This window comes from Mycolicibacterium sp. CBM1, assembly GCF_054073305.1.
In genome coordinates this window covers 57,672-115,342 of the sequence record NZ_JBSXPP010000008.1, presented here as the reverse complement: position 1 = coordinate 115,342, position 57,671 = coordinate 57,672, and the positions used below count along the sequence as shown (strand labels likewise).

Genomic DNA, 57,671 nt, shown 5'->3' with positions numbered 1-57,671 from the left:
TTCGTCCTCGGTGGGGTTGTCGTGGACGGTGACACCGGCCTGCTGCAGCGCGCCGACCAGCCGGGGTAGGGCGATGTCGGCCACGGCCTCGTCGACCAGCAGCGTTTCGGCGGCGTTGCAGACGCTGGGCCGACGGGTCTTGGCGTTCAACACGATTCGTTCGGCAACGTCGAGGTCGGCGGCGCCGTGCACATAGACGTGGCAGTTGCCCACACCGGTCTCGATGGTGGGCACCATGGCGTCGCGGACGACGGCGTCGATGAGTCCAGCACCGCCGCGCGGGATGACCACGTCGACCAGACCGCGGGCCTGGATGAGGTGGGTGACGCTGGACCGGTCAGCGCTGGGCAGCAATTGCACCGCATCCTCGGGCAACCCTTCACCGGCCAGCGCACCGCGCAACACGGTGACCAGCTCGGCGTTGGAGTGGGCCGCCGAGGAGCTGCCGCGCAGCAGGACGGCGTTGCCCGATTTCAGGGTGAGCCCGAAGGCGTCGACGGTGACGTTGGGCCGGCCCTCGTAGACGATGCCGATGACGCCGAGCGGCACGCGCTGCTGGCGAAGCTGCAACCCGTTGGGCAGGGTCCGGCCGCGCAGCACCTCGCCGATCGGGTCGGGCAATCCCGCGACCTGACGCAGGCCCGCGGCGATGCCGTCGACCCGCTGCGGGTTGAGCGCCAGCCGATCCAACATGGCTTCGGCGGTACCGGTGGCCCGTGCCGCGTCGAGATCCTCGGCATTGGCCGCCAGGATCTGGTGGGTGTGGGCCAGCACCGCGTCGGCGGCCGCGTGCAAGGCGCGGTCTTTCACGGTGGTGGTTAGCGATGCCAGGGTCCGCGCGGCGATCCGCGACCGGCGGGCCGCGTCGTGCACCTGACTCTTCACGTCGGGTCCAGATTCCCGGGTCGCTTCGCTCCTGCCCTCCGGACCTGTTTCCCGGGTCGCTTCGCTCCTGCCCTCCGGACCTGTTTCCCGGGTCGCTTCGCTCCTGCCCTCCGGAGCCGGCGCTTGGACGCTCATTACCACAGGGTATCGGTCTCTCTACCAACCGGCAGGTGGGGGCCCACCAGCCGAAGATCGCAATAAGTCGACGCATCGTCAACTAAAATCGACACTATGTTGATTTTCTCTCTAGGATCTCTAACGAATCGAGTGAGAGGAGATCACCGGTGAAGACGTTCTTGATCACCGGCGTCAGCAGCGGTCTGGGACGCGCGTTCGCCGAAGCTGCACTGGAGGCGGGCCACTCCGTCGTTGGAACTGTCCGTCGCGAGGCCGACCTCGAGTCGTTCGAAGCCCTGTCCCCCGTCGCCCACGGCCGACTGCTGGACGTGACCGACGACAGCGCGGTGTTCGCCACCGTGAACGATGTCGAATCCACCGTCGGCCCCATCGATGTCGTGATCGCCAACGCGGGCTACGGACTCGAAGGCATCTTCGAGGAAACGCCCCTCAGCGAGTTACGCGCCCAGTTCGACACCAACGTGTTCGGCGTTGCCGCGACGTTCCAAGCGGCCCTACCTCACCTGCGCCAGCGCCGCAGCGGTCATCTCATGGCGGTCACGTCGATGGGCGGGTTGATGGCGCCGGCCGGTCTGACCGCCTACTGCGGCAGCAAATTCGCTCTGGAAGGATTACTGGAGAGCCTGGCAAAAGAGGTCGCACAGTTCGGTATCCACGTGACTGCCATCGAGCCGGGGTCGTTCCGCACCGACTGGGCCGGTCGGTCAATGAGGCGATCAGAGCGATCGATCCCCGACTACGACGATCTATTCACACCCATCCGCGACGCGCGCGCGCAGGCCAGCGGCAACCAACTCGGTGACCCTGCGAAGGCTGCCGCTGTGGTCATCCGCGTCGCCGGGTCGGTCAATCCGCCGAGGCATCTCGTGCTGGGATCTGACGCACTTCGTCTGATCCGGACCGCGCGCCGCGCTGTCGACGACGAGATCGACGCGTGGGAATCCGTCTCTCGCACAACCGACTTCCCCGACGGCCACCAGATTGCGGCCGGCTAGTCATGCGAGCGCCGTCGCGTTCGACCCGGCGTGGTTCAGCGATGCCTCGAAAAGGGGATTTGCGGGAGCAGGCAATCCTGGACACCGCTGAACGGCTGCTCGCTGAGCAAGGCTACGAGACTATGGTGGTTGCCGACATCGCCGCGGGGGCGGGGATAACCCGGGGCGCCCTGTACTTCTATTTCGGATCCAAGCAGGACATCATCACAGCGCTGGTCGCGCGGACCGTCGAGGCGCTCCGGGAGAAATCACGCCAAGCCGCCTCGGATGCCGCACGCGGTGAATACGCCATCGACGAGGCGATGGCCAGAACCGAAGCCCTTTGGCGTGAACACGGCGTCGTGATGCGCACGGCGATCGACCTGGCGTCATCGGTTCCCGAGATCGACACCCTCTGGACTGATACCGCTGAGATCTTCATCGAGGCCATTGCCGACATTCTGCGGCACATGAACAGCGAACCGGACGTGCCGAGCGCCGACATCACCGGCATAGCGCGAGCCTTGTGCTGGATGATCGAACGCAGCTTCTACCAAGGCTCCCGAGTTTCCGAGGCCGAGCTAGGTCGGGCCAGAAGGGCTTGCACCGAGGTCTGGCGCCGCACCGCCCGTTGATACTGACAACCGAGCGGGACTGTCCCGAAGGGGCGAAAGAATGCCGACGGTCCGCAACAATGCTGTGCGACGATCTCTTTGGCGAGCGGGGCAATTCAGGTGACACGGGTATGTGTAGTCGGAAGCGTGAACGTCGACCAGTTTTTCCGGGTGCCCACTCTCCCGCAGCCGGCGGAAACAATTCTGGCCACCTCGGTCACCACGGGTCCCGGCGGCAAGGGCGGGAATCAGGCAGTCGCAGCGGCCCGCGCCGGTGCCAGCGTCCAGTTCGTGGGGGCCGTCGGTGAGGATCCCCCCGGCGCCGCATTACGAGCCCACCTCAGTGCCAACGGCGTCGGACTCGATGGTCTGGAACGCCTCTCGGCCGCCAGCGGCAGCGCGGTCATCCTGGTCGACGACCACGGCGAGAATCTGATCGTGGTCGCTCCGGGCGCCAACGCCCACCTGACGTTGAGCTCGGCCGCCGCGCGTGCCGTGATCTCCGAGTGCGAAGTACTGCTCATCTCCTTGGAGGTGCCGTTGGCGACGGCGGTGGCGTCCGCGCGCGAAGGCCGCTCCGTGGGAGCGACCGTGATCGTCAATGCTTCCCCCGCCAGCGACAACGCCGGCCTCGAGGAATTGGCCGACGTCACCGACGTCGTGATCGTCAACGAGTCCGAGGAGCCGCACTGGCGCTGGGCCACACGCCATATCGTCGTCACCCGGGGCGCCCGCGGAGCCACCTACCGCGGTCCCGACAGCACCGTCGAGATACCAAGCCCGGAGGTGGAGGCGGTCGACACCACCGGCGCCGGCGACGTCTTCGCCGGTGTTCTCGCCGCGGACTGGCGAAGTGGCCATCACCGTGCTCTGCGCCGTGCGTGCACGGCCGGCGCTCTGGCGACGCTGGTATCGGGCGCCGGCGACTGCGCGCCAACCGATGACGCCATCGAGGACGCTCTCACCCAGTACTGAACCACCTACCGTAGTGGCGATAGTGTGCACGCGATGGCACCCACTGACCCACCGCGACCGCCAGACGGCGACTGGTTGGGCACCCCGTTCTTGAAATTCACCCGCGAGGGCGCGTTCGGGGTCTGCACGCTGGACCGTCCCGAGGCCCGCAACGCGATGACGGCGGCGATGTACTTCGGCATCAAGTACGCGGTCAACCATGTCGGATCCGACCCCGACCTGGCCGGGCTGCTCATCACCGGGACGGGTGACGTCTTCGCTCCCGGCGGCGACATGGGCGGCGGCGGCACCGACAACTGGTTGACCTTCGGAGCAGCGCTGGGCATGGACGCCCTTCCGTTCGACAGTCTGCGACAGTCCGCCAAACCGGTGGTCGCCGCCGTCAACGGCCTGTGCCAGGGCGGCGGGCTGCAGATCGCGTTGTGCGCCGACATGGCAGTGGTCAGCGACCGCGCGACATTCCGCGTTCCGGAGCTCTACCGCGGTATCGCCGACACCTATTACAGCCAGATGCTGGCGCGGCTGATCGGCCCGGTGCGGACCCGCGACCTGATGTTCACCGGCCGTACGCTGACCGCCGACGAGGCCCTGGATTGGGGCATGGTCGCCCGCGTGGTGCCGCACGCCGATCTGGCCGAAGCCGCGCGCGAGGTTCTCGCCCAGTGCTGTCGTACCGCGCCGGGTGCGCGGTCGGTGGTGAAGTCCAGCATCGACAACTATCTGGGCCTCTACGACCGGATCGGCATGCAACGCAGCCTGGGCTCACCGGAGTCGATCGAGGGCTTCCTGGCGTTCAAAGAACGCCGCTCGCCGAACTGGGTGCATCCGGAGCTGCGCATCGACGGCAGGCTGTAGCGCAAGACAGTTCAGCGTTGGCTCTGCAGTCGCGCTACGCGGACGTTGGTCGGCTTCGGTCTGGACTGCCTCATCGAGGTGTCCTCCGCGGCCGCCATCGCCTGGCAGTTCGCCGCGCCGGACCCGCACACGCGAGGGCAGGCCGCGCTGCGGTTCGTGGCTGTCTCGTTCTTCGCGCTGGCCGGCTACGTGGTGGTGGCATCGGTGCTGGCGCTGGGCGGAGTCCAGGAGGCACGCCATTCCACGATCGGCATCGGCCTGGCCACCGTCAGCCTGGCCGTGATGCCCGGGCTTTCCCTGGCCCAGCGGCGCGGCGGCCGGGAGTACGGATCCTGCTCCGCGGTAGCCGATTCCAAGCAGACGCTGCTGTGCACCTATCTCGGCGGTGCTTCTGGCTGGCTTGTTGCTCAACGCGTTGCTCGGCTGGTGGTGGGCCGACCCCGCAACCGCGTTGGTGATTGCCGCCGTCGCGGCCCGGGAGGGCCGGCAGGCCTGGCGCGGCGACACCTGCTGCTGAGGCCTACTCTTCGGGTATCTCGCGTTCGATCTCGGCCAGCCAGATCCGCGCCGACATGTCCGAAGGCGCCCGCCAGTCACCGCGCGGCGACAGCGACCCACCGTGAGAGACCTTGGGCCCGTTAGGCAGAGCCGAACGCTTGAACTGGCTGAACGAGTAGTACCGCTGCGCGAAGACGCCCAGCCAGTGCCGAATCTCCTTCAGCGAATATGTGGGTCGTTTGCCCTCCGGAAATCCCGGCGGCCATCGTCCGCTGTCGGGATCGCTCCAGGCGTGCCAGGCCAGGAACGCGATCTTCGAGGGCCGGAATCCGTAGCGCAGCACCTGGAACAACGAGAAGTCCTGTAGCGAATACGGCCCCACCTTGGCCTCGCTGCTCTGGATCTCCTCGTCCTCCCCGGTGGGTACAAGCTCCGGGGTGATCTCGGTGTCGAGCACCGACTGCAGGATCTCGCCGACCTCGTCGCTGAACTCACCGGAAGAGATCACCCAGCGAATCAGGTGCTGGATCAGGGTTTTCGGCACGCCGCCGTTGACGTTGTAGTGCGACATCTGATCGCCCACACCGTAGGTCGACCAGCCCAGGGCCAACTCCGACAGGTCGCCGGTGCCCAGCACGATGCCGCCGCGCTGATTGGCGATCCGGAACAGATAGTCGGTGCGAAGCCCAGCTTGGACGTTCTCGAACGTGACGTCGTAGACCTTCTCGCCGCGGCCGAACGGATGTCCCATCTCGGTGAGCATGAGTTGGGCGGTCGATCGAATGTCCAGCTCTGCGAAGGTCACCCCGAGCGCCTGGCTGAGTTTGATCGCGTTGCTCTTGGTGCGCTCGCCGGTGGCAAAGCCGGGCAGGGTGTAGGCCAGAATGTCGCTGCGGGGCCGGCCTTCCCGGTCCATCGCACGGGCCGCCACAATCAGGGCGTGAGTCGAGTCCAGACCACCGGACACTCCGATGACGATCTTGGGGTAGTTCAGCGCACGCAGCCGCTGTTCGAGGCCGGAAACCTGAATGCTGTAACCCTCATAGCAATCCTGCTCCAGCCGCGCTGGATCGCTCGGCACGAACGGGAATCGCTCGACCTCCCGCAGCAACCCGATGTCCCCACCCGGCGGGTCGAGCCGGAAAATGATGCGGCGGAACGTATTCAACCCGTCCTGGTGGTGGTGGCGATTGTCGTCGAAGGTGCCCATCCGCATGCGCTCCGAGCGCAGCAGATCCAGGTCGACGTCGGCGACCGACCGCCGCTCACCCTTCGGGAAGCGCTCGGATTCGGCCAGCAGCCGGCCGTTCTCGTAGATCATCGTCTGGCCGTCCCACGCCAGGTCGGTGGTCGACTCCCCTTCACCGGCCGCGGCATAGACATAGGCGGCAAGGCACCGCGCCGAGGCCGAGCGGGCCAGCAGTTTGCGGTCTTCAGCCCGCCCGATCGTGATCGGGCTGCCCGAGAGGTTGGCCAGCACCGTCGCGCCGGCGAGCGCGGCCTGGGCACTCGGCGGCACCGGCACGAACATGTCTTCGCAGATCTCGACGTGCAGGACCAACCCCGGCACATCGTCGGCCACGAACAGTAGGTCCGGGCCGAACGGCACGTCCGTACCACCGATACCGATGGTGCCACGCATGTCGTCACCCGCCGCGAACTGGCGGCTCTCGTAGAACTCCCGGTAAGTCGGCAGGTACGACTTCGGGACCACCCCCAGCACAGTGCCGCGGTGGATGACCACGGCGGTGTTGTAGATCCGGTGCAAGTACCGCAGCGGCGCCCCGACCACCAGGATCGGAAGAAGATCGGCCGATGCGGCGATGACGTCGAGCAGGGCGTCCTCGACCGCGTCGAGCAACGAGTCCTGCAGCAGGATGTCCTCGATGGAGTAACCCGAGAGCGTGAGTTCGGGAAACACCGCCACCGCGACGCTGTCGTCGTGGCAGGCCTGCGCGATTCGCAGCACCGACTCGGCGTTGGCGGCCGGGTCCGCCAGCACCGTATGGTGCGTGCACGCGGCCACCCGAGCGAAGCCGTGCCGGTAGGTGGAGTAGAAATCCATGCCCCATTGTCGCCCGTCGCCGATTCGCGGAAACGATCACCACCGACTCGCGCGTGTCCTGCGCCCTACAGCGGCTAACCCCGCGGCCCGCGGCCATCGCTGATACCGCGCTCCTCGTGGTCGACATGCCCAACGCCTACCGTCGCCCCGACGCCGACGTGCTGGCGGGCAATGTCGCCGACATCATCGAATTGCCTCCCGTGAGCCACACCTGACGCTCGCGTAACACCACCGCGCCGCGGGACGATTTAGGGGCAGTACCCACGTCAACGGTTGCGGAGGAAGCGTGCGTCGATTCAAAGCCGTCTGCGGGGCCTTGGCCCTGGTCGTCGCGACGCTGCTCGCCGAATCGGTCCCAGCCGCTCACGCCGAGCCGCTACCCGCACCCGCCGCCAAGGACTTCTCCAAGCCGGCGATCGTCATCCTCGGCTACGGACTGTTGCCGGACGGGTCGATGCGGATGATCCTGCGGCGCCGGGTCCTGACCGGACTGGCGGTCGCGCAGTTCTATCCGCAGTCCCCGGTCATCGTGACGGGCGGCAATCCACAGAACGGCAAGACCGAAGCGAGTCAGATGCGCCGGATGCTGACGATGCTGGGATTCCCGGACAGCCGGATCATCGTGGAGGACAAGGCCAACAGCACGGTGCAGAACGCCCGCTTCTCGGTGCCGCTGGCCCAGCAGGCCGGCACGTCAGGAATCATCCTGGTCACCTCGAGCACCCATCAGGGTCGCGCCGACGGCGACTTCGTCGACGCCGGTGCCAACATGCTGGCGACGGTGAGCTATCCGGACGGCGACCCGACGGTCAACATCACCCAGTTCGCCCGGGACGCGTTGAGCCCCTTCACCAACTTCGGCTGAGTTCGGCTGCCGCCGGGCACGGTTACGCTGGACGGCGTGGAAGGTCCCGAACTCGTCGCGGTGCTGTCCGGACGCCGTGTCGCGGTGTTGACCGGCGCGGGCATCTCCACTGACTCGGGCATCCCCGATTACCGCGGCCCGGACTCTCCCCCGGCCAATCCGATGACGATCCGCCAGTTCACCTCCAGCCGCGACTTCCGCCGGCGCTACTGGGCGCGCAACCACCTGGGCTGGCGCCACATGGCGCAGACGCTGCCCAATGCGGGCCATCGCGCGCTGGTGCAGCTGGAGCGAGCCGGCGTCGTCACCGGGATCATCACCCAGAACGTCGACCTGCTGCACACCAAAGCCGGCAGCCGCAACGTCATCAACCTGCACGGCACCTACGCGCAGGTGATCTGCCTGGACTGCGGCCACACGATGTCGCGGGCGGCGCTGGCTGAGGGTCTCGAGGCGGCCAACCCCGGCTTCGCCGAGCATGCCGAGCGCGTCGGCGGTATCGCCGTGGCGCCCGACGCCGATGCCGCGGTCGCCGACACCGAATCGTTCCATTTCCTGGACTGCCCAGCTTGTGGCGGAATGCTCAAACCCGACATCGTGTACTTCGGTGAAAGCGTTCGCAAAGATGTTGTTGCGCAGGCCTATTCGCTCGTCGAGGAATCCGAGGCGCTATTGGTGGCGGGTTCCTCGCTGACGGTGTTCTCCGGGTATCGGTTCGTGCGGCACGCCGCCGCCCTGGGCATCCCCGTCGCGATCGTCAACCGTGGTCCAACCCGCGGCGACGATCTGGCTACGGTGAAGGTCGACAGCGGCTGCTCGCCGATGCTGGCACTGCTCGCCGACGAACTGTCCGGACTGATGTCGGCATGAGAAGCTCGGTGGCATGCGCGCCACGGATGACGTCGATGAGGAAGTCGGCCGGGTCTCCGCCCTGTTGAACAAGGTTCGGCCACCGGCCGGGCCGATCACACAGCGATGGGCGCTGGGGATCGGCGACATCGTCGCCGACACCACCCGGCTGCCGCAGCGACTTCGGGGTGCCGTGCGCCTCCTCAACCGGTTCGGCGGCGTCGCCGTCAGCCCCGAATCGCTGGAATTCGACGGCGATGACGTGAAGTGGTCGAAGGTGACCGAAGTCGACACCCGCAATCTCGTCGAGTACCTGCTGTCGGGTGCGGTCGAGAAGCAGCTCGACCGGCTGCCGGTGCCCTGGTTCCCGGGCCGCGGAAAGCTGCTCGGATTGGCCTCCACGGCAGTGCTCACCTTGCTCATGGCAACCGCGCGGCAGCAGATCGAAGACCATGCCGACGTCCGGATCCCCGCCGAGGTGCATTACCGCGGGCTGATCGGTGGGGACAAGGTGCTCTCACCGGGAGTGCTCTCGACGTTGATCCTGGCCGATCCGCGGGTCAGCGAATGTGTGGTCGCCACTGCGAAAGCGCACGGCGTCATCGTCGGCAAACGCGACGACGACCCGATGGATGCGGCCGGCGATCGCGCCGATCAACTCAAGGCGAAACTCGGCGCACTCGAGAAACGAATTGCCGGTCTGGTGCGGCGCTGACCGGTCTGACCTCGACGATCTAAACGGCCACCAGGTCATCGGCATGCACTGCGGGGCGGCGCATGTCGGCCGGCAGCTCCGACGTCGAACGACCCACCATGCCGGCCAGCTCGGCGGCGTCGTAGGCAACCACCCCGCGGGCGACCATCTCCCCGTCCGGGCCGCGTAGCTCCACGACGTCCCCGCCGAAGAACCGGCCGGCGACCTCGGTGATCCCGGCAGCCAACAGTGAGCGGCGTTGTTCGACCACCGCACGGACCGCACCGGCATCGAGGGTCAGCGTTCCGGCGACCTCCGCGGCGTAGCGCACCCAGAACCGGCGCGCCGACATCCGCGTCGGGCGCGGGGCGAATACGGTGCCCACCGAGGCGTCGTGCAGCGCCGCGGCGGCGTCCTCGGCGGCGGCCAGCAGCACCGGGACACCGGCGTCGGCGGCCAGCAGCGCCGAGGATAGTTTCGATCGCATGCCACCGGTGCCCAGCCGGCTGCCCTGCCCGGCCACCACGCCGTCGAGGTCGTCCGGAGAACTAACCTCAGGGATGAACCGGGCCGGATTGTCCTCGGTGGCCTTGCGGGGATCGGATTCGTAGAGCCCGTCGATGTCGGATAACAGGATCAACGCATCGGCACCGACCAGATGTGCGACGAGAGCCGAAAGGCGGTCATTGTCGCCGAAGCGGATCTCGTTGGTGGCCACCGTGTCGTTCTCGTTCACGATCGCCACCGCGTGCAGGCCCCGCAACCGGTCCAGCGTGCGCTGGGCATTTGTGTGCTGCACCCGCATCGCGATGTCATGCGCGGTCAGCAGCACCTGACCGACGGTGCGGTCATAACGTGCGAACGCCGCGCTCCACGCGTTCACCAGCGCCACCTGCCCGACGCTGGCCGCGGCCTGCTTGGTGGCCAGATCTGTCGGGCGGCGGTTGAGGCCCAGTGGCTCGATGCCGGCGGCGATCGCCCCCGAGGACACGATGACGACGTCGGATCCGGCCTTCATCCGGGCTTCGATCGCGTCGACCAGCCTGGCCAGCCGGCCCGCGTCGAACAAGCCGGACTTCGTGGTCAGTGCGGTGGTGCCGATCTTGACGACGACGCTGCGCGCGGTGCGCACCGCATCCCGGTACTGGCTCACGAATTGTCCTCGTGTTCGCGACGCTGGCGGCGGGCCTCCTTGCGTTCGGCCGCCCCGATTCGATCGTTACGTTCCAGGCGCGCATCGGTCCCGCGCCCGGTCGGAGTGACGTCAACACCGGCGGGTGTCTGCGGCTCCCAGTCGAAGGTCATGTCGCCGATGGTGACCGCACAGCCGGATTTGGCGCCCAGCCGCAACAGTTCGTCCTCCACCCCGAGCCTGGCGAGCCGGTCACCCAGATAGCCCACCGCTTCGTCGTTCTCGAAGTCGGTTTGGGAGATCCAGCGTTCGGGGCGCACACCACGGACCAGGAAACCGCCGGGGTTGGCGGGGTCGGGTGTGACGGTGAACCCGGTCTGGTCCACGGGGACAGGCCGAATCACCGGGCGGCGCGGCACCACCTCGGGCTGGGCGGCTTGGTAGGCGGCCACCATATCCGACAGCGCAAAGGTCAACTCCCGCAGACCTTCCCGGCTCGCGGTGGACACCTCGAACACCGGCCACCCGCGGGCCTCGATGTCGGGACGTACGAAATCGGCGAGCTCCCTGGCTTCGGGGACGTCGATCTTGTTCAGCACCACCGCACGCGGTCGGTCCGCCAGATCCCCCAGTGTCGAATCCCCTTGCAGGGTCGGCACATAGGCCGCCAATTCGGCCTCGAGCGCATCGATGTCGGAGATCGGGTCCCGGCCGGGTTCCAGGGTGGCGCAGTCCACGACGTGTACCAGTACCGCGCACCGCTCGATGTGCCGGAGGAAGTCCAGGCCCAGCCCACGCCCCTGCGACGCCCCGGGAATAAGGCCGGGTACGTCGGCGACGGTGAAGGTGCGCTCGCCGGCCGACACGACGCCGAGGTTGGGCACCAGGGTGGTAAACGGATAGTCGGCGATCTTGGGCTTGGCCGCCGAGATCGTCGACACGAGTGAGGACTTGCCGGCGGACGGGAATCCGATCAGACCGACGTCGGCGACGGTCTTGAGCTCGAGGGTGAGTTCGCGCTCGGCGCCCTGCTCACCGAGCAGCGCGAAACCGGGCGCCTTGCGGGCCCGTGACGCGAGTGCCGCGTTGCCCAGCCCGCCGCGACCGCCTTCGGCGGCCACGAACCGGGTACCGGCACCGACCAGGTCGGCCAACATCCGGCCCTGGTCGTCGAGGACGACGGTGCCGTCGGGAACGCGGACTTCGAGATCGGTGCCGTTGGCCCCGTCCCGGTTGCTGCCCATCCCCTGCTTGCCGGACGGGGCCACCACGTGCGGGTGGAAATGGAAGTCCAGCAGGGTGTGCACCTGCGGGTCGACGACCAGGATGACGCTGCCGCCCCGACCACCGTTGCCACCGTCGGGCCCGCCAAGTGGTTTGAACTTCTCGCGGTGGACCGACGCGCAACCGTTGCCGCCGTTACCGGCGCGGGTGTGGATGACGACGCGGTCGACGAAGCGAGGCATCGGAGAGTCCTTTCATTCGTCGAGTGTGCGCCCGGTGCGAGAAGTCGGTCTCAATCTCGCAGTGGATGCACACTCGCGAAATTAAGACCTACTCCGGTCGCGCGACGCGGACGATGTTGACGGTCTTGCGGCCGCCCTTGACACCGAATTCCACGGCGCCGGGCGCCGTCGCGAACAGGGTGTCGTCGCCGCCACGGCCGACGTTCACACCGGGGTGGAAGTGGGTGCCACGCTGGCGGACCAGGATCTCGCCGGCCTTGACGATCTGGCCGCCGAATCGCTTGACGCCGAGTCGCTGGGCATTGGATTCGCGCCCGTTGCGTGAGCTGGAAGCGCCCTTCTTGTGTGCCATGTCTGTTCGCTCCCTTGACTACTTGATTCCGGTGACCTTGAGCACGGTCAGCTGCTGACGATGCCCCTGCCGCTTGTGGTAGCCGCTCTTGTTCTTGAACTTGTGGATGCGGATCTTGGGACCCTTGGTGTGCTCGAGGACCTCACCGGTCACCGCCACCTTCGCCAGGTCACCGGCGTCGGTGGTCACCTTGGCACCGTCGACGACGAGCGCGACGGGCAGGGATACGGAGCCGCCGGCTTCGATCTCCAGCTTCTCGACCTTGACTATGTCTCCCACGGCGACCTTGTACTGCTTGCCGCCGGTCTTGACGATTGCGTACGTCGCCATGGTTTCCTTTGCCTTGCTCTGCGGGCGCGCGCTAACCGAAGCTGCGTGCGCGGGTCTTGGGGGTGCGGGATCTTCGAGCCCACTGCCACCGGCGTAGGACGCCTGGCGACAACTGCTCAAGGTTACGTGACCAGCACCGGGAGGGTCAAACCGCCACCGTGGGCCGTCACGACACGGGTGGACCCGCCGGTCGGGCCGCTGCGCGGCGTCGAGGACGGCGCCCCGGCCCGGCGGGGCCGGAGCTCACCACGGGGATGCCCTTCGAGTAGTCGGGGGTCTCGTGTGGGCGGGCGGCGCTGCGGTAACCGTCCGTATCCGACTCGCCGTCTTCGTCGTCGGTGTCCTCGTCTTCGTCATCGTCGTCGTCATCATCATCATCGTCATCGTCGTCGGTGTCGTCATCGTCGTCGGTGTCGTCATCGTCGTCGGTGTCGATCTCGTCGAGATCGTCCTCGTCTTCGTCATCCTCGTCGAGGTCGACGTCGAGCTCGTCTTCCTCGTCGGACTCATCCTCGTCTGGGTCGTCGTCTGAGTCCTCGTCGACGGTCTCCGGCGCGCCATGCTCGCCGGGACCATCGTCGGCGCCGGCTTCCCGCTCCAGCTCGTCGGCCAGCTCCTCGTCGGCCAGCTCTTCGTCGGCCTCGTCTTCGGGCCGGCCGTTGGCCGCCGCCATCGCCTTGAACATCGGATGCTCACCGGCACCGTGCACGGGCACTCGGACAACGGCAGCCTCTACCGGCTGGGCTTTCTTGCCGCGCTTGCCGCGCCGGCCGCCGCCGCCACCCGAACCAGATTCGGCCTTGCGGGCCACGGCAGCCGCGGTATCGACCGGGTCGGCGTGCAGCACGATGCCCCGGCCGGTGCAGTGCGAGCACGTCGTCGAGAACGCCTCCACCAACCCGGTACCGAGCTTCTTGCGGGTCAGCTGTACCAGGCCCAGCGACGTGACCTCGGAGACCTGGTGGCGGGTCCGGTCCCGGGCGAGTGCCTCGGTGAGCCGCCGGAGCACCAGATCTCGGTTTGACTCGAGCACCATGTCGATAAAGTCGATCACCACGATGCCGCCGATGTCGCGCAGCCGCAGCTGACGCACGATCTCCTCGGCCGCCTCCAGGTTGTTCTTGGTGACCGTCTGCTCCAGGTTGCCGCCGGCACCGGTGAACTTCCCGGTGTTGACGTCGACGACGGTCATGGCCTCGGTGCGGTCGATGACCAGGGTGCCACCCGACGGCAGCCAGACCTTGCGGTCCATGGCCTTGGCCAACTGCTCGTCGATGCGATGCACGGCGAACACGTCGGGACCATCCGGGCCACCTGGTGGATCGTATTTCGTCAACTTCGAGACAAGCTCGGGCGCAACGGAATTGACGTATTCGGTGATGGTCTCCCAGGCACTGTCGCCGGAGACGATCAACCCGGAGAAGTCCTCGTTGAACAGGTCGCGGATGACCTTGACCAAGACGTCGGGTTCTTCGTACAGGGCGATAGCCGCGCCGGCCTTATTGCCCTTGACCCGCTCGGCTTCCTCGGCGATCTTGTTCCAACGTTCCTGCAGGCGTTCGACGTCGCCGCGGATGTCCTCTTCTTTCACGCCTTCCGACGCGGTGCGGATGATGACGCCGGCATCGTCGGGGACAACGTCGCGCAGGATCTCCTTGAGCCGCTGGCGTTCGGTGTCGGGCAGCTTGCGGCTGATACCGGTCGACGACGCGCCCGGCACGTACACCAGGTAGCGGCCGGCCAGCGAAACCTGGGTGGTCAGCCGCGCGCCCTTGTGGCCGACCGGATCCTTGCTCACCTGCACGACGACATAGTCGCCCGGCTTGAGGGCCTGTTCGATCTTGCGCTGAGCACCGCCGAGTCCGGCGGCCTCCCAGTTCACCTCGCCGGCGTAGAGCACACCGTTGCGGCCACGGCCGATGTCGACGAAGGCCGCCTCCATCGACGGCAGCACGTTCTGGACGATGCCCAGATAGATGTTGCCGACCAGCGACGCCGAGGCCGCCGACGTGACGAAGTGCTCGACGACGACGCCGTCTTCCATGACCGCGATCTGGGTGTAGCGAGCGCCTTCGTGCGGTGGCTCGGTGCGGACCTTGTCGCGCACCACCATGACGCGCTCGACGGCCTCGCGACGGGCAAGGAACTCGGCCTCGGACAGGATCGGCGGCCGGCGACGCCCCGCGTCACGGCCGTCACGACGGCGCTGACGCTTGGCCTCCAGCCGGGTCGAGCCACTAATGCCCTGGATGGCGTCGGGATCGCGTTCCTTCTCGCTGCGCGGAGCACGCTCGTGCACGACGGTGTTGGGCGGGTCGTCCGTCGATCCAGCTTCGCCGTCCTCACCGCCGCCGGACTTGCGCCGACGGCGCCGGCGACGGCGCCGGGTCGCAGCCTCGCCACCCGCCGACTCGTCGTCACCGTTGTCCTCGTCGCCGTCGGTCTCGTCGCCGGTGTCGGGCGTTTCGTCGGTCCCTTCGGGGCTCTCGGAGTCCTCCCCGTCCGGGCCGCCCGACTCGCCACGGCCACGGCCACGGCCACGACGGCCACGCCGACGGCGGCGGTTGGCCGGTCGGTCGGTCTGGTCGCCGTCGGCCTTGGCGTCGGGCTCATCGTCCTCGCCGTCGTCTTCGTCGTCGCCATCGTCATCGTCGACGTCGGCGACGGCCTTGACCGGCTGCGGAGCGACGAACAGCGGCATGTACGCCGCCTGTTCCACCGTCGCCGTCTCCAGGATCAGCCGCGAATCCGGCTCGGCGGCCTCGTCGACCACCTCGCTGATCTCGGTGTCGTCGACGACCACCGGGGCCAACGGCTCCGCGGTGTCCGGGGACGCCGGGGATTCCTGCGGCTCCTGGGTCTGTGTGGGCGCGGCCGCGACCGCGGTTTCGGCGGCGCCGGCCGCCAGCACGTCGCGGACCCGCACCGCGTCCGTGCGATCCACGCTGGACTGCGCACTGCGGGTGCGGCCGTCGAGCTCGCTGAGCGCCTCGAGTACGCGCCGGCTCGTAGTGCCGAGCACCCGGGCCAGCGAATGCACCCTCAGGCGGTCGGGCAGATCCTCGCCCGGCGGCGTCGCAGCAGGGGGCTCCCACTGCGGCTGTTCCGGGGTTTCGGCTGAATCCAGATAGAGGTCATCGTCGGCCACGTAGTCTCCTAGGGCCCCCGGGCGCGTCCAATCGACGCGGCCACGCGAGGGCTTCCGCTATGCGCCCGGGTTACTTCCCCCGGACTTGTCTATGGTCTCGCCCCGAACGGCTCGTAGCGAACACGCTCGGCGCCTGGCTGAATGACGGCTGTCGACGGTCCGCGCCGCACCACTGTTTGCGGTGGTCGCGCACGTCTGAAGTCTTCATCCGGATGGGCTGTGGAGCCTATCCGCGACCAGTATCCCACATCACCGGACCAGTTCGGACCGAGTGGCGCGCGGAAGGTATCAGAGTCCGGGAAACCAGAGCCCGATCTCGCGCTCGGCGGAGTCCGGAGAGTCGGAGCCGTGCACGAGGTTGAACTGGGTCTCGAGACCGAAATCACCTCGAATGGTGCCCGGAGTCGCCTTCTCCACCGGGTCGGTGCCGCCGGCGAGCTGACGGAACGCCGCAATCGCGCGGGGTCCCTCCAGGACCGCGGCCACCACCGGGCCGGAGGTGATGAACTCCAGGAGCGAGCCGAAGAACGGCTTGCCCTCGTGCTCGGCGTAATGCGCCCGAGCCAGATCGTCACCGACCTGCTTGAGTTCCAAGGCCGCGATGGTCAGGCCCTTCCGCTCGATCCGACTGATGATCTCTCCGACCACCCGCCGCTCGACACCGTCCGGCTTGATCAGAACAAGGGTCCGCTCCGTCACGGCGCACAGCGTATCCCACCGCGACGACCACCCCGTCCAGCCGCTGGGTCAGTGCACTCCGGTCATCAGCCGGCTTATTCGGGGCGCCACCACCAGCAGCAGCAACCCGGCGATCACCGCCACCAGCCCGCTGATCCCGAAATAGGCGCCCTCGTTCTCAGCGGTGTAGAACCGGCCGAGCACACCCGACGTCGCGGTGCCCAGGCCGACCGAGAAGAAGTACAGCGCCATCAGCTGTGCGCGGAAGGCATGCGGCGCGAGCTGGGTGGTGACCGACAGTCCGATCGGCGCCAGGAGCAACTCCGAGACCGCGACGACGATCATGATCGCGACGACCAGAAGCACCGGCACCGACTTCCCGGGCAACACCGTCAGCGGGACGAACAGCAGGAAGGCGACACCGATACCGAGGACGGCGTAGGCCATCTTGTGCGGGGTGGACGCCGCCCGCGAGCCGAGCCTGGTCCACATCGCGGCGAACGCGGGGGCCAGCAGGATCAACCAGACCGGCTCGATGGAGCCGATCAGGCTCGGCGGAGCGGTCCAGCCGCCCAGCGACCAGTCGATGCGGTCGGCAGAGTAGACCGCCAAGACGGTGAAGATCTGCTGGAACAGCGAGGCGAACACCACATTGGCGACGAAGATCGCGGCGAACGCCCGTACCCGGGCCCGCTCCACCGTGGTGACCTTGGCATTCGTGAGCAGGATGGCGAAGTAGGCGCCCGACACCGCCACAAGGACGGCGGCGATCACCTCCGAGAGGTTGTCCAGGCGAACCAGACCGGCCGCGATCACCCCGGCGACGGCGGCGACCGCGGCGACCGCGATACCCGCGACATGTGCGTAGCGGGAGCGCGGCAGCGGGTTGGCGGCCGCTCGCCCGGCGGTACCGAGGTTGCGGCGGAACACGACGTATTGCAGGAGCCCGATGGCCATCCCCACGGCCGCGGCACCGAATCCGTAGTGGAAGCCCAGCCGGGTCTGCAACAGCCCGGTGACCAACGGCCCGGTCAGGGCGCCGACGTTGGCGCCGAAGTAGAAAAAGGTGAAACCGCCGTCGCGGCGGAGATCCCCACTCGCGTAGAGAGTGCCCAGCAGCGCGGCGGCGTTGGCCTTGACGCCGCCCGAACCCACCGCCACCCACAACAGGCCCACCGCGACCCCGGTCAGTCCGGGCAGCACCGCCAGCAGCACGTGGCCGACCATCACGCACACGCCGCCGTAGAAGATCGTCCGTTCCATGCCGAGGAGCCGGTCGGCGACCCAGCCGCCGAGCACGGTGGACAGATACACCAGGCCGCCGTAGGCACCGACGATTCCCACGGCGGTGCTCTTGGGCAGGGCCATGCCGCCATCGGTGACCGAGAAGTAAAGGTAATAGCCGAGAATCGTCAGCATCCCGTAGAACGAGAACCGCTCCCACAGCTCGACGCCCAGCAGATTGGCCAAGCCAATCGGGTGTCCGAAAAACGTTGCAGTTCGTGCAGTTCGGTCACCCACTGAGTGCTGCGACATCAGCCCTGCAATGACCTTCCCCGCGCGGCCGCTTTCGGCGACCTTAGCCAGCCGGGCCAGGGACCGCAGCGCGAGGTCCTCAGTCCCGCGGCAACTGCTGGCCGGGCAGCAGGCCGCGGCGCTGACGGCGCAGGACCTCCGCTCGTAGATAGGCGATGAGGCACCACACCACCACGAACAGCAGGCCGATGAAACCGACTGCCGGGTAAACGACGAAACCGGCGACCAGCAGCAGCTGAACGCCGAGGTTCATCCAGATGGCCCACGACCGGCCCTGAACTCCGGCCAGCAACACCAGAAATACCGCGAAGCCCACCAGGTAGGCGGTCGACCAGGCACTGAGTCCGCCGCCGACCAGCGCGACAACCGGCAACGCCAGCAGTACCACGATCGCCTCGAGAATCAGCGTGCCGGCCATCACCCCGCGGAAGCTCTTCCAGGGATCCGGCGGAGCCGGAACGACATTGGGCTCGGACGCAGCGCCGGGTGCGTCGTCGCTCGTGGGGGGGCTCATTGCGGGTCCTTCCCGAACAGCGTGCGGGCCGCGCCCGCCGTCATCACCGAGCCGGTGATGACGATGCCGGCGCCGGAAAATCCGTCGGATTCGCCCTGCGACTCCTCGACCAACGCCGTGGCGGTCTCGATGGCGTCGGGCATGGTTTCAGCGCGCAGCACCCGGTCGGGCCCGAAGATCTCCTCGGCTCGCATCGCCAGGGCGTCGACATCCAGAGCCCGCGGCGAGCCGTTGTTGGTGACTACGACCTGGTCGAACGCCGGCTCGAGGGCGGTGAGAATTCCGGTGACGTCCTTGTCCCCCATCACGCTGAGCACGCCGACGAGGAACCGGAAGTCGAACTCGCTGGCCAGCGCGTCGGCCAGCGCCGCGGCGCCGGCGGGGTTATGCGCGGCGTCGATGAACACCGTCGGGGCGCTGCGCATCCGCTCGAGCCGGCCAGGGCTGGCCGCGGCCGCGAATCCCGCCCGGACCAAGTCGAGGTCGAGCTGACGATCCGCGCCCGCGCCGAAGAACGCCTCGACGGCGGCCAGCGCCACCGCGGCGTTGTGCGCCTGATGTTCGCCGTGCAAGGGCAGAAACACATCGGGATACACCCCGCCGAGGCCCTGCAGCTGCAGCACCTGACCCCCGATGGCCACCTGCCGCCCCAGCACCGCGAATTCGGAGTCCTCCCGTGCGACGGCCGCGTCAGACCGGACCGCTTGGGCCAGAATCACTTCCATCGCCTCGGGAAGCTGCCGCCCGATCACCGCGACGGTGTCGGTCGGGATCAGCTCTCCGCGTGGGGCACCGATGATGCCGGCCTTCTCCGCGGCGATCTCGCCGATCGTCTCACCCAGATACTCGGCGTGGTCGATGCCGATCGGGGTGATCACCGCGACGGGGGCGTCGACCACGTTGGTGGCGTCCCAGCGTCCGCCCATCCCTACCTCCACCACCGCGACGTCCACCGGCGCGTCGGCGAAGGCCGCAAACGCCATCGCGGTCAGCACCTCGAACTTGCTCATCGGCGGGCCGGCCGGTCCCAGCTCACCGGCCTCGGACTGTGCGTCCACGAGTTGCACGAACGGTTCGACCTCGCGGTAGACCTCGACATAACGTGCCGGGCTGATCGGCTCGTTGTCGATGGCGATGCGCTCGACCGCGGATTGCAGGTGCGGGCTGGTGGTCCGGCCCGTGCGCCGACTGAAGGCGGTCAGCAAGGCATCGACCATCCGCGCCACCGAAGTCTTGCCGTTGGTACCGGCGATGTGGATGCACGGGTAACTAAGCTGCGGCGAGCCGAGCAGCTCCATCAGCGCTGCGATCCGGGCGGTGCTGGGCTCAAGTTTGGTTTCCGGCCAACGCTGGTCGAGCAGGTGCTCGACCTGCAGTAGGGCGGCGATTTCGTCGGGTGTGGGCGGCTCGGGTGTGGTCATGCCAGCGCGGCCAGCCGAGCCGTGATCCGGTCGACTTCTTCGCGAGCCAACTGTTGGCGTCCGCGGATCTTCGCGACGACGTCGTCGGGAGCCTTCGCCAGGAAGGCCTCGTTGTCCAATTTGGCTGTGGTTCCGGCCAATTCCTTCTGCGCGGCGGCGAGATCCTTCTCCAGACGGCGACGTTCGGCGGCCACGTCGACGGTGCCGGACGTGTCGACCTCCACGGTGACGGTGCCCGCGGACAGCCGGACCTCGATGTGGGCGCTGGCGGCGAAATCCGCACTCGGGCTGGTCAGCCATGCCAGCGCGGTCACCGCTGTGAGCTGACTGGACAAGCCGGCCGCCTCGATCCCGGAGAGCCGGGCCGGTACCTTCTGCCGGTCGGCCAGCCCCTGATCGCTGCGGAAGCGCCGGATCTCGGTCACCAGCTTCTGCGCGTCGGCGATCCGCCCCTCGGCAATCGGATCCGGTGCGAAACCGGAGGCCACCGGCCACTCCGCTACGACCAGAGACTGGGCACTGCCCGTCGCTTCGCTTGCCCCGGCCCCTCCCGTCAACGACTTCCACAGTGTCTCGGTTACGAACGGCATCACCGGGTGCAGCAGTTTGAGGAGGGTGTCCAGCACCGCAGCGAGAACCGCAGTGGTGTGTGAGACCCCCTCGGCGAGTTGCACTTTCGCCAGTTCGAGATACCAGTCACAGAACTCGTCCCAGGCAAAGTGGTACAGCGATTCGCACGCCCGGCTGAACTCGTAGTTGTCCAGGGAGGAATCCACTTCGGCGCGAACCTGTTCCAGTCGGCCCAGGATCCAGCGGTCGGCGTCGGTCAGCTGCTCGGAAGCAGGAACCGGTGCCGGGGCAGCACCGTTCATCAGCGCGAAGCGGGTGGCGTTGAACAGTTTGGTGGCGAAGTTGCGTGACGCGCGGGCATGGTCCTCGCCGATCGAGAGGTCACCGCCGGGGCTCGCGCCGCGGGCCAAGGTGAACCGCAACGCGTCGGCGCCGAACAGCTCCACCCAGTCCAGCGGGTCGATCCCGTTGCCGCGGGACTTACTCATCTTGCGGCCGTGTTCGTCACGGATCAGCCCGTGCAGGAAGACGTTCTGGAACGGCACCTGCGGCCCGCGCTGGCCGCCGAGGGTGATGGTGTCGTCACCGGAGACGAAGGTGCCGAACATGACCATGCGGGCCACCCAGAAGAACAGGATGTCGTATCCGGTCACCAGAACGCTTGTGGGATAGAACTTCTCTAGTTCCGGAGTGCGTTCGGGCCAGCCCATGGTGGAGAACGGCCACAGGGCCGAGGAGAACCAGGTGTCCAGAACGTCGGGGTCCTGTTCCCAGCCCTCCGGCGGGGTTTCGTCGGGTCCGACACAGACCTTCTGCCCGTCCGGACCGTGCCAGATCGGAATCCGGTGGCCCCACCACAGCTGGCGCGAGATGCACCAGTCATGCATGTCGTCGACCCAGTCGAACCAGCGCGGCTCGAGGCTCTTCGGATGGATGACGATGTCGCCGCCGCGCACCGCGTCGCCGGCGGCCTTGGCCATGGACTCGACCTTGACCCACCACTGCAGGCTCAGCCGCGGCTCGATCGGCTCACCACTGCGTTCGGAGTGCCCGACGCTGTGCAGATAGGGCCGCTTCTCGGCGACGATACGTCCCTGGGCCGCCAGCGCCTCACGGACCTTGACACGGGCCTCAAAGCGGTCCATGCCGTCGAACTGCGTTCCGGTGCCGGCGATCCGGCCCTTGGTGTCCATGATCGACGGCATCGCGAGGTTGTGCCGCAGGCCGATCTCGAAGTCGTTAGGATCATGCGCGGGAGTGACTTTCACTGCGCCGGTGCCGAATTCGGGGTCAACGTGCCCGTCGGCGACGATGATGATGTCACGATCCAGGAACGGGTGCGGCAGCGTGGCGCCGACCAGATGCTGGTAGCGGTCGTCGTCGGGGTGCACCGCGATCGCGGTGTCACCGAGCATTGTCTCGATCCTGGTGGTGGCCACCACCAGGTGCGGTTGCGAGTCGTCCATCGACCCGTACCGGAAGGACACCAGCTCGCCCTCGATGTCTTCGTACTTCACCTCGAGGTCGGAAATCGCGGTCTCGAGCACCGGCGACCAGTTGACCAGTCGCTCGGCCTGATAGATCAGCCCGGCGTCATAGAGACGCTTGAAGATGGTCCGGACCGCACGGGACAAACCCTCGTCCATGGTGAAGCGGTCCCGGCTCCAGTCCACGCCGTCGCCGATGCGCCGCATCTGGGCGCCGATCGTCCCGCCCGACTCGTGCTTCCAGTCCCAGACCTTCTGCACGAACAGTTCGCGGCCGAAGTCCTCTTTGGTCTTGCCGTCGGCGGCGATCTGCTTCTCCACGACCGACTGGGTCGCGATGCCGGCGTGGTCCATGCCCGGCAGCCACAACACCTCGAAGCCCTGCATGCGCTTGCGGCGCGTCAACGCGTCCATCAGCGTGTGATCCAGAGCGTGGCCCATGTGCAGGCTGCCGGTCACATTCGGTGGCGGAAGAACTATCGAGTAGGCGGGCTTGCCACTGGTGGCATCGGCGGTGAAGTAGCCGGCATCGACCCAGCCCTGATAGATCTGCGTCTCTACCGCCCCGGGGTCCCATGACTTGGGCAGGGCGTCGGCGCGAGAGTCGTCAGTGGTGGTCACCCGTCAATTCTAGGAACGGGTGCCGCGGGACCGGCGGGCGGTGCGCATGCGCACCTGTCCCGCCGGTCAACCCGTACTACTTCTTGCCGCCGAGCAACCCGCCGAGGATGTCGCCGATGGCGCCACCCTGTTTGCCACCCAGCACGCCGCCCAGGATGCTGCCGAGCGGGTTGTTGCCACCGCCGCCGCCACTGGTGGCCCCACCGAGAATGCCGCCGAGCAAGTCGCCAAGGCCACCGGAGGAGGCCGCCTGGGTCGACGCACCGCCGGCTTGGCTGCCGGCGAACTGTTTGCCGATGTAGGCCAGGATGATCGGCGTCAGGATCGGCAGCAGCTTCTTGATCAAGTCACCACCGCCTGCACCACTTCCGGCCAACGCCGACGCCACCTGGTTGGTGTCGTTGCCGCCGAAGATTCGCGCGACGAACTGCTCACCCTGGCCGGTGTCGACCTGGTCGACGTTCACCCCGCCGTCGAGCAGGTTGCTGGCACCCTCGCTGGCGATCGTGGACTCGAGCTTGCTGGAGTCGATGTCGCCGGAGACGACGTTGTGTTGGATGCTGCCGAGCAGGGTGGGCACCAGGGTCTGGATGGCTTGGTTCACCTCGCCCTGGTCGGCGCCCAGTCTGCTGGCGATATCCGCCACCGGGATCTGGCTGTAGAGGTCCTCGAGTCCGGCCATGTTCACGCTCACCTTCGCTGCTCATAGTTGCGGCAATCGCAGCGGACATTAGTGCAACGGGGGGCGGCGCGGTGCGCATTGGCCGCACGCAGCTAGTCCAGCAGGACGGTCTCCAGATTGATCCCGGCTGCGGGAAATCGGGCGAGTAATGCGTCGCCCATCGCGGCCGCCGGCGTCAGGACTCCGTGCAGATCGGTCAGCTTGTCGCGGTCCAAAGCCAGCGCCAGGCCACATTCACCCAGCATGACCGAGGTGGCCTTGTAGCCGGGATCGCCCTGTTGGGCGATGGTCGCCAGGTAACGCGCGCCGGTCGTCGTGGTCGTGTAGGTCTCGGCCCGGTAGTACCCGCGCTCGCGGGCCTGCTCGCTGGGACCGGTGCCCGGCTTCGGTGCGATCCGCTCCACCAGGCGGCGGGGCAAGAAACGGAAAAATCGGCTGCCAAGCGCAACGACACCATTGTTTGCGGCGGTGGCGAGCGCCGAGACCACCGGCGCCACCGCCGACGCGCCCACACTCATGTTCTCCGCATACCGGAACCGGCGGCCGTAGGCGTAGTCGAGCAGCGCATTACTGCGACGCACGATCCGCGTGTTGTACAACGCCATCACGAAGCCGGTGGTCCACACGCCGGCCAGTTCCGGTGCGATATCGCGGCCACGCCGCCACGGCAGGTCGGGTTGCGGACCCAGCTCCGGCTCGCCGGAACGATCCTGGGTCAGGGTGTAGGGATCCTCGAGCATGCGGCGTGTGTTCGGGTCATTGGAGGATGCGCGGAAGACCTCGATCATCGAGGCGACGGTGCCGCCGGACACCCCACCGGAGAACCCGCGCAGCACGAAGCTGGTGTCACCGAGTTCGCCGGCGTTGTCCTGCTCGGCCCGCCGGTAGAGCGCGAACACGCTCATATCCGAAGGGATGGAATCGAATCCGCAGGCGTGCACGATTCGCGCGCCGGTGTCGACGGCTTGTTTGTGGTAGTCGTCGATGCTCTGTCTGACGAACATCGCCTCACCAGTCAGGTCGGCATAATCGGTGCCCGCCGCCGCACAGGCCGCCACCAGGGGCAGGCCGTAGCGGCTGTAGGGCCCGACGGTAGTGATGACCACGCGGGTTCGGGCGGCCATGTCCGCCAGCGACGACGGCGACGCGGCGTCGGCGGTCAGAATCGGCCAGGACTGTGCCGACTCACCGAGGGTTCCGCGCACCGCGAGCAGTTTCTCGGCCGAGCGACCGGCCAACGCGACGCGGACGTCGCCACCGGCTCGGGCCAGGTATTCAGCGGTGAGCCTGCCGACGAATCCAGTGGCCCCGTACACGACGATGTCGAATTCTCGCTGCGCTGCCGTCATGGGCGCCAACATACCGGGGCGGCGTCAGCCCAACGTCTCGGGCAACTCCACCTGCTCACCTAGTACATGGTCGGCCAGGAAGGCGGTGACGACCTCGTACCAGAGCTTCGCGTGCTGCGGGGACAGCACCCAGTGGTTCTCGGCCGGGAAGTACAAAAACCGGTGCGGCGACGTCCCGTCGTCGGCAGCCGGCAGCTTTGAGGCGGTCAGCAGCTCGTACCACAACCGCAGCCCCTCGCCGATCGGCACTCGATAGTCCTTGTCGCCGTGGATCACCAGCATCGGGGTGTCGATCTCCCCCACGAAGCGATGCGGCGAGTTCGCTTCTGCCATGGTCGGTGTCATCTCCCGCGCCCAGTAGTACGCGCCGTCGGTGGTCGAGCCAAACTGGTCGAGCGCCCACAGGCTGGCGTGGGTCACGATGGCCCGGAACCGGTCGGTGTGGCCGGCCACCCAGTTGGCCATGTAACCGCCGAACGACCCACCCATCGCCGCGGTGCGCTCGCCGTCGATCCGCGGGTCGGCCACCGCCGCGTCGACCGCGGCCATCAAATCCTCGTACGGGGCGCCGCCCCAGGCACCCCAGCCGCGCTGGACGAATTCCTGCCCGTAGCCGGTGGACAACGCGGGGTCGGGCAGCAGCACCGCATAACCCCGCGCGGCCATCAACCACGGATTCCATCGCCAAGACCACACGTTCCAGCTGCCCAGCGGTCCACCATGGATCCACAGCAGCAGCGGGGCGGGCACTCGCGGTATCCCAGGGCCGCCGGTGGGCTCGGGCAGCACCAGCCAGGACCGCACCGTCGTTCCGTCGGCGGCGGTGGCGACCATCTCGGTCAACTCGCCCGGCAGCTCCGGCAGGTCCACACACGGCAGCACCGTCAGCGCACCCGAGGCATCGATGCGGACCGGGTGTGGCGGGGCGGCGTAGGACGTCCGCAGCGCGTAGATCACACCGTCCGGCGCGCCGACGACGTCGGTATAGCTGAAGTCGTCGGCGGTCACCGCCGTGACCTCACCGTCGAGACCGACTCGCACGATCGGGCATCGACCGTTGTCGTCGGCGGTGACCAAAAGGGCCGAGCCGGCGCGATCCCACGTCACCGACGCCGGCCAACGGTCCCAGCCGCTGGCCAGCTGCGTCCAGTCTCCCTCATCCAAAACCAGGTGGCACAACGTGATTCGCGGTGCCTGTTGAGGCGTCGACACCGTCTCCCTGGTGAAGGCCACCGAGGTACCGTCCGGCGAGATGACCGGGTGTTCGAAATCGGCGCCGGGGTCCTGCGCGATCACCGCCCGTTCACCGGTCTGCAGATCGATGCGCACCAGAACCGATCGCACTGCCGCATGCGGCGCGGGTACGCGCCAGGTCGTGATCACGAAGCTGCCGTCCGGGCTGACCGCGAAGTCGCCTTCGCCCAGCGCCGGCCCCGGCCGAGGCGTCAAATCGGTGAGTGTCCCGTCGTCGCCGACACCGAACAGGTGGATCTGATCGGGACCGACATCCTTGTCCCAGTGCCGCACCGGGTAGCCGGCATGCAGGATCGCGCTGATCTTGTTGTCCTTGCGGAGTTTTCGCAGTCGACGTTCGTCGTCGACGGTGTCGGCCGACGGCAGCATCGGACCGCCGATCACCACCGTGGCCGCACGGGTCGCCGTGCGTACCGCGGTGACACCGCCGGGCAGTTCGGCCACTCGGACCGCCTCCCCGCCGCTGGCGGGCAGCCGCCACAGCGCCGCCGGCGGTGCGTCGTCGTCCGGCACCGGCCGCACCGAGGTGAACAGCAGATCACCGTTCACGGCGAACGTCGGCGACGACTCCCCCTTGGCGCCGTGCGTCAACCGACGTGCCGGAGCCCTACCGAGTAGATCGAGTTCCCATACCGCGGTGACGTATTCGGTCTTGGTGGCGTTGAGGTGTGCGACCGTGGTCACGACGCGCGATCCGTCTGCAGAGACCGCCAGCCCGGAAATCCGCGGCAGCGCGATGTAATCGTCGAGATCGGCGAACGGGCCTGACGTCATGTCCCGTTGGTAGCACAGTGCGCGCTACTTTGTAGCCATGGCCGAGATCGCCGTCGTCGGCGCGGGTATCGCCGGGCTGGCCACCGCGGTCGCCCTGACGCAACGCGGACATTCCGTCACAGTGATCGAAGAGCGCACCGACACCACATCGGGAGCCGGCATCAGCATCTGGCCGAACGCGCTGGCGGCGTTGGACCGCCTCGGTCTCGGCGATGCCGTTCGTGGCACAGGAGGACGGGTCGCCGCGGGTGCGATCCGGTGGAAGGACGGCACCTGGTTACGCCGCCCAGCCGGCGAGCGCATCGTCACCGCGCTCGGCGAACCCTTGGTGGTGCTACAGCGGGTGGCGTTGCGCGACATCCTGACCGGTGCGCTGCCTGCCGGGACCGTCGTCGACGGGGTCGGCGTGCGGCAGGTGGCCGTCACCCCCGGCGGGGTGCGACTGCAGATGTCGGATTCGACGAAACACGAGGCGGATGCCGTGGTCGGTGCCGACGGCATCGGCTCGGTGGTCGCCCGCCACCTCAATGGTCCGCTGCCCCAGCGCTACGCCGGGTACACCGCCTGGCGCGGCGTCGCCGCGCTGGCGATCGACGCCGAACTGGCCGGTGAGACCATGGGGGCCGGCGAGGAGGTCGGCCACGTCCCGATGGGGCCGGACCGCACCTATTGGTTCGCCACCGAACGCGCACCCGAAGGCGGCGGCGCTGCGCAGGGTGAGCTGGCCTACCTGCGCACCAAGCTGGCGTTGTGGGCACAGCCCATCCCGGCGATGCTGGCCGCCACCGATCCGGCGGGGGTGTTGCGCAACGATCTCTACGATCGCAGTCCAGCTCGGCACTGGTCGGCCGGGCCCATTGTGCTGGTCGGTGACGCCGCGCACCCGATGCGGCCGCACCTGGGGCAGGGGGGCTGTCAGGCCCTCGAGGATGCCGCCGTGCTCGGTGCGTTCGTCGAGATGACTACCGATCTACCACGCGCCTTCGCCGCCTTCGCGGCGTTCCGCCGCCGCCGGGTCAGGGCAATCGTCGCCGAATCACGGTTGATCGGCCGGGTGGTCAACCTGCGGCCGGCAACGCTGAGCGCGCTGGCCAGCAGGGTCACGGTGGTGCTGCCGGAGTTTCTGGTGACCCGCCACCTGGCGGGGATCGCCGCTCGCGAGGCGTTTCGGCTCCCCACACGCGACGACGCCCCGCCGGCCTGAGCGGGCGGGGCGTCGTCAGCGGCGTTCTAGTGCAGGCCGAGCGCGTTGGCGATGGCGCGGCCCGGGTCGTGGAAGGCCTGGCACATCTTGTTGAAGTCGATGGACTTGAACGGCCCGCTGAGCACGTTGGCGCAGGCGCCCTGGGCGGGGGCGGCACCGGTTGAGACGGGGATGACGCTCGCCGCGGAGCCGGCGGCCTGGCCGCACGTGGGCCACGCGCCGAGGCCCTGCTTACGCACGACGTTCTCGGCGACTCGGATCTGCTCCTCGCGAGAGGCCTCATGGGGCGCGCCAACGCCGCCGTTGGCAGCCCAGGTGGCCTGCTTGAACTGCAGGCCGCCGGAGAAGCCGTTACCGGTGTTGGCCGACCAGTTGCCGCCCGATTCGCACTGCGCGATCGCGTCCCAGTTCACACCGCTGTCTGCGCTGGCGTTCCCGCAGCTCAGGACGAATCCGGCGAGAGCCAGCGAGCCCGAGATGATGGCTAGGGTGACGATCCTGCGCAGAGTGCTCATTGGTTTTCCCTTCCCGACAAAGGGGGCACTGGTGTGCCGCTGTGAGGTGAATCGCAGGTTGTGATGCACCCGTTACAGACGTGTTGTTTGTTTTTTGTGAGAGTTTGAAGAACAGAGGGGCGGCCGAGGTAGGGGTGGCGCGGGTTCGTCGACTCGGCGCCACCCGTACGTGGTGCAGGAGCGTCGCGTTAGCCGCGACGGCCACAGACCGGCCAGGCGCCACGGCCCTGGCTGCGCAGAACGTTCTCCGCCACGCGAATCTGCTCATCACGCGACGCCATATGCGGGGAACCCGTACCACCGTTGGCCCGCCAGGTGCCCAGGGTGAACTGCAGACCCCCGTAGTAACCGTTACCGGTGTTGATCGCCCAGTTGCCGCCGGACTCGCACTGCGCAACAGCGTCCCAGTTCATCCCGTCCGCCGAAGCGGTGCCGGTGCTCAGGACCATCGGAGCCACCACGGTCGCGCCGCCGACGGCGGCCATTCCGATGGTGCGTGCGAGCGTCTTGCGGAGTTTGTACAACAGTTTTCCTTTCGCCGAGCACGCGCCGAACGCTGGGTCGACTCGTCGTTACCGACGAGCCACAGCCGCTCCGGACCGCTGGGTTCGGGTCACGCCGTCTCGGTCAGGCGCGACAGCGGGGGCCGGCAGACATCCCCTGGCGGCTTGGTCAGCCGGTGATGCCGCAGAAGGTCACTTGACCTCCGGGCCCCGCACGCATGCAGGGTTCCAATTTCTTGGAGTTGTTTGCTCCCATCAGGGACCGGGTAGGAACCTACGGAGCAGTCGCGCGGAAGTCATATCAACGACACGCGTATCTCGGTTTGATAACGCGCCGATCACGACAAGAAATTGGCGGGTGTCTGCGCAGGTCAGCTGCGTGATCGCCGGATTATCCAGACATTGGCGGTCGCGTAGAGTTAGTGACCTAAATCACGTATAAATTGTGGCCTCGGCCACACAGATATCCGCCCATTCCCCACCGTGGTGCGCTCGACGGCATGACTCAGGTGCCGCAGGCGCCGAAACTCGGGGATTTTTTTAGCTGAAGTGCCCCACCAAGACGGTGTCGTACGAGCTAACGAAAATTGTTACCGTACAGCGCTTCTCGTCGATTGCCGCACGCAGCGGCCACAGAGTCTGACACAAGGGCAGACCCGGGCCGACGAGACCGGATCCTCTGGATACCTTGACCCCCAGGTCCTTTCACGGATCAGCCCTTGATGGCGTGGGCTAGACCGCCCCGGTTACGCGGATACCCCCTTCGCGCCCACCGATCGCCACCGGTACGAGGACTCCATTCCGCCTAAAAATAGCCGTGACTGGCGACCCTCAACCGTGCAACCGACGAAATCCCCTCCCGTTCAACGTGTTCGAGGGAGCCGTGAACACCGATCATGTTCGGTTGGTTGTTCGACGAGACCAATTTGTCGCTCGACGGTGAATTCCGACTGAAAGTCGAATCTAATTCGCCATTTGCTGCTGCAAGTCCGATGGCGAATTGGCGTTCGTTAGGGCTCGGCTGGTCGGCATGACGATGCGCTGGGTGAGGGAGGTAGCGGCCAGCGCCCACATGCTGCGCTCCCCCGCGGCCACCAGCTCATCGATGCGGTCGGCGAGATCGGTGCGGTAGACGCCGGCCAGATAGTGGTCGCGACCGTCCCAGGGCAGCACGATGTCTGCCCCGTGGTGGCCGGCCAACTCGTCGACGACGTCGACCGACAAGAACGGCATGTCCACCGCACTGACGAAGGCCAGGTCCAGGCCGGCGGCGGCCGCGGCGCGCAACCCGCACCCAGTCGCCAGCAGTGGCCCGACACCGCGCACCTCGTCGCGCAGGATTTCGGCGCGCAGGGGCGGCAACGCCTGACCGGGAGCGGCCATGACGAAGACCGGCGCACAGCGCGTAGCCAGGATCTCGACGGTGTGCTCGACCAGCGTCATAGCACCGTTCGGGTGCGGCAGCGTCGCCTTGTCGCGCCCCATTCGCCGCGACGCACCGCCCGCCAGCACCACGGCGGCCAGCGGGTCGGGCGTGCTCACGGTCCGGGCCGGCTAGTCGACGGTCCAGGTATCGCGGCCGCGCAACAACGACTGCAGGGCGTGCTGGTCGTGCGGGGTGGCCTCCCGGGCCAGGCGGACCTGGTCGCGGGCGGCGTCGTCGTACGTCGGCCGGCTGACCTGTCGGAACACACCCATCACGGTGTGCTCGAGGTTCTGGTCGCTCAACCGCGACAAGGCGAAGGCGTAGGCGGAGTCTGCGATGGTGGCGTCGTGGACCACGATGTCGGCGGCGGCGACATCGGCGGTCTTGGCGACATCGAGCCCGAAGCCGGTCTTGACCACGCAGTACTCGCCGTTGGTACCGAAGGTCACCGGCTCGCCCTGGCGCACGTTGATGATCCGCTCTTCGGCGCCTTCCTTGCGGAGCAGGTCGAATGACCCGTCGTTGAAGATCGGGCAGTCCTGCATGATCTCGACCAGTGCCGCACCCCGGTGCTCGGCGGCCGCCCTCAAGACCTCGGAGAGGCCCTTGCGGTCGGAATCCAGCGCCCGCCCGACGAATGTCGCCTCGGCGCCCAGTGCCAGCGAGACGGGGTTGAATGGGTAGTCCAGGGAGCCCATCGGGGTGGACTTGGTGATCTTGCCGACCTCGGAGGTAGGCGAGTACTGGCCTTTGGTCAGACCGTAGATCCGGTTGTTGAACAGCAGGATCGTGATGTTGACGTTGCGGCGCAGCGCGTGGATGAGGTGGTTGCCACCGATCGAGAGGGCGTCACCGTCACCGGTGACCACCCACACCGACAGGTCCGGGCGCGCCAGCGCCAGCCCGGTGGCAATGGTCGGGGCACGGCCGTGGATGGAGTGGAAACCGTAGGTTTCCAGGTAGTACGGGAAGCGGCTGGAGCAGCCGATACCACTGACGAACGCGATGTTCTCGCGGCGCAACCCCAGCTCGGGCAGAAAGTTGCGGATCGTGTTGAGGATGACGTAGTCACCGCAACCCGGGCACCAGCGCACTTCTTGATCGCTGGTGAAGTCCTTGGCTTTCTGCGGCTCGTCGGTGGTCGGCACCCACGCCGTCTTGGACACACCAGGTGCCAGCAGATCCGAGCCGATCAGGTCAGTCATCCGTTCACTCCTGCGCCAACTGTGCCGGTACCCACGGTAACTGCCGCAAGCCGGGCGAATTTCGCTTTGTCGCTTTCCTTTTCGGCGAGCGTCCCGTCCAGGGCGGCATCGATGATGCCTTCCAGTTCATCGGCCAGAAACGCCATACCCTCAACCTTGGTCACCGACTGGACGTCGACCAGGTACTTACCTCGTAGCAGCAGAGCCAGCTGGCCGAGGTTCATCTCCGGGACCACTACTTTCGGGTACTTCTGCAGCACGTCGCCGAGGTTGGCCGGCAGCGGGTTGAGGTGGCGCAGGTGAGCCTGCGCGACCTTGATGCCGCGGCGGCGGGCACGTCGGCAGGCCTCACCGATCGGTCCAAAGGAACTGCCCCACCCAAGGAGCAACAACTCGGCGTCGCCGCTCGGGTCGTCGACCTCGATGTCGGGCACCTTGACGCCGGCAATCTTGGCCTGCCGCAACCGAACCATGAGGTCGTGGTTGGCCGGCTCGTAGGAGATATTGCCAGAGCCGTTGGCCGACTCCAGCCCGCCGATGCGGTGCTCGAGACCGGGCGTCCCCGGGATTGCGAACTGGCGAGCCAGCGTCTCGGGGTCGCGGGCGTAGGGCTGGAAATCCTCGCCGGCTTTGGCAAAGTTGGGCTCGATCGCCGCGTAGCTGCCGACGTCCGGGATCCGCCAGGGCTCCGAGCCGTTGGCGATCGCGCCATCGGAGAGCAGGATGACCGGCGTCCGGTAGGTCAGGGCGATCCGAGCGGCCTCGATGGCCACGTCGAAGCAATCCGAGGGTGAGCGGGCGGCCAGCACGACGACCGGCGACTCGCCGTTGCGGCCGAACATCACCTGCAACAGATCCGCCTGCTCGGTCTTCGTCGGCAGGCCGGTGGACGGGCCACCGCGCTGCACGTCGATCACCAGCAACGGCAGTTCCGCCATCATGGCCAGGCCGATTGCTTCGGACTTCAGCGAGATACCAGGGCCCGAGGTGCTGGTCACGCCCAGGGCGCCGCCGTAGGACGCACCGATCGCGGCGCCGACCCCCGCGATCTCGTCTTCGGCCTGGAAGGTCAGGATGTTGAAGTTCTTGTGCTTGGACAGCTCGTGCAGGATGTCCGAGGCAGGCGTGATCGGGTACGTGCCGAGCACGACCTGAGTGTCGGCAAGCTGACCGGCTGCGATGACCCCGTAGGCCAGGGCGGTGTTGCCCGAGATCTGCCGGTATTCGCCCGATTGGAGCTTGGCCGGGGAGATCTCGTAGGTGGTGCCGAACGCCTCGGTGGTTTCGCCGTAGTTCCAGCCCGCTTTGAGCGCCAGGACGTTCGCCTCGGCGACGTCGGGCTTACGGGCGAACTTCTCCCGGATGAACGTCTCGCTGGTCTCGATGGGCCGGCCGTACATCCACGACAGCAGGCCGAGCGCGAACATGTTCTTGGCTCGCTGGCCGTCCTTCTTCGACGCCCCGATCGCCTCGACAGCACCGAGGGTCAGCGTGGTCATCGCGACGGCCTGCACGACGTAGTCGGACAGCTCGCCGCTGTCCAGCGGGTTGGCCTCGTAGCCGACCTTCGCGAGGTTGCGCTTGGTGAATTCGTCGGAGTTGGCGATCACCAGGCCGCCGCGCGGCAGGTCACCGATGTTGGCCTTCAGCGCCGCCGGGTTCATGGCGACCAGCACGTCCGGCCGGTCACCCGCGGTGAGAATGTCGTAGTCGGCGATCTGGATCTGGAACGACGAGACACCGGGCAGCGTGCCCTGTGGCGCGCGGATCTCGGCGGGGTAATTGGGTTGCGTCGCAAGGTCGTTACCGAAGAGCGCGGCTTCGGTGGTGAAGCGGTCACCTGTGAGCTGCATACCGTCGCCGGAGTCACCGGCGAACCGGATGACGACCTTCTCCAGCTTTTCCCGGTTCCCCGCAGCCCCGTTGCCGTTCGGACCCACGTGCACGCCTTTCGTCTGGTCACTCGGAGCTGATTCCGCGTCCCAGCCGGGCGGACGCGGCAACGGAAAAAAGAGAGCCCCAGAGTTGCTGTCACTAGCAGTACCGATTATTGCACTTTCTTAGGCAAGCTATACCGCGCCGAGCTGTTGACACGCCGTTAACCTGACACGGAAGTCACAGCTCACGCCCATGATCGATGGCCCAATGAGACAAAAGTGTGTCGTTCGTCACTTGTCGAGAACGGCATTCTCTAAGATTTCGGTTACCCGCCAGTAGCGCCGCACTAGCGGTGGCCCGGCCGCCTCTTCTCCAGCTCGGTCGCAACCAGTTCACTGGCCTCCTTGGCGGCCGCCCGCGGGTCGGCCCCTGCCGCCCGATTGGCGACGTAGCAGGTGGTGAACATATCGCCGGCCCCGGTGGTCTGCACGCCCTCGACGCGCCACGCGGCGGGCACCCGCACGCAGGCGTCACCGGTATAGATGTCACAGCCCTCGGATCCGTACGTCACCAAGATCTCCGGCACCCCGAGGCGGGCGGCGGCCGATTCGTCGAACGGCCCGTCGGCCACGATGACAGCCTCGTCTTCGGCCAGTTTGAGAATGCTGATGTCGTCGAGCAGCTCGGCGGGATAGTGCCGGTCGACGACCAGCGGCCCCAGCCGATCGGCCCGCACCAGGCCTTGTCCGTCGTAGGCAACCTGGTGGCCACGACGCGCCAGCACTGCGAGCGTCGATGCCGGGAAATCGGTGCGCAGCAATGGCGCGAGGTGCACCCATGTGGTCTTCGGGTTGGCCCATTCGATTTCGGCGGGTCCCCACACCGGGCCGATCGCCTCGACCGACATCCGGCGGTGATCGACGTCGGAGTAGTCCAGCCGGAACGAACTCGTCCGGTCTGCCGACAGGATCCGGATCATCGAGCCGAATCGCTCCAGCAGCGGATCGAACAGCGAGCGGTTCTCGGGCGCAGCCAACGCCACGATCCCGCCGGGGACCCCCGCCGCGTCGAGCGCTACCCCGGCGAACGACGCACAGCCGCCAGGGCTGGACTCACCGCCGTTGATAACGTCGATGGCCAGGTTGCCGAGCACCGTCACGCCCGGGACGAGCTCGCGCTGCGGTCGCACCGATTGGTCTCCTCATCAAGGTCGGCGCATCCATCGTCGCCGTAGGCGCGAGATGCTAGTGGCGGAATCGGCGAACCCGGATCAGTCCGGTGACTCGCCCTGCTCACCACGGCAGGTTATAGGGCGTGATCACCTGGATCGGCACCGGGCGAGCAGCCTCCCTCGGCAGGGCTCGGTGTTCGGCCAGGATCACCCGCATCGCCAGCCGGGCGTCGGCGCGCAGATCGTTGTGCAGGACGGCCGATATTCGACCCTCCCGCAGCAGCCGCCGGTTGTCCTCGTCCAGGTCGTGGGCCAGAAAAACTCTGCAGACCCGTCCGAGTTTCTCGAACGCGGCGACGGTGGCGGTGTTGCCCCCGCCGACGGAGTAGACGGCTTCGACACCAGGATGCCGCTCGAGCGCGTCGAGCACCAGCCGCTCGTTGGTGGCGTCGATGCCGTCACTGTCACTGACCTCGACGATTGTGCGACCGGACTTGCGCAGCGCCGCTCGAAACCCTACTTCCCGCTCGGCCTCACCACGAAAGATATTGCGGCTCAACGTAATCAGCACATCGGCGGATGCCGAACCCAGCCACTGGTCCATCAGATAAGCCGCAGTGATCCCGGCGCCGTGGTTGTCGATGCCGACGTAGGCGCAGCGTGCGCTGGCCGGAATGTCGGTCGTATAGGTAACCACCGGCACGCCGGCGCTTACCAGCCGGTCGACCGCCTCGGCCACCTCCGGCTGGTCCTGCGCCTTGAGCACCACGCCGTGGCTGCCGCGGATCCGCTCCAGGGTCTCCACCATCTGCGCCGTCGAGCCGGACTCCCAGAGGTGGAAGCGGGCCCGCATCAATGCCGGGGCGAACGCGGGTAGCTCGGCCTCGACCGCCGTGCGGAAGGCGTCGGAGAACCGCTGCGGGGTCTGCATCACCACGTCGATCAGATAGCGGCGGCCGTTGAGCCTCAGTTGGGAGCGTTGCTTCTCCAGGTCGGCGATGGCTTGGCGAACCTCGGCGCGGGTGGCCTCACGAACACCCGGGCGCTCGTTGAGTACACGGTCGACGGTGGCGGGGGACAACCCGGACTGCTGCGCGATCTCGCGGACCTTGAAGCGGTGGGCCATGGCCGTCGGCTCCTCGTCGGACCCGCCACTGCGGCTGAGGTCTTTTTGATGGTTTTCTGCTGTTGAATGCGGTACAGGTCACCACAAGACTAGCGGACATGGCAACACGTCCGATCGCCCGCGGCGCATGGGTCGAGGCCGCCGACTGCGATCTCGAGGAATTCCGCGCACTGGTGTCCCGAGACACCGACCCGTCGGACTTCCCGTTCGCCAGTGACGTCCGCGGGGGCGTGCTCGTCTACTCCGCAGAGACCATCGCCCGGGCCGACCGGCGGGCGCTGCAGACGGAGTTGATCCGCGCGTTGGCCGACGGCCCCGGCGTGGTCGTGTTCTCCGAGGCTCTCGACACGAACGTCATCGACGCGGCCAGCCAAGCATTCGTCGCGATCATCGACGAGCAGCGCGCTCAGGGCAAGGCGGCGGGCGATCACTTCGGCACGGCCGGCGTCAACGACCGGATCTGGAACGCGGCCCAGAAGCTGGCGTTGCACTCCCCTGCGGTCTTCGCCGACTACTACGCGGCCGACGCACTTGCGCTCATCTCCCAGGCCTGGCTGGGACCGCGTTACCAGATCACCTCACAGGTCAACGTCGTCAATCCCGGCGGCGCCGCGCAGGTTCCGCACCGCGACTATCACCTGGGGTTCGTCGACGTCGATCGGCTGGCCGACTACCCGGCGCATGTGCACCGCAGCTCGGCGGTCCTGACGTTGCAGGGCGCCGTGGCACACTGCGACATGCCGGTGCCCAGCGGGCCGACCATGCTGCTGCCGTACTCACAGCAGTTCGCGGCCGGTTACGTCGCGTTCTACCAGCCGGAGTTCATCGAAGTCTTTGCCGAGCATCACGTGCAATTGCCGCTGTGCAAGGGCGACGCGGTGTTCTTCAACCCTGCGCTCTTTCACGGCGCCGGCGCCAACAACTCTCCCGACATCCACCGGATGGCCAACCTGATGCAAATCTCGTCGCCGTTCGGCCGGGCGATGGAAGCGGTCGACCGGACCGCGATGGTGCGGGCGATCTACCCGTCGCTGCTGGCGATGAAGGCCGCCGGCCGCGCCGAGCGTGACCTGATCAACGCGGTCAACGCCAGCGCCGAGGGCTATCCGTTTCCCACCAATCTCGACCGCGACCCGCCGATCGGGAGCCTCGCTCCACCGAGCCAGGTCGACATCGTGCTGAATGCCCTCGCCGACGGACTCACACCGGAAGCTCTCGACGCAGTACTCGACGCACACAACGAACGGAGAATTCCATGACCACCATCGGCGTGATCGGGCTGGGCCGGATCGGGGCCTTCCACACCGAAACCCTCAGTGGTCTGCCCGGTCTCGACGGCCTGGTGGTCACCGACGAGCGCACCGACGTCGCGGCGGCGGTCGCCGCCAAGCATGGAGTCAAGGCCGTCGACAGCGTCGAGGAACTGTTGTCCTCCGGTGTCGACGGCGTGGTGGTCGCTGCTGCCACACCGGCTCACGCGACGCTCACCCTGGCCGCCGTCGAGCGCGGGATCCCGACCTTCTGCGAGAAGCCGATCGCATCGTCCGCCGCCGAGAGCGCCCGGGTCGCCGAGGCGATCCTCGCCTGCGGGGTGCCGGTCCAGGTCGGCTATCAACGCCGCTTCGACGCCGCGTTCGCCGCGGCCAAGCGGGCCGTCGACGACGGGTCGCTCGGAACGCTACACACCGTGCGCAGCACCACGATGGATCCCGCTCCGCCGGCGATGGACTACATCAAGGCGTCGGGCGGCATCTTCCGCGACTGTGCCGTCCACGATTTCGACGTCCTGAACTGGATCACCGGGCAGCGCGCCGTCGAGGTGTATGCGACCGGAACCGTCCAGGGCGATCCGCTGTTCAGCGAGTACTGCGACGTCGACACCGCAGCGGTGATCGTCAAGTTCGACGGCGGAGCGCTCGGGGTTGTGTCCAACGCCCGATACAACGCTCGCGGATATGACTGCCGCCTAGAGATCCATGGGTTCGACGACAGCGTCGCCGCGGGCTGGGATCAGGGCGTGCCGGTGCGAAACACGGATCCGGGCAACGACTTTCCGGGCGGTCCGCCACATCATTTCTTCATGGACCGTTTCACCGAGGCGTTCCGCACCGAGCTGGCCGCGTTCGTCGAGGTGACCAAGGGCGGCCCCATCCCCGGCGCGACGGTCACCGACGCCGTCGAGGTCGCCTGGCTGGCCGAAGCCGCCACCGAGTCCCTGCGCCGCGGTACGCCGGTGCTCCTCGAGGAGGTACGCAACGCATGAGCGCCATTCGGATTGCCGGGGCACCGATCTCCTGGGGTGTGTGCGAGGTGCCGGGTTGGGGCTATCAGCTCGACCCCGAGCGGGTACTGACCGAGATGCGCGGCGCGGGGTTGACCGCCACCGAACTCGGACCCGACGGGTTCCTGCCGACGGACACCGAGGAATTGAAATCGGTTCTGCGCGAGAAGGATCTGACGTGCGTGGGCGGCTTCGTCCCGGTCGTACTGTTCAAGGACGATCACGACCCGGCCGACGAGCTGGCCGGACCGCTCGCGTCACTGGTCGCCGCCGGGGCCGGGGTCGTGGTACTCGCCGCCGCCACTGGATCGGACGGCTACGACTCTCGCCCTGTCCTTGACGACGACCAGTGGGCGACCCTGCTGGCCAACCTGGACCGACTCGCCGCCATCGTCGCCGAGCGGGGCCTGCTCGCCGTCCTACATCCGCACGTCGGCACCATGGTGGAGACCCGCGCCGATGTCGATCGGGTATTGGCCGGCTCGGCCGTCCCGCTGTGTCTGGACACCGGGCACCTGCTCATCGGTGGAACCGATCCGCTGGAGCTGGCCAAAGCGGTTCCGCACCGGATCGCACACACCCACCTCAAGGACGTCGACGCCGCGCTGGCCGCAAAGGTCCAGGCCGGTCAGCTGACCTACACCGAGGCGGTGCGAGCCGGGATGTACACCCCGCTGGGCGCCGGCGACGTCGACATCGCCGGCATTGTCTCGGTGCTGCGCGACAACGGATTTGACGGGTGGTTCGTCCTGGAGCAGGACACCATCCTCGATGCTGAGCCGACCGGCGAGGGTCCGTTGGGTGACGTGCTGGCCAGTGTCGCCTATCTGCGGGACAACGTGGGCCGCGTGCCGGCATGACCCTGCGGATCGGGGTGCTCGGCGCGTCGCGCATCGCCGAGCAGGCGATCGTCGGCCCCGCACGCGAGCTCGGGCACCGGTTGGTCGTGGTGGCCGCCCGTGACCCGCAGCGGGCCAGGGTGTTCGCCGACGCCTATGGCGTCGAGCGGGTTGCGGCGACCTATGCCGACGTGATCGAGGACCCCGATGTCGATGTCGTCTATAACCCGCTGGCCAACGCGTTGCACGCGCCGTGGAACCTCGCGGCGATCAGGGCGGGCAAGCCGGTGCTCTCGGAGAAACCCTTCGCCCGCAACCAGACCGAGGCCGTTTCGGTGGCCGAGGCGGCCGAGGCCGCGAGGGTGGCCGTGCTGGAGGGATTCCACTATCTGTTCCACCCGGTGACCCAGCGCATCTTCGAACTGGCCACCGGCGGCGAGCTCGGCGAGATCCGCCACGTCGAGGTGCGGATGGCCATGCCGGCGCCGGTAGCGAACGACCCGCGGTGGTCACTCGACCTGGCCGGCGGCGCATTGATGGATCTGGGCTGTTACGGCCTGCACATCATGCGACAACTGGGCGCCCGGGGGCTTGGCCGGCCAGACATCACCGCCGCGCACGCCTCGCAACGCAGCCCCGGCATCGACGAGTGGTGCGACGTCGAGGTCCACTTTCCCACCGGCGCCACCGGCTGCAGCGCCAACAGCATGGTCGGCGAAGCATTTTCGTTCACCATCACAGTGGTCGGCACCAAGGGTGACGCGGTGGCGCACAACTTCATCAACCCGCAGGGTGACGACCGGATCACCATCCACACCCCGCACGGCGACCGTGTGGAGCACCTGGGTGTGCGCCCGTCGTACTCCTATCAGCTGGAGGCGTTCGCTGCGCACCTTCTCGACGGTGCTCCACTGCCGATCGGCGTCCAGGACGCGGTGCAGAACATGCACTACGTAGACGCCGCCTACCGCGCGGCGGGAATGTCGCCGCGCTGAACCGGCGGGTCCGCCGCCCCGATCGGGCACGATGGCAGAGTGCCGCAACCCTTCCCCGATGCCCACTGGGGCAACGAAACGATCTCCCCGCTGCTGAAACCGCTTCTCGCGGCGGTGTCCTCGCCGCTGGGGTCCCGCTTGATCCGGCTGCTGGTGCCGTTGGATCGCCGGGTGCTGCGCGCCTCCGGCGGCAAGTACACCCTGTTCGGGCCGACGTCGCTGCCGGAGTTGCTGCTGACGACAACCGGCCGCAAGTCCGGTCAGCCGCGGATGGCGGCGCTGAGCTACCTGCGCGACGGCGACCGGCTGCTGGTCCTGGGCAGCAACTTCGGCCAGCAGCACCACCCGGCCTGGACTGCGAATCTGCTGGCCGACCCCGAGGCCGTGGTGGCGATCAACGGAGTCGAGATACCGGTCACCGCCACTGTGCTGATCGGTGTCGAACGCGAGCGTGGCCTGCAGCGGTTCCTCGCCTATCCGATGTACCAGTCGTATCGCACCCGCACCGACCGGGAGTTGCGGCTGTTCGCGCTGACGCGGCGATAGCGCTCAGCGGCCCAACTCGTGAGACAACGCCTCAAGTTCGTCGCCGCCGGCCATCTCCTGGGTCAGGCGCTCGAGGGTGATGTCGTCGTAGGTGCAGTCCAGCTTCTGGCGGCCCCGGTTGAGCAGCACGAAGTGATCGCCGACCAGGTGGGCGTGATGCGGGTTGTGAGTGATGAACACGACGCCGAAGCCGGCCTCTTTGGCAGCGGTGATGTACTTGAGCACCACACCGGATTGCTTGACGCCCAGTGCCGCGGTCGGCTCATCGAGAATCAGCACCCGAGCGCCGAAGAACACCGCCCGCGCGATCGCCACACATTGGCGCTGCCCACCGGACAGCGAGCCGATGGGCACGTCGACGTCGGGCAGGTCGATACCCATCTTGGACAGCTCCGAGAGCGTGGTGGCCCGCATCGCGTTGGCGTCGAGAGACCACGGAAAGCTCCTCCTGCGGATCTCCTGACCCAGGAAGAAGTTTCGCCACACCGGCATCAGCGGCACGACGGCGAGGTTCTGGTACACCGTGGCGATGCCCTTGCCCAACGCCTCGCCGGGTGAGGCGAACTTCGTCGGCTCGCCGTCGACGAGCAGCTGGCCCTCGGTGGGCTGATGCAATCCGGCGATGATCTTGATCAGGGTCGACTTGCCGGCGCCATTGTCGCCGAGGATGCCGGTCACCTCGCCGGCATGCACGCGCAGCGAAATGTCCTTGAGCGCAGTGATGTTGCCGTAGCTCTTGCCGACGCTTTTGAGTTCGACGAGGGGCACCTTGCCCCCAGCCGGGGCCTCGTCTGTGGGACGGTCCATAGTGGCGGTCACTTCTTTCACCTCTTGGCGGCGTAGTTGCGGAAGGCGTTATTGGCGATCACCGCGAATAGCAGCATGGCGCCCAGGAAGAACTTGAACCAATCGGGGTTCCACCCCGCATACACGATGCCCTGGTTGGTCATGCCGAAGATGAAGGCACCGATCGCCGCCCCGATCGCTGTGCCGTAGCCACCGGTCAGCAGGCAGCCGCCGATGACCGCGGCGATGATGTAGAGGAACTCGTTGCCGATGCCCTGGCCGGACTGCACCGTGTTGAACGAGAACAGCAGATGCATGCCGACGAACCAGGCGGCGAATCCGACAACCATGAACAGGCCGATCTTCACCTTGGTCACGGGCACGCCGACGGCTCGCGCGCTGTCCTGGTCACCGCCAACGGCGAAAATCCAGTTCCCCACTCGCGTTTTGAACAGCACGTAGGTGGCGATCGCGGTGAACAGCAGCCACCACACGACGGTGATGCGGATGCTGACGCCGCCGATAGTGAACGACGAGGCGAACACCGCGCGGGCCGAATCCCAGCCCTGCATGTCCGACACGCTTGCGGTGGCAACCTGACCCGACACCAGCTTGGTCACCGCCAGGTTGATGCCGGTGAGCATCAGAAAGGTACTCAGGGTGATCAGGAAGCTGGGGATCTTGGTCTTCATCACCAGATACCCGTTGAGGAAGCCGACGGCCAGCGCCAAGACGAGGGCAAGGCCGGCGCCCGCCCACAGGTTGAGGTGAAGGTTGTAGGCCAACATCGACGCGGCCAGCGAGCTGAACGTCACCGCCACCCCCGCGGACAGGTCGAACTCTCCGCCGATCATCAGCAGCGCCACCGCGCACGCCATGATGCCGATAGTGGAGCTGGCGTAGAGCACGGTGGCCAGCGACTCCGGCGAGCGGAACGGTCCGGCCACGATGGCAAAGAAGATGAAGATGCCGATGGCACCGATCAGGGCGCCCATCTCGGGACGAATGAGCAATCGCTGCATGCGATTACGCTCCTTGACCCGTTCGTCGCGAACGACTTCGTGCGAGAGGGTCACGTCGGAATGGGTACTCATCAGTTCTGTCTCTTCTTCGCGCAAGCGCTCATCAGTTCTCTCTCTTTCTTCGCGCAAGCGCTCATCAGCGCGTTCCGTTCTTCGCGTAGGTGGCCACAGCATCGATGTTCGACTTGTCGATAAACGAGGGCCCGGTCAGCGTGGGCTGACCACCCCCGATCACATTGCCGTTGTTGAGGTAGAGCCACAGCGAATCCACGGCCAGATACCCCTGCAGGAAGGGCTGCTGATCGACGGCCCACCCGATGCTGCCATCCTCGATCGCCTGGACCAGCGCGGCATTGGTATCGAAGGTGTCGACCAGCGCGGAGCTGCCGGCGTTCTTCACCGACTGGACGGCGGTCAGGGCGATCGGCGCGCCCAGGGCGAGCACCCGGTCGATGCCGGGATCCTGCTGGAGCTTGGCAGTGATCGTCGATTCGACGGAGGGCATGTCCTTGCCGTTGACGTTCAAGATCTCGGTCTGCCCCCTGAAGCCTTGTTGGGCACCGGCACAGCGGGCTTCCAGGCCGACGTGGCCCTGTTCGTGGATCACACACAACATCTTCTTGGCACCGTCGGCGGTGAGCCGCTCACCCGCGGCCACACCGGCGATCTTCTCGTCCTGGCCGAAGTACTCCTTGACACCCATCGCCTTCCAGGAGTCCAGGCCGGAGTTGAAGGCCACCACCGGAATGTTCTTGGCGTTGGCCGTTTCCACTGCCGCACGCATGGCGTCGGGTTTGGCCAGCGTCACCGCGATACCTTTGACGCCGCTGTCGATCGCACTCTGCACGAGGTTGGCCTGGTTGGGCGCTTCCGGATCGTTGGAATAGCGCAGCTCGATGTTGTCTTTCTTGGCGGCGGTCTCAGCACCCTTGCGGACCAGATCCCAGAAGGAGTCGCCCGGCACTTCGTGGGTGATCATCGCGATCGTCATCCGCGGAGTGTCGGCCGTACCAGCGCCCATACCGTTACCGTTGTCACGAGGCTTACCGCCGGTGGCCGAACAGGCGGCGAGCCCAATGACGAGCGCGCCCGCTCCGGCCAAGGCCGCTAGCCGATTGAACCTCATGACAACTCCTTCGTCCTCGACGTCACGCGCCACACATTGCTGCCTCGATGTAATACGGCTCACAGCCGAAAGTCAAGACTTTGTTCGGACATTAGGACTGCAGGTCAAATGCTAGGGTGCGGCAATGGCCGACTTCGACCTGGCAGTTTGCGCAGAAATGGTCTTTCGCGAGCTCCCGATTCTCGACCGGGTACGCCGCATCCATGAGCTCGGCTTCGCGGTGGAGATCTGGAGCTGGCACGACAAAGACCTGCCCGCATTGGCAGCCACCGATGCCCGCTTCTCCTCGATGACCGGCTATCTGCACGGCGACCTGATCGATCCGGCGAGCGCCGACGAGGTGGTACGAACCGCCGAGATCAGCATCAAAGCCGCTGAGATACTTGGCGTTTCGCGTCTGAACCTGCATACCACCGAGCTGATCGAGGGTCACGCCGCCCGCCCCCGGTACCGAGCGACCGGCCCGATGTGGCTCAGCGCGCAACGCGCCCTCGAGCGTATCGGCGAGCTTGGCGCCACCGCCGGCGTGACCTTCTGCGTGGAGAACCTCAACACCGTCGTCGACCACCCTGGCGTTCCGCTGGCCCGCGCCAAGGACACGCTGGCCCTGGTCGAGGGCATCGGACATCCCAACGTGAGGATGATGCTCGACCTGTACCACGCGCAAATCGGCGAAGGGAACCTCGTCGAACTGGTCCGTCGCTGCGGGCCGGCGATCGGCGAGATCCAGGTGGCCGACGTCCCCGGCCGCTGCGAGCCGGGCACCGGGGAAATCCACTATCCGGCGATCGCGAACGCGCTGCGCGACATGGGCTATACCGGGACGATTGGCCTGGAGGCGTGGGCATCAGGCGACAGCGAGGCGGCGCTGGCGGCCTTCCGTGCGGCATTCAGCTAGCGGCGCTGCTACCGGTCGACGAGTGTGGTGTCGAAGTAGTACCGGGAGGCGCGATAGCAATGGCTCCCGTACTCCACCGCTCGCCCGGAGTCGTCGAACGCGGTGCGATCCATTGTCAGCAGCGGCGCGCCGGGCTTCTCGTCGAGCAACCGCGCCTCGGTGCGGCTGGCCGCCTTGGCGCCGATCCGCTGGTTGGCCAACCGGATGTGAACACCACGGGTACGCAACGACTGGTACAGGCCGCTGCGCTCGAGTTCCTCAGCATCCGGGGCGATCTCGACCGGTAGGTAGTTGGTCATCACCGCCAATGGCTCACCGTTAGCGGACCGCAGCCGTTTGATGCAGGCAACCTGACGGTCCTCGGCCAGGCTGAGTTCGCGGGCGATATCCTCGCCCGGCGGGCCGACGTGGTACTCCAACAACTGAGTGGACGGTTCCTGCCCCGCCCGCGAAAGGTCGTCGAACAGGCTGGTGAGCTCGACCCGCCGATGCACCGGATTCTGCACGACCTGGGTCCCGACACCGCGTTTGCGAACCAGCAGACCCTTGTCCACGAGCTCCTGGATCGCGCGTCGGGTGGTGGGCCGGGACAGGGTCAGCCGCTTGGCCAACGCCAGCTCATTCTCGAATCGGTCACCGGGCGCGAGTTCGCCAGTGCGTATCGCACCCTCGATGGCCTGCGCGAGCTGATAGTAGAGAGGAACAGGGCTTGACCTGTCCAGTTCAACCGTCAACGGCACGTCGACTCCGATCTCGAACCCGAAACCCCACCAGTAGCTGCACTCTAGCATCGATTGATACAAAGATAGAATGTCAGGACAAAGTATTGACATCGGACTGTGGCGCGAGGCACAGTCGTAGCACGCCCCCATCGAGCGCTGAAGAGAGCTGACGTGACCACTACCCCACCCTTCGACGTCCTCGCCATTGGGCGCAGCGGCGTCGACATCTACCCACTCCAGGTCGGGGTCGGCCTGGAAGCGGTGGAGTCCTTCGGCAAGTTCCTGGGCGGCAGCGCGGCCAACGTCGCGGTCGCCGCCACCCGGCTCGGCAACCGCACCGCCCTGATCTCCGGCGTCGGGGCCGACCCGTTCGGGCGGTTCGTCCGCGCCGAGCTCGCCCACCTCGGGGTGGACAACCGCTACGTGAGCACCCACGCGGAATACCCGACGCCGGTGACGTTCTGCGAGATCTTCCCGCCCGACGATTTCCCGCTGTACTTCTACCGCAAGCCCAGCGCCCCGGATCTGCAGATCACAGCCGATGAACTAGACCTCGCCGCGGTACGGAGCGCCCGACTGTACTGGTCCACGGCCACCGGGCTGTCTGAAGAGCCCAGCCGCAGTGCACATTTCGCGGCCTGGGCCGCTCGCGAACGACGACCGCTGACCGTGCTCGACCTCGACTACCGGCCGATGTTCTGGGACTCCCCCGCTGCGGCATCGACACAGGTTCAGCGCGCGCTGGCTCACGTCACGGTGGCGGTCGGCAATCGGGAGGAGTGTCAGATTGCCGTGGGCGAATCCAACCCGCACAAGGCCGCTGACGCACTGCTCGACCTGGGGGTGGAACTAGCCATCGTCAAGCAGGGACCGCGCGGAGTGCTCGGCAAGACCAAGAGTGCATCGGTGACGGTGCCGCCGGTCGACGTCGACGTCGTCAATGGGCTCGGTGCCGGCGATAGCTTCGGCGGCAGCCTGTGCCACGGCCTTCTGCGCGGCTGGCCGCTGGAGAAGACGTTGCGTTACGCCAATGCCGCCGGGGCGATCGTGGCATCGCGGCTGGAGTGCTCGACGGCGATGCCGACGATCGACGAAGTCGCGGCGCTGGCCGAGCAGATCGCGGTGGAGGCCGTCAATGTCTAGCCGCCTCTCTAGCCCGTGCAAGGACTATGCCGATATCACCGAGTTGCGCGCCACCGATCCTGCCGCCATCGCCCGCGCCTGGGACCGCCGCGTCACCCGGCCCGCCATCCGCGGCAACGGACGGCTGATGATCGTGGCCGCCGACCATCCCGCCCGCGGCGCACTGTCGGTCGGATCACGGCCCACCGCCATGAACAGTCGCGTCGACCTACTCGACCGGCTCCGGACCGCGCTGGCCGACCCCGGCGTCGACGGCGTACTCGCCACCGCCGACATCCTCGACGACCTGCTGTTGGTCGGCGCGTTGGAGGACAAGGTGGTGTTCTCCTCGATGAACCGCGGCGGGCTGGCTGGCTCCCGATTCGAGCTCGACGACCGGATGACCGCGGCCACCGCCAAGGCGACCGCCGCGGCGAAGATGAATGGCGGAAAGATGTTGTGCCGCATTGACCTTGACGACCCGGGCACGGTGTCCACACTTTGCGCGTGTGCACAGGCGGTCGACGAACTGGCCGCCCGCGGCCTGATCGCGATGCTCGAGCCGTTCCTGTCCCGACGGGTCGACGGCAAGGTCCGCAACGACCTGAGCCCGGACGCGGTGATCAAGTCGGTCCACATCAGCCAGGGTCTGGGCTCGACATCGGCCTACACCTGGATGAAGCTGCCGGTCGTCGACGAGATGGATCGGGTGATGGATTCCACCACGTTGCCCACGCTGCTCTTGGGCGGTGACCCCACCGATCCCGACGAAGCGTTCGCCAGTTGGGAGAAGGCACTGTCGCTGCCGTCGGTACGGGGCTTGATCGTCGGGCGCACCCTGCTGTATCCGGCCGATGACGACGTGAGTTCCGCGGTCGCGACCGCCGTGTCGATGGTGAGGTGAGAAGAAGATGAACAGCAAGTACTACATTCCGGCCCGCAGCGCCGAGCTTCCGTTCACCGTCGACGTCACCCCCGAGTCCGCCGGATGGGAGGAATCCTCGCTGCAGGTGTTGGAGCTGGACGACAGCCAGCACACCGGGGCGAGCGAAGCGACGGGACAAGGCTTAGTGCTGGCGACCGGTGGTACCGAGGTCATGATCCTGCCACTGTCCGGTGGCGGCAGCGTGCAGTGCCACGGCGAGACATTCGCACTGTCGCGCCGGGAATCGGTGTTCGACGGCCCCGCCGACATGGTGTATCTCGGCATCGGCCAGGAGTACCGGATCGTCGGCGAAGGCCGGTTCGCCATCTGCGGCGCCCGCGCCTCGCGGTCCTTCCCGAACCGTCGGGTGGCCGCCGGGGACGTGGCCGTCGAATTACGCGGCGCCGGCAACTGCAGCCGCCAAGTGCATAACTTCGGCACCGCAACGACATTCGAGGCCGACTCGCTGATCGCCTGCGAAGTGATCACCCCCGGCGGCAATTGGTCGAGTTACCCGGCACACAAGCACGAGGAGAACTCCGACGTCGAGACCCAGCTGGAGGAGATCTACTACTTCGAGATCGCCGAGAGCCCGGCCGGCACACCTGGGTTCGGCTATCACCGCGTGTACGGCACCCCGCAGCGCCCGATCGAGGTGCTCGAAGAGGTGCGCTCCGGTGACGTGGTACTGGTTCCGCACGGCTATCACGGCCCGTCGATCGCCGCGCCCGGCCACCACATGTACTACCTGAACGTGATGGCCGGCTCGGGCCCGAACCGGGCCTGGCTGATCTGTGACGACCCCGATCACACCTGGCTGCGGGGCAGTTGGGAGCACCAGGACATCGACCCTCGCTTGCCCTTCGGCAGCCTGTCCCGCGAAGGAGCCTGACCGTGGTTTCCACCGCGCCCAAGTCCCTGGCCAAGCAGCCCGACTCCGAGCCCACCGTTCGACTGACGGTCGCACAGGCCACGATCCGGTTCCTCGCCAACCAGTACGTCGAGCGCGACGGCGCGCACCGGAAGTTCTTCGCCGGGTGCCTGGGTATCTTCGGCCATGGCAACGTGGCCGGGTTGGGCCAGGCCCTGCTGCAAGACGAAATCGAGGCGACCGAAGCAGGCCGCCAGCCCGGTCTCACCTACGTCCTGGGACGCAACGAGCAGGCCATGGTGCACACCGCCGTGGCCTACGCGCGGCAGAAGGATCGACTGTCGGCCTGGGCTGTCACCGCCAGCGTCGGGCCCGGCTCCACCAACATGCTCACCGGCGCAGCGTTGGCCACTATCAACCGGTTGCCGGTGCTGCTGCTGCCCGCCGACACCTTCGCCACCCGGGTCAGCGCCCCGGTGCTCCAAGAGCTCGAGCTGCCGTCCGCGGGCGACGTGACCGTCAATGACGCCTTCAAACCGTTGTCCCGCTATTTCGACCGGGTGTGGCGGCCCGAACAGTTGCCCGCGGCCCTGCTGGGCGCCATGCGAGTGCTCACCGATCCCGTCGAGACGGGTGCGGCGACGGTGTCGATCCCCCAGGACGTGCAGGCGCAAGCCCACGACTGGCCCGAATCATTGTTCGCCGAACGCACCTGGCACGTCGCCCGCCCGCTGCCGGAGCGTTCGGTGATCGCCCGCGCGGCCGAGATCATCGCCGCGGCCACCAAGCCGCTGATCATCGCCGGTGGCGGTGTGCACTACTCCGAAGCCGAAGAGACGTTGGCGGCATTCTGCGAGCAGACCGGTATCCCGGTTGCCGAGAGCCAGGCCGGCAAGGGGTCGCTGCAGTTCGACCATCCGCAGAGCGTCGGGGCTGTCGGGTCCACCGGTACCACCGCCGCCAACGCGCTGGCCGCCGAGGCGGATGTGATCATCGGGATCGGTACCCGTTACAGCGATTTCACCTCGGCGTCGCGCACGGCGTTCAACAACCCCGATGTGCGGTTCGTCAATATCAACGTCGCGTCGCTGGATTCCGTCAAACAGGGTGGTGTCAGCGTCGTTGCCGACGCCCGGGAAGCCATCGAGGCACTCGGCGCGGCACTGGCCGGCTACACCGTCAGCGACGACTATCGCTCCCGGGCAACAGATCTCGCTAAGCACTGGGATCAGACCGTATCCTCGGCGTATGCCTGCGAAGACGGGGTGCAGCTCAACCAGAACCAGGTCATCGGACTGGTGAACACCCTGTCAGACCCCCGTGACGTGGTGGTCTGCGCCGCCGGGTCGATGCCCGGGGATCTGCACAAGCTGTGGCGTACCCGCGACCGCAAGGGCTACCACGTCGAATACGGGTACTCATGCATGGGCTACGAGATCGCCGGCGGTATCGGTGTACGGATGGCCGACACCGACCGCGACGTGTTCGTCATGGTCGGCGACGGCTCCTACCTGATGATGGCCACCGAACTGGTGACCGCCGTTCAGGAGGGAATCAAGGTCATCCCGGTATTGGTGCAGAACCACGGATTCGCTTCCATCGGTGGTCTTTCGGAGTCGCTGGGTTCCCAGCGGTTCGGCACCGCCTATCGGTACCGTAGCGACGACGGGCGGCTCGACGGTGACCGGCTGCCGGTCGATCTGGCTGCCAACGCCGCCAGCCTGGGCGCCGACGTCATCAGGGTGACCACAGCCGCGGAGTTCGCCGACGCGGTCAAGACCGCCAAGGCCGCCGACCACACCACGGTCATCCATGTGGAGACCGACCCGTTGATCTACGCGCCCGACAGTCAGTCCTGGTGGGACGTTCCGGTCAGCGAGGTCTCCAGTCTGGAGTCCACCCAGGACGCCTATGAGCGGTACGCGGACTGGAAGAAAGTCCAACGCCCCCTAGTCAACCCGTCCGACCGTCTCGGGTAGGAGATCCCATGTCCGACTTGAAGATCGCGGTGCTCGGTGTGGGTGTGATGGGCGCGGACCACGTCACCCGCATCACCTCGCGGATCTCCGGGGCCCGCGTGTCGGTGGTCAACGACTACCTCACCGAGAAGGCCGAGCGACTCGCCACCACTGTTCCCGGGTGCCGGGCCGTGGCCGATCCGTTGGACGCGATCGCCGATCCGGATGTCGACGCGGTGCTGCTGGCCACTCCCGGGCCGACCCATGAGAAGCAGTTGCTCGCCTGTATCGAACATCGCAAGCCGGTGCTATGCGAAAAGCCGTTGACCACCGACGTGTCCTCCTCGCTGGACATCGCGCGCCGTGAAGCCGAACTCGGCATCGCCTTGATCCAGGTCGGCTTCATGCGGCGGTTCGACCACGAGTACGCCGCGTTGAAGGCACTGATCGACAGTGGTGAGCTGGGCGCGCCGCTGGTGATGCACTGCGTACACCGCAACCCCACGGTGTCGCCAAGCTTCGACAGCTCCATGGTGGTCCGGGACTCCCTGGTACACGAGGTCGACGTGACACGCTTCCTGTTCGGCGAAGAGATCACCACCATCCAGATCGTTCGCCCGGTGCCGAATTCCACTGCGCCGCAGGGCCTGCAGGATCCGCAGATCGCGATCATGAGAACAGCCAGCGGCCGGCACGTGGACGTCGAACTGTTCGTGACGACCGGTGTCGCCTACGAGGTGCGCACCGAGGTCGTCGGTGAACGCGGCAGCGCGATGATCGGTCTGGACGTGGGACTGGTGCGAAAGTCGGCACCCGGCAACTGGGGTGGGACCATCACTCCGGGGTTTCGGGAACGCTTCGGGCAGGCCTACGACACCGAGGTTCAGCGCTGGGTGGACGCGGTGCGGGCCGGAACAAACGTCGATGGTCCCGGCGCCTGGGACGGCTATGCGGCGGCCGCGGTGTGCGAGGCGGGTGTTCGCGCCCTGGCCAGCGGGGAGGTCGTGGACGTCACGCTGGCGCCGATGGCCGACGAGGTCGACGAAATTCGCTCGCGCGGGTAACCGGGCACGGTTTGCGTGTTGTTGCCCGGACCGGACGACCCGAGGAGTAGACCGCGATAGCAGCGCAAGGCATAGCCATCGAAGGACGCACCGCCCTCGTCACCCGCGCCAACCGCGGACTCAGACGCGCGTTCACCCAGGCACTGCTCGACCGCTGCGCCGCCAAGATGTACGCCGCCGCCCGCAACTTAGGCAGTGTCGAGTTCGACGACCCACGGGTGGAGACTGGTCGACCTGGGCGGTCAGGGCACCCGCGCGACGAAGAGCGCCGTACCCACCGACCAGACATCGATCTACCCCGTCATCCAGAAAGCCTGGGACGCCGTGAAAATCCCTGGCGGAGTTGAGCCGCGGTGCCGCTAGCGGCGCGCCAGAAAAACGACCCCGCGTTGTCGCTGGCTGCCCCACAGCAACATTCGATCCAGCGCGGCGCACCGGATCGGTAGGTCGTGGGCATCCACCCACGTCTCCCCGGCCGGTCTGTCGATCCACGGATCGGCAACGATCACAACCGATCGACCGTCGGAAGCGTGGGCGGTGACCCAATGCGGCTCTTCTTCACCGTGCATCGTCACCTGGGTGATGAGCAGCAGTGCGATGTCGTCGGTCATGGTTCGCCGCGCGATCTCGGCGACGTCCACGCGCTCGCGCCGCAACGGGATGTTCAGCCCATCGGCCTGCTGTCGAGAGTAATCCTGGAGCTCGGTGCGGAACTCCCGCTCGAATCCGGCGAAATCCTCGAGGAACATCGGGGTATCGGGATGCAGCGCCACTTCGACCCGTCGGCCGTCGGCGAGGTAGCGCCGGATCGCGACCGCCAGGCCGACGGGCTCGCACGCCGGATAGTTGCTCGCCGAACGCCAGAAGTCGATCTCGCGCCGCCGGTCGTCGTTGTCTCCGGCGAAGCCGCGCCGTCCCACCATCTCCGCGGCGAGCAGCGCTGCCACCGCACCACAGGTGAATTCGGTGCTCTGCGCGTAGTACCGGTGCTCGGGGTGGCCGATCGGTTGCAACCAGAGGGCGAAACCGCGCACCTGCGCATCCCGCTCGCTCGGCGCGGTCGGCATCATCTCGACGAAGCCGCGCTCGGCGGCCGCGGCCGGCGGCTCAGCTGCGCCGTGCAGCTCCCATTTCACGACGACGGCCTCGTCGCGGCGGGCCAGGGCGATGATCCGGTCGAGCATCCCCGCTACGAAGGTATCCTCGCGCGCCCACAGATCGACGATCTTCACCGCGGCGGTGCCCGGACGATTGGTCAGTAGTGCTGCAGCCGTGAGGCCGTCGCCATCGGTCGACAGCAGGACGCGAGGGCAGTACTGCTCACGGCGAACCCGCCAGCGCGCGGCGATATCCGGCCTCAGCAGATCGGCCAGTCCAGGCGTCAGCAGGGCCGCGATGGCGTCGGCCCCCTCGACGATCGACTGGTCCGACAGTGTCATGTCACTCCCGTTCATCGGTTGTCGTCACCGGAACCCGCAGCCGTCACCAGGTTCTCGCGCAGCGCAGCCGCCACGAGCATCCTGGTGTAATCCTGGGTGGGCGTGGTGAGGACCTGCTCGCAGCGCCCCTGCTCGACCACCTTCCCGTCCCGCAGCACAACGACGTCGTCGGCGATCATCCGCACCACCGCGAGGTCGTGCGAGATGAACAGCAGGGTCAGGCCCAATTCCGCACGCAGCCGCTGAAGCAGCTCGAGGATTTGAGCCTGCACCGAAACGTCGAGGGCGGAAACCGATTCGTCGCAGATGAGCAGCCGCGGGCGCGGAGCCAGCGCCCGCGCGATCGCAACGCGTTGACGCTGCCCCCCGGACAGTTCGGCCGGCCGGCGACGGGCGAACTCACCGGGCAGTCCGACCAGACTGAGCAGCTCGGGGATGTCATCGGCCGAGCGGCCCGCGACCCGCAAGGCTTCGCCCACGATCGCACCCACCGACATCATCGGGTTCAGCGACGAATACGGATCCTGGAAAACGATCTGCATCTGCTCGGGAGTGCGGGACTGCCGCCCCGGCGCCAGCGTCGCACCGTCGAACTCGACAGTCCCGGCATCGTGGCGCTCGAGGCCGGCGATGCAGCGAGCCAGGGTGGACTTGCCCGAGCCCGATTCGCCGACGACTCCGAGGATCCGGCCAGCCGCGATGCGCGTGGACACGCCCTCGAGCACGCGTCGCTGGCCGAAGCGTTTGTCCAGCGCGCGCACCTCGACCAAGGTCTTGGGCGCATCGACTGGAGAGGAACCTCCCGGGCGGGTATGGGAGTTGGGGTCGGCGTCGATCAGCGCACGGGTATACGGATGTTGGGGCGCACGGAGAACCGTACGGGTCGGCCCCCGTTCCACGACGGTGCCCTCACGCATCACCAGCACCTCATCGGTCCGGCCGCGGATGAGCCCGAGATCGTGGGAGATCAGGATCACCGATAGCCGGCGCGACTGCTGAATCGAGCGGATCAGATCCAGGATGTCGGCCTGGTTACTGGCGTCCAGTGCTGTGGTGGGCTCGTCGGCGATGAGCAGCTCGGGTGCGGCGGCGAGAGCCGCCGCGATCGCGACGCGCTGGCGCATCCCACCGGAGAGTTGATGTGGGTAGGCCCTGACAACATCGGCTGGCAGCCGCACCTCGGCCAGCAGCGCGGCGACGTCGGCGTCTTCGCGACGCCCGGAGCGGCGCCGCAAGGTCCAGGCGATCTGGTCGCCACAGCGGTGCACCGGCGACAAGCTGGTGAACGGATCCTGCAGCAGCAGTGCGACAGTGCCGCCGCGCACCGTCCGCCAGGTGCGCGCCGAACTGTCCAGGGCGACGGTGTTGTCACCGAACCGTACCGACCCCTCAGCGCGAAAACCGCGGGGAAGAAGGCCGACAAGGCTTTTCGCGGTGAGTGTCTTGCCCGACCCGGACTCGCCGATGATCGCCAGCGTGGTGCCCGATGCGATCTCGGCATCCAGCGGTGCCACCACTGCGCCGCGCGGCCCGAAGACCGTCAGATTCTCGATCCGGATGTCGGTCATCGCTCAACTTCCGTTCTGCGTCAGCCGCTGGCCGAGCCAGTCGCCTACGAGGTTCACCGCGCACGCCACCAGGATGATGAGCGCCGCCGGCACCGCCACGGCGGCAGGGTTGTCGAACGCGATCTGTCGATTGGTCGCCAACTGGGCCCCCCAGTCGGCGGTATCGGACGACACCCCCACCCCCAGGAACGACAATGACGAGAAAGCGACGAGGGCGAAGGCGATGTTCAGCATCACGTTGGTGACGATCAGCGTGGACACGTTCGGCAGCAGGTGGACGAACATCACCCGCCGGCGCGGAAGCGACAGCATCTGGGCGGCCTCGATGTAGGGGCGGGCGGACTGCTCCAGCACCCCCGCCCGGACGATCCGGATATCGGACGGCGAGAACAGGATCGTCAGCAGCGCCACTGTGACCCAATACCCGCCCCCGAGCACGCCCCCGACCACGATGGCGGCCACCAGCAGCGGCAGCGCCAGCAACAGGTCGGTCCATCTACTGACCAGAAAGTCGATCGGCCCCCGCTCGTAGCCGGCCACCGTGCCCAGTGCTATCCCGATGAGCATCGACCCGATCGCCACGCACAGTGGACCCAGCAGCGCCGAGCCGGTCCCGGCGACGGTCATGGCCAGCACGTCCCGGCCGAGTTCGTCGGTGCCCAGGAGGTGTCCGGAGGTATTGGGCCCGACCAGGCCGGTCAGAATGTCCTGGCGCATCGCATCGGGGTAGACGAGGCGCCCGAACACCGCGGCCAGTGCGGTCAGGCCAAGGAAGACCAGGCACGCAGCCACCGAAACGGGGAGCCGAGAATGATTGGTACGCAACGGCGTTCCACCTAGAACCGCGGCCATCACGTTGCCCTGTTCCGGTGCCGCACCCGCGGGTCCAACAGCAGGTAGGCCGAGTCCGCGAGCCAGGAGATGACCATGATCACGCAGGCCACCAGCAAGGTCAGCGACTGCACCACTGCAATGTCTTTGAACAGCACCGAATCTTGGAGCAGCATCCCCAGCCCGGGCAGGGCGAACGTGGTCTCGGCCAGTACAGTGCCGCCGACGAGGAAGGTCAGCAGCAGACCCGCTCCGGTGGTGATGGGGATCGCGGCGTTGCGCAGCGCGATCCGCAGGACGGTGGCTTCGGACAGGCCGCGCGCCCTGGCCGCCGTTACGTAATCGGTCTCCAACTCGCGCAGCACGGCGGCTCTGGTCAGCTTCACCACAATCGCGCCGAGTCCCAACGCGAGCGAGATCGCCGGCAGGGCCAGGTGTTTGATCGTGTCCACGCCGCCGTCGCCCACGCCGTAGACCGGCAGTACCGGTATCACGTATGCGAACACCAGCAACAGCAACAGTCCGACGGCGAAAGTCGGTGCGCTCAGCCCGACCACCGCCAGACCACTTGCGCTGCGGTCGATCCAGCCGCCCGCCCGCACCGCGCCGAGCACCCCGAGGGGCACCGCCACGACGACGGACAACAGGAACGCCATCCCGCACAACAGGGCCGTGAGCTCCAGGCGTTGCGAAATCGCTTCGGCCACCGGCACCTGCAAGCGCACCGACTGCCCCAGATCGCCGTGCAGGAATCCGCCCAGCCACCGCAGGTACTGTTCGACCGCGGAGTCGTCGAGGTGGTACTGCGCACGGATCGCCGCGACCGCCGCCGGGGACGACGGGCGGTTGCCGAGCAGGTTTTTCACGATGTCGCCCGGGGCCAGATACATCAGCGCGAAGATCAGGACCGACAGCACCAGCAGCACGGCGAGCGCGCCGAGGGCCCGCACGGCCAGCGACCGCAGCACCGCCGGCGTCACTGCGGTTGCGCCCGGTACAGCTGGGTGGGCCAGGACGAGACGAACGTGTACGGGCTGTCACTGCGGATGCCCAGCTTGTCTGCGAATGCCGTGGCCGACTGCCCCCACCACAGGGGAATGTTGATCGCGTCCTTGGCCTGCAGCGTCTCGGCCTGCAACAGCAGATCGATGCGGGCCTTGGCATCGGACTCGGCGTTGGCCCGGTCCAGGAGCTCGGTGATCGCAGAGTTATTGTACCCGGACGGATTTCCGGCTCCCAGAAGATAATTCGGCACCTCCGCGGGGTCGCCCGAGGTGGAGAAGTACCACATCATGCCGACGCCGTGGTCGGAACTCGCGTCAAGGCTGGCCAGCCACTCTTCGATCGGCACCTCACGAACCTTCAGCGTGATGCCCAGATCGCCGAGTTGCTGGGCCAGCGCCTGGGCGGCCTTGCCCAGTTGCGGCCCGGTGTTGGGCGTGAGGATCTCGGTCTCGAAACCGCCCGGATGCTTGGACGCCGCCAGTGCGGCCCTGGCCGCCGCGGGGTCGAACGACCATTGCGGGACCGTGGCGAGTTCCTTCTGCGCCTGGTCCTCGGGCATCGTGCTGACCAGGGACTCCGGTGTCATGATGGCCGTCGCGACCTCACCGTGGCCGCGCAACAACTTGTCGACGAAGGCCTTGCGATCCAGCGCGTGCGCGAACGTCTCTCGGACCTTGGGATCGTCGAACGGCGCGATGTTGGGGTTGAAGTACAAACCGACATAGGACAGGTCGTTGACATAGTCGACCCGCATCGTCTGCAGCTTCTCCCACTGTGCGGCTTGTGCGAGCGGCACATTGAAGGCCATGTCTAGATTGCCGGACTGGGCGGCAACCAACCGAGTCGACTCGTCGGGGACGAAATTGATCCTGATGTCCTGCACGGCCGGCGCCGGGCCCCGCCAGGTGTCGGCGCGGGCGAAGCTGACGTGGGAGTCCGGCACGAATTCGGTCACCTTATAGGGGCCGGTCCCGAGCAGCAGCGCGCTGGGGGTACCGACCTTGCCCTGATTCTTCTCCCAGAACGCCTTAGAGGTGATGAACGCCGTTCCTGCCGTGCTCATGTTCTTGGTGAATGCGGCGTCGGGCTTGGTCAGCTTGATGGTGACTTCCTCGTCGCCGGTCTTGGCGATGGAATCGACCGTTGACAGCAGCCCACTGAACCCTGGCGAGGCAGTCTCGTCACGCGCCTTGTCCAGGCTGAAGACGACGTCATCGGCGGTCATCGGGGTGCCGTCCTGGAATTTCACGTCGGGGCGCAGGTCGAAGACATAGGTGGTGTCGTTGGGCTGCTCCCATTTCTCGGCCAGGCCAGGTTGCACCCGCCCCATGTCGTCGAGGGACACCAACCCTTCCTGGGCGATCGAGGCCACGTAGTAGTTCAAGATCCCCGATTCCTGACCCACGTACAGGTTGGACAGCGAACCGGGAAGCGCCACAGTGATACTCGGAATCTGCTCCCCGGTATCGGCGCCCACCGACTTCGCGGGGTGCGAACTGGTACAGCCCGACAGCGCGAGTGCCCCCGCGACGGTGGCGGCAGTGGCCCGGATGGCGCGGCTGGACGTCAGTGACGGCATAGGAGAGCTCTCTTCGTCGGGTGTGGGGTATCGGGAGGGAACCGAGATCGGAAATCGGGCGCGATGGCTGTCGCTGCGCCGGCGCGCGGTGACCAACTCGTCGAGGTCCACCGGCGCCGGCCGGTGTGAGACCAGGCCGCGCAGCGCGATGGAGATGGTGGGGCTCGCGGCGGCGTCGGCGAGGGTGAGGGCGCTGGCGCGGCGCGTCATCGGCGGGTCCAGTGCGACGGTGCGGACTCCGGCAGGCAGGTCGACCCCACGCAGCGAACTCTCGGCGACGAACGCCGTGCCCCGCGCGCAGGTCGCCAACGCCAGCGCGGCATCGGAGCGGGTGACGGTG

51 protein-coding genes and 1 pseudogene (2 of these 52 cut by a window edge) are annotated in these 57,671 nt (G+C 67.2%); 21 read left to right on the top strand and 31 right to left on the bottom strand.

The features are described 5' to 3' along the window. Positions 1-1,020 carry the 5' portion of a glutamate-5-semialdehyde dehydrogenase gene (locus tag ACXDF8_RS13160; RefSeq protein WP_457223702.1) on the bottom strand. The gene continues 333 nt to the left of window position 1, outside the view, so only the first 1,020 of its 1,353 coding nucleotides appear in the window; the start codon lies at positions 1,018-1,020; its stop codon lies beyond the left edge, outside the window. Positions 1,021-1,169: 149 nt separating this feature from the next. Here ACXDF8_RS13160 and ACXDF8_RS13155 point away from each other — a divergent pair, with 149 nt between their 5' ends. From ACXDF8_RS13155 to ACXDF8_RS13135, 5 genes and pseudogenes are all read left to right on the top strand, one after another. Then, positions 1,170-2,018, top strand: coding sequence for an oxidoreductase (locus ACXDF8_RS13155; protein ID WP_457223701.1), 849 nt, complete (start codon positions 1,170-1,172; stop codon positions 2,016-2,018). A gap of 41 nt (positions 2,019-2,059) precedes the next feature. Further along, positions 2,060-2,632 (top strand): TetR/AcrR family transcriptional regulator, encoded by a 573-nt coding sequence (locus ACXDF8_RS13150; RefSeq protein WP_457223700.1) that lies wholly within the window; start codon positions 2,060-2,062, stop codon positions 2,630-2,632. Positions 2,633-2,731: 99 nt separating this feature from the next. After that, positions 2,732-3,586 (top strand): ribokinase, encoded by an 855-nt coding sequence (locus ACXDF8_RS13145; protein WP_457223699.1) that lies wholly within the window; start codon positions 2,732-2,734, stop codon positions 3,584-3,586. A 33-nt stretch (positions 3,587-3,619) separates the two neighbouring features. Beyond that, positions 3,620-4,441 carry an enoyl-CoA hydratase/isomerase family protein gene (locus ACXDF8_RS13140; protein WP_457223698.1) on the top strand — a complete coding sequence of 274 codons (822 nt, stop codon included), beginning with the start codon at positions 3,620-3,622 and terminating at the stop codon, positions 4,439-4,441. Between the two features lie 27 nt (positions 4,442-4,468). Then, positions 4,469-4,958 (top strand): annotated as a pseudogene (locus ACXDF8_RS13135) (cation transporter); the annotation flags it as partial. A gap of 3 nt (positions 4,959-4,961) precedes the next feature. Here the strand turns inward: ACXDF8_RS13135 and ACXDF8_RS13130 are convergent. Beyond that, positions 4,962-7,004 carry an NAD(+) synthase gene (locus tag ACXDF8_RS13130; protein WP_457223697.1) on the bottom strand — a complete coding sequence of 681 codons (2,043 nt, stop codon included), beginning with the start codon at positions 7,002-7,004 and terminating at the stop codon, positions 4,962-4,964. A gap of 53 nt (positions 7,005-7,057) precedes the next feature. On the opposite strand from ACXDF8_RS13130, the gene ACXDF8_RS13125 reads away from it, so the two are divergent. The 4 genes from ACXDF8_RS13125 (at position 7,058) to ACXDF8_RS13110 (ending at position 9,433) form a co-directional block, all read left to right on the top strand. Further along, a complete protein-coding gene (locus ACXDF8_RS13125; RefSeq protein ID WP_457223696.1) occupies positions 7,058-7,219 on the top strand; it encodes a hypothetical protein in 162 nt (53 codons plus the stop codon). 71 nt (positions 7,220-7,290) lie between these two features. Continuing rightward, on the top strand, positions 7,291-7,869 hold the full coding sequence (locus ACXDF8_RS13120) for a YdcF family protein (protein ID WP_457223695.1): 579 nt from the start codon (positions 7,291-7,293) through the stop codon (positions 7,867-7,869). A 36-nt stretch (positions 7,870-7,905) separates the two neighbouring features. Continuing rightward, positions 7,906-8,739: an NAD-dependent protein deacetylase gene (locus ACXDF8_RS13115; protein WP_457223694.1), complete on the top strand. Its 834-nt coding sequence runs from the start codon at positions 7,906-7,908 to the stop codon at positions 8,737-8,739. A gap of 13 nt (positions 8,740-8,752) precedes the next feature. Continuing rightward, positions 8,753-9,433, top strand: a complete 681-nt coding sequence (locus tag ACXDF8_RS13110) for a hypothetical protein (RefSeq protein WP_457223693.1) — start codon at positions 8,753-8,755, stop codon at positions 9,431-9,433. A gap of 19 nt (positions 9,434-9,452) precedes the next feature. On the opposite strand, the gene proB is transcribed toward ACXDF8_RS13110, so the two are convergent. From proB to ACXDF8_RS13045, 13 genes are all read right to left on the bottom strand, one after another. Then, positions 9,453-10,565: a glutamate 5-kinase gene (gene proB, locus ACXDF8_RS13105; protein ID WP_457223692.1), complete on the bottom strand. Its 1,113-nt coding sequence runs from the start codon at positions 10,563-10,565 to the stop codon at positions 9,453-9,455. Further along, positions 10,562-12,010 (bottom strand): GTPase ObgE, encoded by a 1,449-nt coding sequence (obgE, locus tag ACXDF8_RS13100; protein ID WP_457223691.1) that lies wholly within the window; start codon positions 12,008-12,010, stop codon positions 10,562-10,564. The genes proB and obgE overlap by 4 nt, the downstream gene beginning before the upstream one ends. Positions 12,011-12,098: 88 nt before the next feature. After that, entirely contained in the window at positions 12,099-12,362 is a 264-nt protein-coding gene (rpmA, locus tag ACXDF8_RS13095; protein ID WP_457223690.1) for a 50S ribosomal protein L27, read from the bottom strand. Positions 12,363-12,380: 18 nt separating this feature from the next. Continuing rightward, positions 12,381-12,692, bottom strand: a complete 312-nt coding sequence (gene rplU / locus ACXDF8_RS13090) for a 50S ribosomal protein L21 (protein WP_457223689.1) — start codon at positions 12,690-12,692, stop codon at positions 12,381-12,383. A gap of 166 nt (positions 12,693-12,858) precedes the next feature. Continuing rightward, positions 12,859-15,840: a ribonuclease E gene (locus ACXDF8_RS13085; RefSeq protein WP_457223688.1), complete on the bottom strand. Its 2,982-nt coding sequence runs from the start codon at positions 15,838-15,840 to the stop codon at positions 12,859-12,861. A gap of 288 nt (positions 15,841-16,128) precedes the next feature. Further along, the gene (ndk, locus tag ACXDF8_RS13080) at positions 16,129-16,539 is read right to left on the bottom strand and encodes a nucleoside-diphosphate kinase (protein ID WP_457223687.1); all 411 of its coding nucleotides are present in this window, start codon (positions 16,537-16,539) and stop codon (positions 16,129-16,131) included. Positions 16,540-16,587: 48 nt separating this feature from the next. Beyond that, positions 16,588-18,054: a peptide MFS transporter gene (locus tag ACXDF8_RS13075; RefSeq protein ID WP_457223686.1), complete on the bottom strand. Its 1,467-nt coding sequence runs from the start codon at positions 18,052-18,054 to the stop codon at positions 16,588-16,590. A gap of 79 nt (positions 18,055-18,133) precedes the next feature. Continuing rightward, positions 18,134-18,568, bottom strand: a complete 435-nt coding sequence (locus tag ACXDF8_RS13070; protein WP_457223685.1) for a DUF4233 domain-containing protein — start codon at positions 18,566-18,568, stop codon at positions 18,134-18,136. Next, positions 18,565-19,989, bottom strand: a complete 1,425-nt coding sequence (gene folC / locus ACXDF8_RS13065; protein ID WP_457223684.1) for a bifunctional tetrahydrofolate synthase/dihydrofolate synthase — start codon at positions 19,987-19,989, stop codon at positions 18,565-18,567. Before folC ends, ACXDF8_RS13070 begins: the two co-directional genes overlap by 4 nt. Beyond that, complete coding sequence (locus tag ACXDF8_RS13060) at positions 19,986-22,667, bottom strand: valine--tRNA ligase (RefSeq protein ID WP_457223683.1); 2,682 nt, start codon at positions 22,665-22,667, stop codon at positions 19,986-19,988. Before ACXDF8_RS13060 ends, folC begins: the two co-directional genes overlap by 4 nt. A gap of 76 nt (positions 22,668-22,743) precedes the next feature. Then, positions 22,744-23,349, bottom strand: coding sequence for a DUF937 domain-containing protein (locus tag ACXDF8_RS13055; RefSeq protein ID WP_457223818.1), 606 nt, complete (start codon positions 23,347-23,349; stop codon positions 22,744-22,746). Between the two features lie 92 nt (positions 23,350-23,441). Further along, positions 23,442-24,698, bottom strand: coding sequence for a saccharopine dehydrogenase family protein (locus ACXDF8_RS13050; RefSeq protein WP_457223682.1), 1,257 nt, complete (start codon positions 24,696-24,698; stop codon positions 23,442-23,444). A gap of 24 nt (positions 24,699-24,722) precedes the next feature. After that, on the bottom strand, positions 24,723-26,726 hold the full coding sequence (locus ACXDF8_RS13045; protein WP_457223681.1) for a S9 family peptidase: 2,004 nt from the start codon (positions 26,724-26,726) through the stop codon (positions 24,723-24,725). 37 nt (positions 26,727-26,763) lie between these two features. Between ACXDF8_RS13045 and ACXDF8_RS13040 the strand changes: the two genes are divergently transcribed. Then, positions 26,764-27,930, top strand: coding sequence for an FAD-dependent oxidoreductase (locus tag ACXDF8_RS13040; RefSeq protein ID WP_457223680.1), 1,167 nt, complete (start codon positions 26,764-26,766; stop codon positions 27,928-27,930). A gap of 26 nt (positions 27,931-27,956) precedes the next feature. Here ACXDF8_RS13040 and ACXDF8_RS13035 read toward each other — a convergent pair whose 3' ends face one another. The 7 genes from ACXDF8_RS13035 to ACXDF8_RS13005 all read right to left on the bottom strand — a co-directional run bounded on the left by ACXDF8_RS13035 (position 27,957) and on the right by ACXDF8_RS13005 (position 35,754). Beyond that, positions 27,957-28,445 carry a transglycosylase family protein gene (locus ACXDF8_RS13035; protein WP_457223679.1) on the bottom strand — a complete coding sequence of 163 codons (489 nt, stop codon included), beginning with the start codon at positions 28,443-28,445 and terminating at the stop codon, positions 27,957-27,959. Positions 28,446-28,633: 188 nt separating this feature from the next. Beyond that, on the bottom strand, positions 28,634-28,969 hold the full coding sequence (locus tag ACXDF8_RS13030; RefSeq protein ID WP_457223678.1) for a transglycosylase family protein: 336 nt from the start codon (positions 28,967-28,969) through the stop codon (positions 28,634-28,636). A gap of 942 nt (positions 28,970-29,911) precedes the next feature. Further along, entirely contained in the window at positions 29,912-30,490 is a 579-nt protein-coding gene (gene mobA, locus ACXDF8_RS13025; protein WP_457223677.1) for a molybdenum cofactor guanylyltransferase, read from the bottom strand. 12 nt (positions 30,491-30,502) lie between these two features. After that, positions 30,503-31,579, bottom strand: a complete 1,077-nt coding sequence (locus ACXDF8_RS13020) for a 2-oxoacid:ferredoxin oxidoreductase subunit beta (protein WP_457223676.1) — start codon at positions 31,577-31,579, stop codon at positions 30,503-30,505. Next, on the bottom strand, positions 31,576-33,519 hold the full coding sequence (locus ACXDF8_RS13015) for a 2-oxoacid:acceptor oxidoreductase subunit alpha (RefSeq protein ID WP_457223675.1): 1,944 nt from the start codon (positions 33,517-33,519) through the stop codon (positions 31,576-31,578). The genes ACXDF8_RS13020 and ACXDF8_RS13015 overlap by 4 nt, the downstream gene beginning before the upstream one ends. 284 nt (positions 33,520-33,803) lie before the next feature. Next, on the bottom strand, positions 33,804-34,616 hold the full coding sequence (locus ACXDF8_RS13010) for a PfkB family carbohydrate kinase (protein WP_457223817.1): 813 nt from the start codon (positions 34,614-34,616) through the stop codon (positions 33,804-33,806). Positions 34,617-34,749: 133 nt separating this feature from the next. Beyond that, positions 34,750-35,754, bottom strand: a complete 1,005-nt coding sequence (locus ACXDF8_RS13005; protein ID WP_457223674.1) for a LacI family DNA-binding transcriptional regulator — start codon at positions 35,752-35,754, stop codon at positions 34,750-34,752. A gap of 98 nt (positions 35,755-35,852) precedes the next feature. On the opposite strand from ACXDF8_RS13005, the gene ACXDF8_RS13000 reads away from it, so the two are divergent. The 5 genes from ACXDF8_RS13000 to ACXDF8_RS12980 are packed head-to-tail and all read left to right on the top strand — an operon-like array spanning position 35,853 to position 40,415. Further along, the gene (locus ACXDF8_RS13000) at positions 35,853-37,013 is read left to right on the top strand and encodes a phytanoyl-CoA dioxygenase family protein (RefSeq protein WP_457223673.1); all 1,161 of its coding nucleotides are present in this window, start codon (positions 35,853-35,855) and stop codon (positions 37,011-37,013) included. Then, the gene (locus tag ACXDF8_RS12995; protein ID WP_457223672.1) at positions 37,010-38,017 is read left to right on the top strand and encodes a Gfo/Idh/MocA family protein; all 1,008 of its coding nucleotides are present in this window, start codon (positions 37,010-37,012) and stop codon (positions 38,015-38,017) included. The genes ACXDF8_RS13000 and ACXDF8_RS12995 overlap by 4 nt, the downstream gene beginning before the upstream one ends. Continuing rightward, positions 38,014-38,895: a sugar phosphate isomerase/epimerase family protein gene (locus tag ACXDF8_RS12990; protein ID WP_457223671.1), complete on the top strand. Its 882-nt coding sequence runs from the start codon at positions 38,014-38,016 to the stop codon at positions 38,893-38,895. The genes ACXDF8_RS12995 and ACXDF8_RS12990 overlap by 4 nt, the downstream gene beginning before the upstream one ends. Beyond that, the gene (locus ACXDF8_RS12985; protein WP_457223670.1) at positions 38,892-39,869 is read left to right on the top strand and encodes a Gfo/Idh/MocA family protein; all 978 of its coding nucleotides are present in this window, start codon (positions 38,892-38,894) and stop codon (positions 39,867-39,869) included. The genes ACXDF8_RS12990 and ACXDF8_RS12985 overlap by 4 nt, the downstream gene beginning before the upstream one ends. 39 nt (positions 39,870-39,908) lie before the next feature. Continuing rightward, on the top strand, positions 39,909-40,415 hold the full coding sequence (locus ACXDF8_RS12980) for a nitroreductase family deazaflavin-dependent oxidoreductase (RefSeq protein WP_457223669.1): 507 nt from the start codon (positions 39,909-39,911) through the stop codon (positions 40,413-40,415). 3 nt (positions 40,416-40,418) lie between these two features. On the opposite strand, the gene ACXDF8_RS12975 is transcribed toward ACXDF8_RS12980, so the two are convergent. The 3 genes from ACXDF8_RS12975 to ACXDF8_RS12965 form a co-directional block, all read right to left on the bottom strand. Then, positions 40,419-41,222, bottom strand: a complete 804-nt coding sequence (locus tag ACXDF8_RS12975) for an ATP-binding cassette domain-containing protein (RefSeq protein ID WP_457223816.1) — start codon at positions 41,220-41,222, stop codon at positions 40,419-40,421. A gap of 17 nt (positions 41,223-41,239) precedes the next feature. Continuing rightward, positions 41,240-42,295, bottom strand: a complete 1,056-nt coding sequence (locus ACXDF8_RS12970; protein ID WP_457223668.1) for an ABC transporter permease — start codon at positions 42,293-42,295, stop codon at positions 41,240-41,242. Between the two features lie 64 nt (positions 42,296-42,359). Then, entirely contained in the window at positions 42,360-43,349 is a 990-nt protein-coding gene (locus ACXDF8_RS12965) for a substrate-binding domain-containing protein (RefSeq protein WP_457223667.1), read from the bottom strand. Positions 43,350-43,473: 124 nt separating this feature from the next. Here ACXDF8_RS12965 and ACXDF8_RS12960 point away from each other — a divergent pair, with 124 nt between their 5' ends. Next, positions 43,474-44,247 (top strand): TIM barrel protein, encoded by a 774-nt coding sequence (locus ACXDF8_RS12960; RefSeq protein WP_457223666.1) that lies wholly within the window; start codon positions 43,474-43,476, stop codon positions 44,245-44,247. Between the two features lie 8 nt (positions 44,248-44,255). On the opposite strand, the gene ACXDF8_RS12955 is transcribed toward ACXDF8_RS12960, so the two are convergent. Continuing rightward, on the bottom strand, positions 44,256-45,038 hold the full coding sequence (locus ACXDF8_RS12955; RefSeq protein ID WP_457223665.1) for a GntR family transcriptional regulator: 783 nt from the start codon (positions 45,036-45,038) through the stop codon (positions 44,256-44,258). Positions 45,039-45,140: 102 nt separating this feature from the next. Between ACXDF8_RS12955 and iolC the strand changes: the two genes are divergently transcribed. From iolC to ACXDF8_RS12930, 5 genes are read left to right on the top strand one after another with little or no spacing between them, the layout of a single operon-like run. Then, a complete protein-coding gene (gene iolC / locus ACXDF8_RS12950) occupies positions 45,141-46,112 on the top strand; it encodes a 5-dehydro-2-deoxygluconokinase (RefSeq protein ID WP_457223664.1) in 972 nt (323 codons plus the stop codon). Beyond that, complete coding sequence (locus tag ACXDF8_RS12945) at positions 46,105-46,995, top strand: Cgl0159 family (beta/alpha)8-fold protein (protein ID WP_457223663.1); 891 nt, start codon at positions 46,105-46,107, stop codon at positions 46,993-46,995. The genes iolC and ACXDF8_RS12945 overlap by 8 nt, the downstream gene beginning before the upstream one ends. Positions 46,996-47,002: 7 nt before the next feature. Further along, on the top strand, positions 47,003-47,908 hold the full coding sequence (iolB, locus tag ACXDF8_RS12940) for a 5-deoxy-glucuronate isomerase (protein WP_457223662.1): 906 nt from the start codon (positions 47,003-47,005) through the stop codon (positions 47,906-47,908). A 2-nt stretch (positions 47,909-47,910) separates the two neighbouring features. Beyond that, positions 47,911-49,866, top strand: coding sequence for a 3D-(3,5/4)-trihydroxycyclohexane-1,2-dione acylhydrolase (decyclizing) (gene iolD, locus ACXDF8_RS12935; protein ID WP_457223661.1), 1,956 nt, complete (start codon positions 47,911-47,913; stop codon positions 49,864-49,866). 8 nt (positions 49,867-49,874) lie between these two features. Next, complete coding sequence (locus tag ACXDF8_RS12930; protein ID WP_457223660.1) at positions 49,875-50,909, top strand: Gfo/Idh/MocA family protein; 1,035 nt, start codon at positions 49,875-49,877, stop codon at positions 50,907-50,909. A gap of 359 nt (positions 50,910-51,268) precedes the next feature. On the opposite strand, the gene ACXDF8_RS12925 is transcribed toward ACXDF8_RS12930, so the two are convergent. The 5 genes in view from ACXDF8_RS12925 to ACXDF8_RS12905 are tightly spaced (at most 59 nt apart) and all read right to left on the bottom strand, a layout consistent with a single transcriptional unit that may run on beyond the window. After that, entirely contained in the window at positions 51,269-52,348 is a 1,080-nt protein-coding gene (locus tag ACXDF8_RS12925; RefSeq protein WP_457223659.1) for a peptidase C39 family protein, read from the bottom strand. A gap of 11 nt (positions 52,349-52,359) precedes the next feature. Continuing rightward, the gene (locus ACXDF8_RS12920; protein WP_457223658.1) at positions 52,360-53,916 is read right to left on the bottom strand and encodes an ATP-binding cassette domain-containing protein; all 1,557 of its coding nucleotides are present in this window, start codon (positions 53,914-53,916) and stop codon (positions 52,360-52,362) included. 3 nt (positions 53,917-53,919) lie between these two features. Beyond that, positions 53,920-54,708 carry an ABC transporter permease gene (locus tag ACXDF8_RS12915; protein ID WP_457223657.1) on the bottom strand — a complete coding sequence of 263 codons (789 nt, stop codon included), beginning with the start codon at positions 54,706-54,708 and terminating at the stop codon, positions 53,920-53,922. 59 nt (positions 54,709-54,767) lie between these two features. Then, positions 54,768-55,727 (bottom strand): ABC transporter permease, encoded by a 960-nt coding sequence (locus tag ACXDF8_RS12910; RefSeq protein ID WP_457223656.1) that lies wholly within the window; start codon positions 55,725-55,727, stop codon positions 54,768-54,770. After that, positions 55,724-57,671 carry the 3' portion of an ABC transporter substrate-binding protein gene (locus ACXDF8_RS12905; protein ID WP_457223655.1) on the bottom strand. 713 nt of this gene lie beyond the right edge of the window, so the window shows 1,948 of its 2,661 coding nt (coding positions 714-2,661); its start codon lies off the right edge, out of view; its stop codon occupies positions 55,724-55,726. The genes ACXDF8_RS12910 and ACXDF8_RS12905 overlap by 4 nt, the downstream gene beginning before the upstream one ends.

Bases quoted from the DNA above. Each gene is read 5' to 3' on its own strand.
- ACXDF8_RS13110 (WP_457223693.1), top strand. From the start codon at position 8,753: ATGCGCGCCACGGATGACGTCGATGAGGAAGTCGGCCGGGTCTCCGCC.
- rpmA (WP_457223690.1), bottom strand. From the start codon at position 12,362: ATGGCACACAAGAAGGGCGCTTCCAGCTCACGCAACGGGCGCGAATCC.
- ACXDF8_RS12925 (WP_457223659.1), bottom strand. From the start codon at position 52,348: ATGACACTGTCGGACCAGTCGATCGTCGAGGGGGCCGACGCCATCGCG.
- ACXDF8_RS12970 (WP_457223668.1), bottom strand. From the start codon at position 42,295: ATGAGTACCCATTCCGACGTGACCCTCTCGCACGAAGTCGTTCGCGAC.
- iolB (WP_457223662.1), top strand. From the start codon at position 47,003: ATGAACAGCAAGTACTACATTCCGGCCCGCAGCGCCGAGCTTCCGTTC.
- ACXDF8_RS12965 (WP_457223667.1), bottom strand. From the start codon at position 43,349: ATGAGGTTCAATCGGCTAGCGGCCTTGGCCGGAGCGGGCGCGCTCGTC.
- rplU (WP_457223689.1), bottom strand. From the start codon at position 12,692: ATGGCGACGTACGCAATCGTCAAGACCGGCGGCAAGCAGTACAAGGTC.
- ACXDF8_RS13020 (WP_457223676.1), bottom strand. From the start codon at position 31,579: ATGACTGACCTGATCGGCTCGGATCTGCTGGCACCTGGTGTGTCCAAG.
- ACXDF8_RS12995 (WP_457223672.1), top strand. From the start codon at position 37,010: ATGACCACCATCGGCGTGATCGGGCTGGGCCGGATCGGGGCCTTCCAC.
- folC (WP_457223684.1), bottom strand. From the start codon at position 19,989: ATGACCACACCCGAGCCGCCCACACCCGACGAAATCGCCGCCCTACTG.
- ACXDF8_RS12975 (WP_457223816.1), bottom strand. From the start codon at position 41,222: ATGGACCGTCCCACAGACGAGGCCCCGGCTGGGGGCAAGGTGCCCCTC.
- obgE (WP_457223691.1), bottom strand. From the start codon at position 12,010: ATGCCTCGCTTCGTCGACCGCGTCGTCATCCACACCCGCGCCGGTAAC.
- ACXDF8_RS12930 (WP_457223660.1), top strand. From the start codon at position 49,875: ATGTCCGACTTGAAGATCGCGGTGCTCGGTGTGGGTGTGATGGGCGCG.
- ACXDF8_RS13000 (WP_457223673.1), top strand. From the start codon at position 35,853: ATGGCAACACGTCCGATCGCCCGCGGCGCATGGGTCGAGGCCGCCGAC.
- ACXDF8_RS13045 (WP_457223681.1), bottom strand. From the start codon at position 26,726: ATGACGTCAGGCCCGTTCGCCGATCTCGACGATTACATCGCGCTGCCG.
- ACXDF8_RS12945 (WP_457223663.1), top strand. From the start codon at position 46,105: ATGTCTAGCCGCCTCTCTAGCCCGTGCAAGGACTATGCCGATATCACC.
- ACXDF8_RS12985 (WP_457223670.1), top strand. From the start codon at position 38,892: ATGACCCTGCGGATCGGGGTGCTCGGCGCGTCGCGCATCGCCGAGCAG.
- ACXDF8_RS13070 (WP_457223685.1), bottom strand. From the start codon at position 18,568: ATGAGCCCCCCCACGAGCGACGACGCACCCGGCGCTGCGTCCGAGCCC.
- ACXDF8_RS12955 (WP_457223665.1), bottom strand. From the start codon at position 45,038: ATGCTAGAGTGCAGCTACTGGTGGGGTTTCGGGTTCGAGATCGGAGTC.
- ACXDF8_RS13050 (WP_457223682.1), bottom strand. From the start codon at position 24,698: ATGACGGCAGCGCAGCGAGAATTCGACATCGTCGTGTACGGGGCCACT.
- ACXDF8_RS12990 (WP_457223671.1), top strand. From the start codon at position 38,014: ATGAGCGCCATTCGGATTGCCGGGGCACCGATCTCCTGGGGTGTGTGC.
- ACXDF8_RS13075 (WP_457223686.1), bottom strand. From the start codon at position 18,054: ATGTCGCAGCACTCAGTGGGTGACCGAACTGCACGAACTGCAACGTTT.
- ACXDF8_RS12920 (WP_457223658.1), bottom strand. From the start codon at position 53,916: ATGACCGACATCCGGATCGAGAATCTGACGGTCTTCGGGCCGCGCGGC.
- ACXDF8_RS13140 (WP_457223698.1), top strand. From the start codon at position 3,620: ATGGCACCCACTGACCCACCGCGACCGCCAGACGGCGACTGGTTGGGC.
- ACXDF8_RS13005 (WP_457223674.1), bottom strand. From the start codon at position 35,754: ATGGCCCACCGCTTCAAGGTCCGCGAGATCGCGCAGCAGTCCGGGTTG.
- ACXDF8_RS13035 (WP_457223679.1), bottom strand. From the start codon at position 28,445: ATGAGCACTCTGCGCAGGATCGTCACCCTAGCCATCATCTCGGGCTCG.
- ACXDF8_RS13150 (WP_457223700.1), top strand. From the start codon at position 2,060: ATGCCTCGAAAAGGGGATTTGCGGGAGCAGGCAATCCTGGACACCGCT.
- ACXDF8_RS12960 (WP_457223666.1), top strand. From the start codon at position 43,474: ATGGCCGACTTCGACCTGGCAGTTTGCGCAGAAATGGTCTTTCGCGAG.
- ACXDF8_RS13040 (WP_457223680.1), top strand. From the start codon at position 26,764: ATGGCCGAGATCGCCGTCGTCGGCGCGGGTATCGCCGGGCTGGCCACC.
- ACXDF8_RS13130 (WP_457223697.1), bottom strand. From the start codon at position 7,004: ATGGATTTCTACTCCACCTACCGGCACGGCTTCGCTCGGGTGGCCGCG.
- ACXDF8_RS13055 (WP_457223818.1), bottom strand. From the start codon at position 23,349: ATGGCCGGACTCGAGGACCTCTACAGCCAGATCCCGGTGGCGGATATC.